Raw genomic sequence first — 55,257 nt, 5'->3', positions numbered from 1 at the left:
CGAAGGCGCTGTCGAGGACGAAGCGGCCGACGTTCTTGGGGAAGTGGGTGGCGTACACGGCGCCGAGGTGGGTGCCGTAGGACAGGCCGAAGTAATTGAGGCGTGTGTCTCCCACCGCGGCCCTGATGAGGTCGAGGTCCTTGGCGGCCTGCACGGTGCCTACGTACGGCAGGATCTTGCCGGAGTCCTTCTTGCAGGCCGTCGCGAACTCCTTGGCCAGCCGGTCGCCTGCGGCGTTGTTCTCGGCCTCCAGCAGCTTGTCGATCTGGCCGCCGCACTTGACGCCGGAGCTGCGCTCGACGCCGCGCGGGTCGAAGCTGACCAGGTCGTACCGGGTGCCCAGGTTGCCGAACGCGCTGGCGGCCATGGCCAGCGTGTCCACGCCCGACCCGCCGGGGCCGCCGAAGTTGAAGACGAGCGAGCCGAGGCGGTCGTCGCCGGCGGCCTTGATCCGGATCAGGGCGAGGTCGATCTTCTCGCCGTCAGGCTGGGCGTGGTCGAGCGGCACCTGGATCTTGCCGCACTCGACGCCGGGGCCGGGGGCGACCGGCTTGCCGTCGGGGCCGGTCAGATCGGTGCACTTGGTCCACGCGACCGTGCCCGCGTTCTTGGCGGTGGGGGCGGAGGTGTCCGCCGACTCAGTGCCGATGCCGCAGCCGGTGAGGACCGCTGCCCCCAGGAGAAATGTCGCGATGGGCTTCTTCATGCTGACAAGCATGGTCGCCCGGGGATATGCCGATGTAGTGGGCGGTAACACCGCTTGAGGGTGACTTCGGGGAAGCGCAGGAGATGACGAATGTCAGCTCCTGGGGCGGCGCACCAGCCACATGCCGAGGAAGCCGAAGCCGATCCCGGTCACGCACGTCCAGATCCACCACTCGTTCCCCGGGGCGGGGCGGAAGATCAGCAGAACGACCAGGGCGACGGCCCACAGGGCGGTGCCCACGGCGACGGCCGCCACGTCATTGGTCTTGATCGGCTCGGGATCGGGGTGCCACTCCTGCTTCACGGATCCAGCCTACCGACAAGAAACCTGCTTCATCGGACTGCCGCCCCACCGTCTGCGCCTGGTCCAGACCGTAGCGACAGTCCGATGAGCAGATTTCTCATCGGGCTTCCAATCGGGTCTCGATCTCATCACTGCCACTTTTCGCAGTTCACGCATGCTGTCACTCTTCGCGTCGTGAGCGACACTCGTAACGCAATAGATCGATTCTTCGCAATCTCCGCACGGGGATCGACATTCTCCCGTGAGATCCGCGGCGGCCTGGCCACGTTCTTCACCATGGCGTACATCGTGGTGCTGAACCCCCTCATCATCGCCACCGGCAAGGACGTGACCGGCCAGTACATCGGCGACGGCACGACGCCCAAGGTGGCGCTGGTCGCCGCGGGCACGGCTTTCGTGGCGGGTGTGATGACGATCCTCATGGGCGTCATCGGCAGGGTGCCCTTCGCCATGGCCGCCGGGCTGGGATTGAACGCCTTCGTCACTTTCAGCATCGCGTCGGTGATGACCTGGGAGGAGGCGATGGGCCTGGTCTTCCTCGAAGGCGTCATCATCGCCGTCCTGGTGCTGACCGGGCTCAGGACGGCGGTGTTCCACGCCATCCCGGCCCAGCTCAAGACCGCCATCAGCGTCGGCATCGGGCTGTTCATCGCGCTGATCGGCTTCGTGGACGCGGGCTTCGTGCGCCGCGTGCCCGCCGGGCCGCCGCTGGAGATGGGCATCGCGGGCAGCCTGACCTCGTGGCCGATCTTCGTGTTCATCATCGGGCTGCTGGCCACGGCCGCGATGGTGGCGCGCAAGGTGAAGGGCGCCATCCTCATCGGCATCATCGGCACGACCATCCTCGCGATCATCGTCGAGCTGCTCGCGAAGGCCGGCACCTTCTCGGCGGAGAACCCCGGCGGTTGGCAGCTGAACCGCCCCGTCGTCCCCGACCAGATCTTCGGATTCCACAACCCGTTCGTGTTGTTCACCGAGTTCGACCCGTTCGGCGGCTTCATCCGCGTCGATGTGCTGCTGGCCGCGCTGCTGGTGTTCACGCTGCTCATCACGGACTTCTTCGACACCATGGGCACGATCGTCGGCGTCGGCCGGCAGGCGAACCTGGTCCAGGAGGACGGGACGCTGCCGCGTACCAAGGAGATCCTGCTCGTCGACTCGCTGGGCGCGGCGGCTGGTGGCGCGGGCTCGGTCTCCTCGAACACCACCTACATCGAGTCGGCCGCCGGCGTCGGCGAGGGCGCTCGCACTGGCCTCGCCAGCGTCGTCACGGGACTGTTGTTCCTGGTGGCGATCTTCTTCGCGCCGCTCGTCCAGGTCGTCCCGTACGAGGCCGCCGCCCCCGCACTGGTCCTGGTCGGCTTCCTGATGATGACCGCGGTGCGCGACATCGACTGGAGCGACTACGAGATCTCGATCCCGGCGTTCCTCACCATCGTGATCATGCCGTTCACCTATTCGATCTCGAACGGCATCGGCGCCGGTTTCATCGCCTACGTGCTGATCAAGGTCGTCCGCGGCAAGGCGCGGGAGATTCACCCGCTGCTGTGGGGCGTCGCCATCCTCTTCGCGCTCTACTTCGCGATCGGCCCGATCCGGGCGCTCCTCGGACTCTGAGCACGCAATCTGCCTGGAGCCGCCCCGCGCGCGTGGGGCGGCTTCGGGGTATCAAGGGTGAGACAAACCCTCACGGATTGGGAAATATCTTGCTATGCCGTATAGTTAGCAAAGGTAATGACTCATGCTAACCAACACCCAGCACAAGATGGACCTGCGCAGCGACGCAGGCCTGGCTTCGGCCTTGCGCGTTTCGCTCGCAAGGCTGACCAGGCGCCTACGACGGCAGGCGGCGGCGCACTCGCTGACGCCCACACAGTTCGCGACGCTCGCGGCCGTAGAACGGCATTCCGGGATAACCCCCGGCGAATTGGCCGAGCTCGAGAAGGTGCAGCCGCCCTCGATGACGCGCGTGATCGCGGCGCTCGAGGAACGCGGTCTGCTCGCCCGTACCCCGCATCCGACCGACCGGCGCCAGGTGACCGTGACCGTGACCGAGGCCGCCGAGAAGCTGCTGAAGGAGGAGCGGCGCCGCAAGGAGGCGTGGCTGACACAGCGGCTGAAGGAGCTCTCGCCGGAGGAGAGGTCGATCCTCAGGCAGGCCGCTCCGATTCTGGAGAAGCTCAGCAAGATATAGAGCCTGAGCAACGCAAGACCGGGATGTTCCGGTCGCTCCACATTCACAACTACCGCATGTTCGCCGCCGGTGGCACCGTCTCCAACGTCGGCACCTGGCTCCAGCGCACCGCCCAGGACTGGCTGGTGCTCGATCTCACCCACGGCAGCGCGGCGGCGCTCGGCACGGCGACCGCGCTGCAGTTCCTGCCGATGTTGTTGTTCGGCATGTTCGGCGGCGTCCTCGCCGACCGTTACCCCAAGCGGCCCATCCTCATCACCGCCCAGACGCTGATGGCCGCGCTCGCACTCACCATCGGCGTGCTGACGATGACCGGCTCCGCCCAGGTGTGGCACGTCTACGTGATGGCGTTCGTCCTCGGCATGATCTCCTGCGTGGAGGTGCCGACGCGGCAGGCGTTCGTGGTCGAGATGGTCGGCCGCAGGGACCTGCCGAACGCGATCGCGCTCAACAGCTCCATCTTCAACCTGGCCCGCGTGGTCGGCCCGGCGCTGGCCGGCGTGCTGATCTACGTGTTCGGCGGAACGGGACCGCTCTTCCTCATCAACGCCCTGACGTTCGGCGGGGTCATCTCGAGCCTGGTCTTCATGAGGAAGTCCGAGCTCAACCCGACGGATCCGGTGCCGAGGGCGAAGGGCCAGCTCAGAGAGGGCCTGAAGTACGTCATCCGGCGCGAGGAGCTGCTCATGCCGGTGCTGCTGATCGGGTTCGTGTCGATGTTCTCGCAGTCGTTCTCGATGTCGATCGCGCTCATGGCCCGTGAGGTGTTCAAGGCCGGCGCGTCCTCGTTCGGGCTGGCCTCCAGCATGTTCGCGGTGGGCGCGCTCGGCGGGGCGCTGCTCGCGGCGCGCCGGGCCAGGCTGTCGAAAAAGGTGTTGTTCGCCGGGGCGCTCGGGTTCGGGTTGTTCCAGATCGCCACCGGACTCGCGCCCTTCTACCCGGCCTACCTGCTGCTGCTGATCCCGACCGGGATCGCGCTGATCACCATCAACACGGCCGCGAACGCCAGCGTCCAGCTCGCCACCTCCCCGGAGATGCGGGGCCGGGTCATGGGCATCTACATGCTGGTGTTCACCGGTGGCGCGCCGCTCGGCGCACCGCTGATCGGGTGGCTGTCCGAGCTGGGCGGACCACGCGCCGGCGTCATCCTGTCCGGCGTGCTGGTGCTGGCCGGAACCGGGCTGGCGGTGCTCATGACGCGCCTGATCGGCCGCCGGGTCCGCAGGAGGCCTGTTCTCGCCATGGCGGGATAATCGATTGGCATGAGGCTCTTCGCGGCCCTCGTGCCGCCCGACGAGGTGTTGGACGAGATCTCGCGCGCGATCGCGCCGCACGTCGGGCAGGTGCCGGGGCTGCGCTGGCCGGATCGGGCCGGCTGGCACATCACGCTCGGTTTCTTCGGCGAGGTGCCGGAGGAGGTGCTGCCAGAGATGGAGGTGCGCCTGGCCCGTGCCGTACGCAGACACCCTGCGCTGGACCTCGCCTTCGAGGGCTTCGGCGGCTTCTCTTCGCTACGGCGGGCCAGGGTCTTCTGGATCGGCGTCACCGGCGACTCGATGACCAGGCTGGCCGACTCGGTCAAGGCGGGCGCCCGCCGCGCCGGCGCCACGCAGACCGACGAGAAACGTTTCCACCCGCATCTCACGCTGGCCCGCGCCAAGGTGGAGACGGACCTCCGCCCGCTGGTCGAGTCGCTGTCCGGGTTCAGCGGCTCCCCGTGGCGGGCGGAGCGGGTCCATCTCGTCCGCAGTTATCCGGGACCCCATGTGAGGTACGAGTCACTCGCCGAATGGGCGCTCGCACCCGCCGAGCGGGGCTAGGCTCCAGGTCGTGGATCGTCCTCGCCCCTGGTTGCTGCCCATCGTGCTCGGCGTGCTCCTGCTGATCGTGGTCATCGGCGCGCTGCTGACCTGATCGTGGCCCTCGGCGCGCTGCCGACTCGACCTACCAGGCGTAGTCCTCCGGGGCCGTCCTGTGGCCGGGGAAGATCTCGTCCAGGCGGGCCAGGGCGGCCTCGTCCAGCTCGATCTCCAGGGTCCGCATGCTGCCGTCGAGCTGCTCCAGCGTGCGCGGGCCGATGATCGGCGCGGTGACCGCCCGCTGCTTGAGCAGCCAGGCCAGGGCCACGTAAGCCGGCTCCTCGCCCAGCTCGTCGCAGAACTTCTCGTACTGCTCGATCTTGTCGCGGTGCTTCTCGAGCTGCTTGACCATGTGGTCGGCGGCCGACCGGCCCTTGTCGATCTTACGGAGCACACCGCCGAGCAGGCCGCCGGCCAGCGGGCTCCACGGGATCACGCCGAGGCCGTAGTCCTCGCACGCGGGCAGCACCTCCAGCTCGACCGTGCGGGTGAGCAGGTTGTAGTGGGACTGCTCGCTGATGAATCCGTTGAAGTTACGCTTGGCCGCCGTCTCCTGGGCCTTGGCGAGGTGCCAGCCGGCGAAGTTGGACGAGCCGACGTAGATGATCTTGCCCTGCTGGCGCAGGATCTCCATGGCCTCCCAGAACTCCTCGAACGGGGTGTCCCGGTCGACGTGGTGGGCCTGGTAGATGTCGATGTAGTCGGTCTGCAGCCGCTTCAGCGAGGCGTCACAGGCCTTGCGGATGTGGAGCGCGGACAACTTCTTGTCGTTGGGCCAGTCGCTCATCGGGCCGTTGAGCTTGGTCGCGATGACGGTCTTCTCCCGGCGCCCGCCGCCCTGGGCGAACCACCGGCCGATGATCTGCTCGGTGACGCCCTCGCCCTGCTTCCAGCCGTAGACGTCGGCGGTGTCGAAGAAGTTGATGCCCAGTTCCAGGGCCCTGTCCATGATCGCGAAGGAGTCTTCCTCCGAGGTCTGCGGGCCGAAGTTCATGGTGCCGAGGCAGAGCGGGCTCACCTGCAGGCCACTGCGTCCGAGGTTGACGTATTCCATGGTTCAAACCCTAGAGACCTGGAGTGCGCTCCAGGCCATAGGGTTGTCGGGTGATCGCTCTGCTTCGTGGCGCGGTGCCGCTGTTCGTCGCGATGGTCACGGGCATGGTGGGCTCGGTGGTGGTCACCTCCGTGCTGGGCAAACACGACACCGTCACGCTGGCCGCGTTCGCTGTCACGATCGCCGTGGCCAACCCCGCGACCGCCGCCGTCCAGGGCGCGTTACGCGGGCTGGGACCGTTCGTCGCCCCGCACCGTGAGGAGCCTGCGGCGGCCGTGCCGATCGTGCGGGACGCGCGCTGGCTCAGCCTCGCCACCGGGGCGGTCGGCGCCCTGGCGGTGCTGTGCGTGCCGTTGCTGGCCGGGGCCACCGGGGTGCCCGCCGAGGTGGTGCGCGAGCTTGGCCTGCTGCCCTACTTCCTCGCCGTCTCCGTGATGGTCTTCGCCTCCACGGGCGGCACGAGCACCATCCTGATCGCACTCGGGCGCAATCCCCAGGTGTTGTGGGCGAGCCTGACCGCCGCGGTGCTGCTCAGCGTGCTGGCCGTCGTGCTGGTGCCGACGCTCGGGCTCACCGGGGTCGGCCTGGCCTGGTTGGTCTCGGGGACGGCGGCGGCGATCGTGTCGGTCTTCAACCAGCGTCGCGCGTTCGGGCGCGCCGTCGGGTGGGCGGGGCCCAGAGTTGGGGAGATCGTCGGGCTGGCCCGGGTCAGCATCCCGCTGGCGGCCACCGTACTGATCAAATTCGGTGTGCTCGGCGTCGTCACCTTCGCCGCGAGCACCACCAGCGTGCGGGACACCGCCGCGCATGCGGTGCTGACCACGCTCACCGGCCTCATCCTGGTGGCCTCGGTCGCCGTGGGCCAGGCGTCCGTGCCGGAGGTGACCCGGGCCGGTGACGCCGCCGAAGCCCGGCGCGCCAGCCGGACCGCCACCCTGCTGGCGATGATGGGAGCGGGAGCGGGAGCGCTCCTGCTGCTGGTGTTCGGCACGCAGGTCCTGACGTTGTTCAGCGACGACCCGGCGGTCCGCGAGCGGGCGCTGGCGTTGTTGCCGCTGATGCTGCTGTCGTCGTTGTGCGACGCCGCGCAGGCCGTCAAGGGCATGGGGCTGACCGCGCTGAAGCGGTCGAGCGCGAGCCTGTGGTACTTCGCCGTCGGGTACGGCCTCCTCGTCCTGGCCGCCGTGCCCGTGGCGAGGACATGGGGGATCACCGGGTTGTGGGTGGCGATGGCGGCGGCCAACGGGCTGCTGGCGGTGCTCCAGGGGCTCGGCTTCCACCGCCACAGCGCCAGGGTCGGTCAGCGGCTCGAGCCTTCCCAGGTGCGGAAGGTGTAGCCGGCGACCGCGAGCGGCCGTGGATGTCCTCGTTGGAAGGCGGCGGGTGAGGCATGATGGCGGCGTGGGGGATGTCATGATCAGGGTGCTTGCCGTCGCCGCGGCGACCTGCTGTCTTGCCGCCGTTCCCGCCCATGCGGCGGACGACGGGACGGAGAAGCTCTTCACCTTCAAGGACCCGGAGATCACGGAGTCCAGTGGCCTGGCCATGTCGCCGACGCACGGCGGCGTCTACTACACGCACAACGACAGCGCCGCCACCCCGACCTTCTACGCGGTCGACGGCAACGGGCGCACTCGGGCCACCTATCAGGTGCGAGGGGCGCAGGCCAGGGACTGGGAGGCGATGGCGGCGACCAAGGACCCGGCGACCGGCCGCGGGGTGCTCTGGTTTGCCGACATCGGTGACAACCTGGACGGGGCGTGGCCGGACATCTCCATCTACAAGGTGATGGAGCCTCGCACGCTCGGCGACGCCGTCCTGCCCGCGACCCGCTACCGCTTCCGGTACGCCGACGGCGCCCGCAACGCCGAAGGCATGATGATCAACCCGAAGACCGGCCGCCTCTACGTGGTGTCCAAGGAATTCGCCGGCTCCGTCTACGCCGCACCCAAGAAGCTCCGCACGGACCGCCCCAACATCCTGCGCAAGGTCGCGAGCGCGCCCATCATGGCCACCGACGCGGCCTACGCCCCCGACGGCTCCTCCTACGTCATCCGCACCTACTTCTCCGCCACCCTCTACAAACCCTCCGGCGAGTCGATCTCCAAGGTGACGATGCCGGACCTGAAGCAGTCAGAATCGATCGCCTACACCCTGGACGGCACCGCCCTGCTCACCGGCACAGAAGGGCCGAAGAGCCCGGTCTACCGGGTCCCACTCCCGGCTCGCGCCCAGCCCACGCCCACGCCCACACCCAGCCCGGCCAGTGCCGAGAGCACGCCAGAGCCGTCACCGCAGGCGGCAGCCGACGGCGGTGGGGGAGGGCTGACGGCCAAGGATGTCTTCATCTGGCTGGCGGCGGCAGTGGCGGCCACAGGCGTGATCACCTTCATAGCCCGCCGCACCCGGTGACGGCGATCATCTTTTACGGTCGCCCAGCGGCGCTCCAACCGCCGACGTCGGTGACCGGCCCTCCAGGGAGACGCTTACCGGCTTCACCGCCGCGCCGCCGAAACGGCGCATGCTTGACCGATTTCGGTGGCGAAGCGGTCACCAGGTGCGGCGGGCGATAAGGCGACACACCCGTCGCCGTCACCAGGTGCGGCGGGTGATGAAGGCGACACCGTGAGGTTGATCTTTTATCGAGGACGGAGGGTCGTGAACATGTCGCCGCGAAGGGCCGCCTCGACGGCGGCGATGCTGCGGGACAGGCGCACGAGTCGCGGCCCCTCCTCCCGGTAGGTGTCCAGGACGGCTTCGATGACATGCGGCGCCAGATGCCCTTTCAGATCAACCGCCGCCGCCCGATAGCCGGCCCGTGCGCCTTCGATGGCGGCGGCCACATGGTGCCTGGCCATGCTGGCCAGGGCCACAGGGTGCCTGCGGAGCACCTCGTACGCGCGGTATTCCGGCGGCACCGCGTCGAGCAGCCAGGCCACTGCCGAGGTCTCCCAGTCCGGAACGCTGGGTGGACGGACCTCGGCGGGCCACTCCGGCGGGAGGTACATACGTGCATCGTACTCATGTTCGATTCGTCCAGATATGGCGGTAAGGGCCGGTTAGCCGGAAAATCGTCGTGTGACGGAGAAGATCGGGATCGTGGGCGCGGGCATCGTCGGGCTGGCGGTGGCGCGCGAGCTCGCCACCACCCGGGGTGCCGAAGTGACGGTGCTGGAGAAGGAGAGCCGCGTCGCCGCCCATCAGACCGGCCACAACAGCGGCGTCGTGCACGCGGGCATCTACTACCCGCCGGGCTCGCTCAAGGCCAGGCTGTGCCGGGAGGGCGTGGCGCTGCTCAAGGACTACTGCGCCGCGAACGAGCTGCCGTACGACGAGGTCGGCAAGCTGGTGATCGCCAGCACCGGCGCCGAGCGCCCGCGGCTCCACGCGCTGGCCGAGCGCGCCCGCGCCAACGGGGTGCCGGGCATCGCCGAGCTGGACGCGCTGGCGCTGCGTGAGATCGAGCCGCACGCTGTGGGCGTGGGCGCGATCCACTCGCCGCACACCGCGATCTGCGACTTCGCCGCCGTCGCCCGCCGGCTGGCGCTCGACGTGGTGGAAATGGGCGGGTCCGTACGGCTCTCGCACCCGGTACGGGCGATCAGGGAGCGCTCGGCGGGCGTGCAGGTCCTGGCGGGGCGGCGCAGGTTCACCTTCGACCGGCTGGTGGTGTGCGGAGGGCTGGGGACCGACGCGGTGGCCAGGATGGCCGGGCGTCCGGGGGATGTCAGGATCGTCCCGTTCCGCGGGGAGTTCTACGCGCTGAGGGGTGCGGCCAAGGATCTCGTTCGCGGGCTGATCTATCCGGTGCCCGATCCGCGGTATCCGTTCCTGGGCGTGCACCTGACCCGGCAGACGGATGGCGGGGTGCTGGTGGGGCCGAATGCGGTGCTCGCCCTGGCTTACGAGGGCTACGGATGGCGCAATATCCGAAATTTCCGGCAAATTCTCGGCTGGCCGGGCACCATACGCCTCGCCCGTCGCCATTGGCGCACCGGCCTCAAAGAGATCCGCGGATCACTCATCAAGAGCGCCTTCCTCAAAGGCGCGCAGCGCTACGTTCCCGAGCTGACCGCCGCCGACCTGACCCGGGCGCGTAGTGGCGTCCGCGCCCAGGCCGTGGCCAGGGACGGCGGCATGGTCGACGACTTCGTGGTCGACGTGCACGACAACGTGGTTCTGGTACGCAACGCGCCCTCCCCGGCCGCCACGTCCAGCCTGGCGATTGCCCGGCACATTGCCGGAATTGTCCCAGCACTCGTCCGATGAGGGCATCCTTGGATGTGATGGAATCACGCCTGCTAATCGTCGAGGACGATCCGAACATCCTCGAACTCCTCGCCGCGAGCCTGAGGTTCGCGGGATTCGACGTGACCACGGCCAAGAGCGGCCTCGACGCCGTCGCCGCCGTGCAACGGCACCGCCCTGACCTCGTCGTGCTCGACGTCATGCTGCCCGACCTGGACGGTTTCGAAATCGTCAAGCGCATGCGCGGCGGCGGAGTGCACACGCCGGTGGTGTTCCTGACCGCCCGTGACGAGACCGAGGACAAGATCCGCGGTCTCACGATCGGCGGCGACGACTACGTCACCAAGCCGTTCAGCCTGGAAGAGGTGGTCGCCAGGATCCACGCGGTGCTCCGCCGGACCGCCGGGGAGCAGCAGGCGGCGCCGCCGCGGCTGACGTTCGCCGACATCGAGCTGGACGAGGAGAGCCACGAGGTGTGGCGCGGGGGCAACGCGGTGGCGCTGTCGCCGACGGAGTTCAAGCTGCTGCGGTACTTCATGACGAACGCCGGCCGGGTCCTGTCCAAGCCCCAGATCCTCGACCACGTGTGGGACTACGACTTCAGGGGCGAGGTAGGCATCGTGGAGTCGTACGTGTCCGTCCTGCGCCGGAAGATCGACAACCGGAGTCCTCGGCTCATCCACACCCTGCGTGGTGTCGGATACGTCCTTCGCCTGCCGCCGAGTCCCTGATGCGCGGCCTGCCGCTGAGGATCAAGCTGATCGCGTCGACACTGGCGCTGCTGGGATTCGGCATGACCTTCATCGGCCTGGTGAGCGTCTCGGTGCTGCACGGCTATCTCATCGACCGGGTGGACGGCCAGCTCCAGCTCCTCAGCGTGCGCATGTACAAGAAGGTCATCGCGATCGGCAAGAAGGACCTGGAAATCTCCGATCGGCCCATCCTCATCGAGTCGGACGCGATCGTCCTGGTCAAGGAGCCCGGCGGCGAGTTCGTGCCGATGCTCACCGACCGCGACGTCGACATGAAGCCCAAGCCCGTCCTCTCGCCCGTGGCGGGCCCCGAGCCCTACACGACGCCCGCCGTCAAGGGCAGCGGCGAGTGGCGGGTGCTGGAGAGCCTGGTCGATGGGCGCACGCTCGTCGTCGCGGTGGACCTGGAGGAGGTCGACGCGATCACCCGGCGCCTGGTGCTCATCGAGTTGCTGGGCGGCGGTGGCATCCTGCTCATCCTGGCCGTCGTGGGGGTCACGATCGTACGGCGCAGCATGCGCCCGCTCGGCCAGATCCAGCGCACGGCCGAGGCCATCGCGGGCGGCGAGCTCGGCCGGCGGGTGCCGGACGCCGACCCCCGTACCGAGGTCGGCCGGCTGGCCAGGTCGCTGAACGGCATGCTGGCCCAGATCGAGGCCGCCTTCGCCGCCAGGTCGGCCTCCGAGGCGGCGGCCCGGCGCTCCGAGGACCGCATGCGCCAGTTCGTCGGCGACGCCTCGCACGAGCTGCGTACCCCGCTGACCTCCATCCGCGGCTTCGCCGAATACGCCAGGCAGAACCCCGGAGCCGACCCCGCCGAGCTGATGCAGCGCGTGGAGAAGGCCGCCGGGCGGATGAGCCTGCTGGTCGACGACCTGCTGTTACTGGCTCGGGTGGACCAGCAGCGGCCGCTGCAGATGCGGCCCGTGGACATGCTGGCGCTGGCCGCGGACGCCGTACAGGACGCCAGGATCCTCGCGCCCGATCGGGTGATCAAGCTGGACGTGGTCGGGGGCGCGGCCCTGATCGTCTCCGGCGACGAGGTACGCCTGCGCCAGGTCGTCAGCAACCTCGTCACCAACGCGATCGTGCACACCGAGGCCGGCTCGCCGATCATCGTCAGGGTCGGGGCCGGCACGGACAAGGTCTTCTTCGAGGTCGTCGACAGCGGGCCCGGCCTCACCCCCGAGCAGGTCGAGCACGTCTTCGAACGCTTCTACCGCGCCGATTCCGCCAGGTCCCGCCGCCGCTCGGCCGAGGATCGCGGCAGCGGGCTCGGCCTCGCCATCGTGCAGGCGCTCGTACGGGCCCACGGCGGCACGGTCACCGTGGACAGCTCGCCGCAGAGCGGCTCCACCTTCCGGGTCGAACTCCCACTTGCCTTGGAGTGAGCCTTCAGCTAACCCTCAGGTGGCTGCGTCACTCTAAGTAGGTGATGAAGCCCGAGCTCCGCGAGTTCCGCGAGGCGCTGATCATGGTGGTGGACGACGAGCCCAGCATCAGGGATCTGCTCTCCGCCAGCCTGCGCTTTTCCGGGTTCGAGGTGCTGACCGCCGCCGACGGCCAGGAGGCCGTGGAGGTGGCCGAGCGGGCCTCGCCCGACCTCGTGGTTCTCGACGTGATGTTGCCCGACCTCGACGGGCTCGAGGTGGCCAAGAGGATCGACGCGCCCGTGTTGTTCCTGACCGCCCGCGACGCCACCGAGGAGAAGATCGCGGGGCTGCGGGTCGGGGACGACTACGTGACCAAGCCGTTCAGCCTGGAAGAGGTGCAGGCCAGGATCCGGGCGGTGTTGCGGCGCACGCGGTCCGAGGGCGCGCCCGCCAGCAAGCTGAAGGTGGCCGACCTCGAGCTGGACGAGGACGCCCGCGAGGTGTGGCGGGGCGGGCGCCAGATCCGGCTGTCGCCGACGGAGTTCAAGCTGCTGCACTACTTCATGGTCAACGCCGGACGGGTGCTCTCGAAGGCGCAGATCCTCGACCACGTGTGGAACTACGACTTCGGCGGGGACGCCGGGGTCGTCGAGTCGTACGTCTCCTACCTCAGACGCAAGGTGGACGACGTCGAGCCGCGGCTCATCCACACCCTCCGGAGCGTCGGCTACGTGCTGAGGGAACCGCCGACGAGCTAGCCCGATTGTCCATGAAATGCCATGGAAAGGCGCTGCGACCTCGATCGTGCGAAGAACAGGGCTAACGTGGGTTTATGGACCTGTTGGGCGCGCTGGAGTCACTGCGCCGGCCGCTCGATCGTGACCTGTTCCCCCTGACGATCGGCGAGACGGCGGCGGACCGGCGTGCGCTGCGGGAGCTGACCGGGCAGCTCGACGACTACCTGCTGCCCCGGCTGCGTGCCCTGGACGCGCCGCTGCTCGCCGTCGTCGGCGGGTCCACGGGGGCGGGCAAGTCCACGCTGGTCAACTCGCTGGTCGGGGCCGACGTGGCCGAGCCGGGAGTGCTGCGGCCCACCACGTTGGTCCCCACGCTCGTGGTCAGCCCGGACGACCACGCCTGGTTCATGGGCCAGAACGTGCTGCCGGGGCTGTCCCGCGCCACCGGCTCAGGGCCGGGTGCGCTACGCGTCGTGACCTCGTCGTCCCTGGGCGCCGGTCTCGCGTTGCTCGACGCACCCGACATCGACTCGGTGGTGACGTCGAACCGGGAGCTCGCCGCCCAACTGCTGGCCGCCGCGGATTTGTGGCTGTTCGTCACGACCGCCGCCCGGTACGCCGACGAGGTGCCGTGGAGTTTCCTGCGCTCGGCACGCGAACGCAGCACCGCACTGGCCGTCGTACTCGATCGGGTGCCGCCGGACGCCGTCGAGCCCGTCGCCCGCGACCTCTCCCGCCTCCTCACCGAGAACGGCCTCGACGGCACCCGCCTGTTCACCGTTCCGGAGGCGGTGCTGCCGTCCGAGAAGGCGCGGCTGCCGGTCGCGTCGGTCCAGCCCATCGCCTCCTGGCTGGCCGGGCTGGCCGCCGACGCCGCGGAAAGAGCGCGCGTCGTACGCCAGACGTTGTCGGGCGCGCTCGACAGCCTGGACACCCGGGTGCCCGCGCTGGCCACGGCCGTCTCGCGCCAGCAGGCCGCTTTCGACGGGCTGCGCTCCATCGTGTCCGGCGCGTACGCCGGCGCGATGGCCGACTTCGACGAGGGCATGCGGGACGGGTCGCTGCTGCGGGGCGAGGTGCTGGCCCGCTGGCAGGACTTCATCGGCACCGGCGACCTCATGCGCTCCCTGGAGAGCCGGGTGGGCTGGCTACGCGACCGCATTGTCGGCTTCTTCACGGGGCGGGTGCCGGAGGTCCAGCTCAAGGAGGCCCTGGAGAGCAGCGTCGAGACCCTGATCCGCGGCGCCGCCGACGGGGCCGCCGAACGTGCCCTGGAGGGCTGGTCGGCCGCGCCCGGCGGGCCCGGCCTGCTCGAACGCCTCGGCGCCATCGAATCCGCCCGGCTCGGCCGCGCCTCGCCCGACCTCGGCAAACGGGCCGAGTCGGTGGTGCGGGGCTGGCAGGAATACGTCTTGGACCTGGTGCGGGCCGAAGGCGCGGAGAAGCGGACCACGGCGCGGGTGGCGTCGTTCGGGGTGAACGGGGCGGGGCTGCTGCTCATGCTGGCCGTGTTCGCCTCCACGGGCGGGCTGACCGGGATCGAGGTGGGGATCGCAGGCGGGACGAGCGTGTTGTCGCAGAAGCTGCTGGAGGCGGTGTTCGGCGACCAGGCGGTGCGGACGCTGACGGCTCGGGCGCGGGAAGATCTACGTGAGCGGGTGCGGGGGCTGCTCGATGCGGAGTCCGCCCGGTTCAACGCCCTCCTGGAGGTCATAGAGCCGCCGCGCGACACGGCGGACGCGCTGCTCGCGGCCTTGCGCTCGGTACGCGCCCACCACGCCGACCTCCCGACGGCCGCAACACCCGGCTCGGCTACCGGTCCCGGGCCGGCGGGTGGCCCGGGCCGGACTTACGAGCAGGGGCGCGACTCAGCCTCAGGCGGCGAGGCCGGTGGGGGTGGGCCGTCCGGTGGTTCGCCGCCGTCGGAGGGCGGCACGACGCCGGAGGAGGGCCGGTGAAGCTGCTGCGCCGCAAGGAAGGCCCGTCACTCGACTCCCGGCTGGCCGCACTGCTGGAGGCGGCCTCTCTGGGCGAGGGGCGGCTGGCCGAGCAGGCGGTGTCGAGCGCCCGGTCGGTCGCGGAACGAGCCGGCGTACGTCGCAGCCTGTCCCTCGACCACACCGTGGCCGCCCTGGCGGGTGCGACCGGCAGCGGGAAGTCGTCACTTTACAACGCCCTGGCCGGCGAGGACCTGGCGACCGTCGGCGTCACCCGGCCCACGACCTCAACGGCCCAGGCGGCGCTCTGGGACGGGCAAGGCTCCGGCCCCCTGCTGGACTGGCTCGAGATCCCACAACGCCACGCCGCGGCCTCCACCTCCGACATGTCCGGCCTCGTCCTCCTTGACCTTCCGGACCACGACTCCATCCGCCTCTCCCATCGCCTGGAAGTGGACCGCCTCGTCGAGATGGTGGATCTACTGGTGTGGGTGGTGGATCCGCAGAAGTACGCCGACGCCGCACTCCACGAGCGCTACCTGCGCCCGCTGGCCGGGCACCGGGACGTGACGGTGGTGGTGCTCAACCAGGTGGATCGCCTGCCCCCGCAGGCCGTCGACCGCTGCGTACGCGACCTGCGCCGGCTGCTGGACGACGACGGGCTGGAAGGTGTGCCGGTGCTCGCCGTCTCGGCCCGTACCGGCACCGGCCTGGCCGAGCTCCGCTCCCTCCTCGCAGACCGCGTCGCCCACCGCAAAGCCTGGTCCGCCCGCCTGGCCGCGGACATCACCGCCGCCGCAGACCACCTCACGACATACTCGGGCGGGTCGGATGCGGATGCGGCAGGGCGTCGTGCGGAGAGCGGCCGGGGCAAGCGCGCGGCCGAGCGGGATCGGGCGCTCACGGTCGCGCTCTCCGAGGCGGCCGGGGTGCCGCTGGTCGTGGAGGCCGTGGCCAAGGGGCACCGGCATCGGGCAATCGTCGCCACCGGATGGCCGGTGACCCGATGGGCCCGGCGGTTCCGGCCGGATCCGCTTCGCAGGTTGCGCATCGGCGGCATCGCCCCGGCCGGCAGGGCGTCAAGGGAGCTGCGCGGGAGGCAGGCAGGGGAGGTCGTCGGGCGTACCTCCGTGCCGGCCGCGTCCGCCGTGCAGCGGGCGCAGGTCGAGACGGCGATCAGGGACGTCGGCGAGTCGGCGGTGGAGGGGCTGCCGGGGCCGTGGGCCGCGGCGGTGCGGCAGGCGGCGCGTTCCCGTTCCGAGGACCTGGCGGACGCGGTGGATCGGGCGGTGGCCACGGCATCCATCGACGCCACCCGGCGCCCCAGGTGGTGGCGGGCCGTGAACGTGCTGCAGTGGCTGGTGTTCGCCGGTATGGCGGCCGCCGCCCTGTGGCTGGGCGTGTTGTTCGGGATGGACTACCTGCGCCTGCCCCAGCCGCCGCTCCCCACAGTGGGCGATGTGCCGTGGCCGACGGTCCTGCTGGTGGGCGGTGCGCTGGCAGGTGTGGTGATCGCGATGTTGTCGCGGCTGGTCGCCTGGGCGGGTGGCAGGCGCCGGGCTCGGCGTACGGCCAGGGCGCTGCGTGCGGCCATCGGCCAGGTCGGCAAGGAGCAGGTGCTGGACCCCGTGGAGGAGGAACTGGACAGGTACGCCCGCTTCACCGACGCACTCAACCGCGCCCGCGCCCGCGCCTGAGCAGCACCATGGCGAGCCCCGCGCCGAGGAGCGCGGATGCCGAGGCCACCAGGAACGGCGCCGAGGCGCCGAACCGTTCCCCGGCCACCCCGGCCACCCCCGATCCGATCGCACCCCCCATCCCCAAGGCGGTGGACACCCATCCGAACGCCTCCGCCTGCGCCCCCGGCGCGAACTCATCCACCAGCAGCGACGACGTCGTCAACGCCGGGTTGAACATCATCCCGCCCGCACACAGCACCACCCAGAACACCGGCAGCGCACCGATCAGCATCAGCGGCGCCAGCATGACCCCGACCGCCAGCATCAGCGCCACCAGTCGCACCTCGACCGGCGACATCCACGAACGCGCACCATAGGCGACCGCCCCCGCGATCCCTCCTAAGGAGAGCGCCGCCACCAGCACCCCAGCCGCGGCCGGAACGTCCCGAGCGGCGGCGAGCGCGGGCACTCCGACCTGCAGCGCCCCGAAGACCCCGCCGTGCATCAGCACCACGGCCAGCAGCACCAGCATCCGCCGGTCGGCGAACACCCGTCCCCGGTCCCGCGCCCCAGGGGTCTGGCCTCCCCGAAGGGCCCGTGAGAAGGCCAGCGTCGCGGCCCCGGCGGCCACCGTGACCACGCCGAGCGCCAGCGAGGAGGACGCCACCGCGATCATCAGCCCGAACAGCAGCGGCCCGACGAGCATGGCCAGTTCCTGCACCAGGAACACGAGGCTGTAGGCGGCGGTGCGCCCTTCGCCCGCGACACGACGGCCCCACTCGAACCGCATGGTCACCGAAATCGGCGGCAACCCGGCCCCCGCGATCACGGCCAGCCCGGCGAACGTCCACACGGGCCACCCGGCGACCGCACCGGCGACGAGCGCGATGAGCGCGGCGACGTGCAGGAACGCCGCGCCCGCCAGCACCCGACGCGACCCGCGCCGGTCGATGAGACGGCCCTGGACGGGCCTGGCCACGCCCGCGCCCACGGAGAAGGCCGCGACGCAGAGGCCCGCGACCGCCAGGGACCCGGTCGCCGACTCGACGACCAGCACCATTCCCACCGGCGCCACTTGCTGCGTGAGCTGGGCGAGGAACCCGAGCACGGCCTGCGCGGGCACGCCGGGCATCCCGAGCAGCACGCGGTACGGCGTCCTTCGTCCCATCCGCCCACGCTATCGTCAAGATCGATCGAGCCCGGGAAGAGGGCGATGGCGGGGTGTTTCATCCCGTTCCGAGGGACGCGGCCACCGTACGGAGCGCGGACAACAGCGGTTGCACGACGGGGTGGGAGTCCGCGCCCCTGCGTACGGCGGCGAAGACCCGGCGCTCAGGCCCCGGCGTCTGGCGTACCACGACCCCGGGCAGCACCATGTCGCGCAGCGCCAGCCGCGGCACCAGCGCCACCCCCGCGCCCGCGCCGACCAGGGCCACCACGGCGCGGAAGTCGTCGGAGCAGTGCGCGAGGTTCGGGGTGAAGCCCGCTTGCCGGCAGGCGAACGTGATCACGTCGTGCACCGGATTGCCGGGATAAGGGCCGATCCAGGTCTCGGAGGAGAGTGACACGAGCGTGGCCGACTCCGCCAGGGGGTGGTCGCGGGGGAGCACCAGGTCGAACGGCTCGGCGTACAGCGGCAGGCGGGACAGACGGCGGTCGGAGGCGTCGGGCGCGCCCCCGTACTCGACTCCGATCGCCAGGTCGGCCTCGGAGTCCAGGAGCATGGCCAGGCTGTGGTCGCCTTCGGCGTCGAGCACGCGTACCTGGATGCCGGGGGCGAGCTCGCGGAGCACGATGATCGCCGGGGACAGCACGGCGCTGATCGCGGTGGCGAAGCAGGCCACGGTGACCTCGCCGAGCTCGCCCGCCGTGTACGCGGCCACCTCCGCCTCGGCGCGTTCGAGCTGCGCGAGGACCTCGTTGGCGTGGGCAAGCATGATCTTGCCCACGGCGGTGAGGTGCACGCCGCGCCCGTCCCGCGTGAACAGGCGGTGCCCCACCTCGTGCTCCAGCGCGACGAGCTGCTGGGACACGGCGGAGGGGGTGAGGTGCAGGGCGGCCGCCGCGGCGGTGACCGTGCCGTGGTCGGCGACCGCCCGCAGCGTGCGGAGCCGCCGCGTATCTATCACGGAGCGGAGGATACTCACCTGCAGGCCGTGATCGTGCACACCCGCGAGGAGGAGCGCTCGCGCGGGCGGTGAGCGCTTCCCTCGGGGTGGTGGGAAGTGAAGCGGGACCGGGGGATCAGCCGCGGGCCTGGATGAACGCCTGTACGGCGCGCTCGACGTCCGCCTCGGAGTGAGCGGCCGACAGCTGGACGCGGATCCTGGCCTGGCCGTGCGGCACGACCGGGTACGAGAAGCCGATCACGTAGATCCCCAGATCGAGCAGGCGGTCGGCCATGGCGCCGGCCTCGGCGGCGTCGCCGATCATCACGGGCACGATCGGGTGGTCGCCGGGCAGGATGTCGAAGCCCGCCTGGTTCATCTCGCTGCGGAAGCGGGCGGTGTTGGCGCGCAGCCGCTCACGGGCGTCGTTCGAGGTCTCCAGCAGGTCGAGGATGCGGAGCGACGCGGAGGCGATGACGGGCGCGAGCGAGTTGGAGAACAGGTACGGCCGGGAGCGCTGGCGCAGCAGCTCGCAGATCTCCTTGCGGGCCGACACGTAGCCGCCGCTGGCCCCGCCGAGTGCCTTGCCGAGCGTGCCGGTGATGATGTCGATCCGGTCGGTGACGCCGTGGAGCTCCGGCGTGCCGCGGCCGGTCGGGCCGACGAAGCCGACGGCGTGGGAGTCGTCGACCATGACCATGGCGTCGTACCGGTCGGCCAGGTCGCAGATGTCCTGCAACGGCGCGACATATCCGTCCATGGAGAACACACCGTCGGTCACGATCAACCGCCGCCGCGCCTCTGCCGCCTCCTTCAGCCTGGCCTCAAGCTCGGCCATGTCGCGGTTGGCGTACCGGAATCGCTGGGCCTTGGAGAGCCTGATGCCGTCGATGATGCTGGCGTGGTTGAGCGCGTCCGAGATCACCGCGTCCTGGGCGTCCAGCAGGGTCTCGAACACGCCGCCGTTCGCGTCGAAACACGAGCTGTAGAGAACCGTGTCCTCCATGCCGAGGAAGTCCGACAGGCGCGTTTCGAGCTCCTTGTGCACCTCCTGGGTGCCGCAGATGAACCGCACGGAAGCCATGCCGAACCCCCACCGGTCCAGCGCCTCCTTGGCCGCCTCGATCACCTCAGGGTTGTCGGCCAGGCCCAGGTAGTTGTTGGCGCAGAAGTTCAGCACCTCGCGTCCGGCCACGCTGACCTGGGCGCTCTGCGGGGTGCCCAGCACCCGCTCGGGCTTGAGCAGCCCGGCCTCGGTGATCTCGTCGAGCGTTGTACGCAGCTGCTCGCGCACGTTCGTGAACATCAGGCGCTCCTGTCTATGGTCGCGGCCGCTTCGGCCTCCGCTTGCTCGTTCCTCGCCCTCTCCGGCCGAGCTCCTCCGCGCGTGTTTATGGTCGCGGCCGCTTCGGCCTTCGTTGGCTCGTTCCTCGCTCTCTCCGGCCGAGCTCCTCCGCTCCAGTCCATGATGACCTTGCCCGTGCGGCCGCTGGCGGCTGTATCGAAAGCGGCGTCGAAGTCTTCGTACGAGAACCGGTCCGTGATCACCGGGGTGAGGTCGAGGCCCTTCTCCAGCAGGACCGACATGTTGTACCAGGTCTCGAACATCTCCCGGCCGTAGACCCCCTTGATCGTGATCATCGACGTCACGATGGTGCCCCAGTCGACGGCGAACTCCTCGGCCGGCAGCCCGAGCATGGCGATCTTCCCGCCGTGTGTCATGTGGGCGATCATGTCGCGTACCGCAGCCGGGTTGCCGGACATCTCCAGACCCACGTCGAAGCCCTCGCGCATGTGCAGCTGCCGCATGCCCTCCTCGATGGAGGACTTGGTGACGTTCAGCGCGAGAGAGACGCCGAGTTTGCCCGCCAGGTCCAGGCGTTCGTCATGGACGTCGGTGATCATCACGTTGCGCGCGCCCACGTGCGCGGCCACGGCCGCCGCCATCAGCCCGATCGGCCCGGCTCCGGTGATCAGCACATCCTCGCCGACCAGGGGGAAGGAGAGAGCGGTGTGTACGGCGTTGCCGAACGGGTCGAAGATGGCCGCCACGTCGGGGTGGACGGGGACCCGGTGCACCCAGACGTTGGAGGCGGGCAGCGTGACGTACTCGGCGAACGCGCCGTCCCTGTTGACACCGAGGCCGACCGTGTTACGGCACAGGTGCCTGCGGCCCGCCATGCAGTTACGGCACTTGCCGCAGACCAGGTGGCCCTCGCCGCTGACGAGATCGCCGACCGCGATGTCCTCGACGCCCGGCGCCACCTCCACCACGTGACCGGAGAACTCGTGCCCGACGATCAGGGGGAGCTCCAGGGTGTGCCGGGCCCAGTCATCAAATTTCCGGATATGCAGGTCGGTGCCGCAGATCCCGGTCCGTAGGACCCGGATCTTCACCTCGCCCGGTCCCACCTCCGGCTCGGGCACGTCGACAAGCCACAGGCCGGGCTCGGCCTTCTCCTTGACCAGCGCTTTCATGGCTCCCATTTCCCCCTAGGTCGAACCTAACGCACTGTGCCCTCTCAACTCCGAGCATGTCCATCGCGGGATTCTTAAGTGCCCCCACAGCTCTACTTCACGCCGCAGCAATTCTGGACGTCTCTGCTCAAAACTGCTCTATCTTCTCTAGTTATTTGCATAAATACGTACTAGCCTCCACGTCGACTCGTACGGACTGGGCTCCAGGAGCGCGCCCGGGCTGATTCGGAAGGGACCATCGTGGAAGACCTGCGTATCGGAGTCATCGGCCTCGGCCTGCGGGCCAGCCTCGCCCTGGCCGCGCACCGGCCGGGCAAGGGCTCGATCGTGACCGCCCTGTGCGACTCCGACCCGGCGGTGCTCAAGAGGCAGGCGGGGAGGTTCGAGGCCGAGTTCCTGACCGGGGACTACCGGGAGTTGCTCGACCGCCGCGACCTCGACGCGGTCGTCGTGAACACCCCTGACGACACCCACGAGCGCATCGCCATCGACTGCCTCCGGGCCGGCAAAGCCGTCTACCTGGAGAAGCCGATGGCGATCACCGTGGAGGGCTGCGACAACATCCTGCGCGCCGCCCGCGAGACCGGCACCCGCCTGTACGTGGGCCACAACATGCGTCATATGGGCGTGGTCCGGCTCATGCGCGACATCATCCACAAGGGCGTCATCGGCGAACCGAAGACCGTCTGGGTGCGCCACTTCGTCTCGTACGGCGGGGACTACTACTTCAAGGATTGGCACGCGGACCGCACTCGCACCACGGGCCTGCTGCTGCAGAAGGCGGCGCACGACCTCGACGTGATCCACTGGCTCGCGGGCGGCTACACCACCCGGGTGAACGCGCTGGGCGATCTCATGCTCTACGGCGACCTGCCGCGCCGCGCGCCCGGCACCCCGCGCCCCGACGGCTGGCTCCAGGAGTACGACTGGCCGCCGACCGCGCGCCGCGACCTGCACCACGTCGTCGACGTCGAGGACGTGTCGGTGATGAACATGCGCCTGGACAACGGCGTCATCGCCGCCTACCAGCAGTGCCACTTCTCGCCCGACTACGTGCGCAACTACACGGTCATCGGAACGGAGGGACGGCTGGAGAACTTCGGCGACGGGCCCGGCGACACGGTCAAGGTGTGGAACACCGGGCCCACGGGCTACCGGGACGACTGCGACATCACGTACAAGGTGCCTCCCGCCACGGGGTCGCACGGAGGCGCGGACGTCGAGATCGTGGCGGAGTTCTGCAGGTTCGTCAGGGACGGGGGACTGACGGACACCTCTCCGGTGGCGGCCAGGATGAGCGTGGCGGCGGGCTACATGGCCACGATGTCGTTGCGGGACGGGGGCACGCCGTACGATGTGCCGGCTCTGGACCCGGAGCTGGCCGCGTACTTCGATGCCGGGCAGGGCTGACGACCTCGGGCGCCGGGTGGGGGATGCAGCAGTTGCCGGGAACCCGGTGAATCCGCCGGACAGTAGATATGTGTGGACATGTCATTACGGGCCCGGATACGGGACGGAGATAAAGCCGCGTTCGGTGAGCTCTTCGACCAGTGCTCCAAAGCCGTCTACAACCACGCCTTTCGCCTGACGGGCAACTGGTCCACGGCCGAGGACGTGACGGCGTTGACGTTCCTGGAGGCGTGGCGGCTGAGGGGCAAGATCGACGCCGAGGGTGGCTCGCTGCGGCCCTGGCTGCTCGGCATCGCCACCAACGTCGCCCGCAACGTACGCCGCGCCGCCCGGCGACATGACGACGCGCTGGCCCGGCTGCCCAGGAGCCAGGAGGTGCCGGACTTCGCCGAGGAAGTCGTGGGCCGCATCGACGACGCCGAACGGCTGGCGGCGGTGCGGCAGGCGTACGGCCGGTTGCGCCGCCAGGAGCAGGACGTGTTCGCGCTGTGCGTCTGGGCGGGCCTCGACTACGCGCAGGCCGCCGAGGCGCTCGGCATCCCGGTGGGCACGGTCAGGTCCCGGCTCTCACGGGCTCGCAAGAAGCTCGCCGATGCGGGGGAACCGCCTCCGGCACGGCGACAGGTAGTAGGTGACCGAGGCCCAGAGAAGGAGGAGATCCGATGAGCTGGCCGACCGAACGTGATCTTCCCGAGGGCCGTCACCGACTGCTCAAGGAGTTCGTGATGACCGAGATCGACCAGGCGCCGAGGAAGCGCCGCCTGCCGCGCCCCGCCGTCCTGGCGCCCGCTCTGGGGCTGGCGGCCGCCGCCGCGGTGGCCGTACCGCTGCTCTTCGGCGGCACCCCCGCGTACGCCGTCACCAAAGGTCCTGACGGCCTCATCACCATCACCATCAACGAGGCGAAGGACCCGAAGAGGCTCCAGGCGGACCTGAGGGCCATGGGGGCGAACGTGGTGGTGGACTACATCCCCATGGGCAAGAAGTGCAGCCCGCAGCCGCGCAGCAGCCATTTCCTCGGCAATGAGGAGGCGCCGCTGGCGGTCTTCCCGCGCCCGAAGGGCTGGGAGCCGACGGAGGGCTCGGAGCCGAGCTTCCTCATCGACCCCCGCGTGATCGGCCCGGGTCAGACGGGGGTGCTGGAGTTCAGCGTCAGTGAGGTCGGGGGTGGCGTGGTGGCAGGCATCTGGGCGCGCGTCGGCGAGGGCCCGATCGCCGACTGCGTGCTGGTCGACACCACGGAGGCTCCGCTGTCCCACTGACCAGGTGCAACGATGGCGTCCGCCGCACGAGCTGTGCGGCGGGCGCCATCGTCATTTGCAGGGGCTCCAGGGTTGGAATCGCCGTACTAACTATGCAACACTGTTGCAAGCTTGATACGTGATCAGTCGAGGAAGACATCAGCATAACGAGATCAACGCGGTCTTCAGGAAGATCCGCGAATTCGACTCGTTGACGGTGGTCGAACATCACAACAGGCATCGCTGGGGATGGATCGAATGCATTTGCGGAGTCAGACGGCAGCCGATCTGGTGCACACCGCGCAATCCAGGGGACCACGCGAGAGATCTTCTCGAATGGGCCGAAGAGCACCAGAAGTGCAGCACGAGCGAGGAGATCTCATGACGGCTTGGGACTTCCGCGTCACTCTCAACCGTGAGCCTTCCGACGACGAGATCGATGCTCTCTACGAGGCCGGTCTGGATGACTGCACGATATCGGGAGCAAAAGACGGAAGCGTCTACGTCACGTGCCACCGCGAAGCGGAGAGCCTGCTGGAGGCCATCGCTTCTGTGCTGATCCAGATCAGGACGGTTCCGGAGTTTTGGGCCGTGGGCGTCGGCCAGGGCGACGGGGTGACGCTGGGGGACGCGGCGCGCCGCCACGGCGGCCGCACCCAGGCCAGCCTGCGCCAGCTCGCCACCGGGCAGCGCGGTCCCGGCGGTTTCCCGAAGCCGCTGATCGAGGCCGACAACATCAGCCTTTACTCCTGGGCCGAGATATCGGAGTGGCTGCGCACCAAGTTGGGCGATGACATCCCGCCGGTGAACCGCGACATCGTCATCGCCGATGCGGCGGTCAAACTGGCCTGCCGCGCCCGGGAGACTCACCAGCAGGCCCAAGTGGGTCACATCTACGAGATCGCCTGCTGATTCCGGCGGACGGCTCACTCCTCGACTGACCTGCCGTCCGCCGGAAAGGCCTCAGCGCTCGGACTCCTTACGTCCCCGCTCGAGGTCGGGGAACGCGGACGGCTCCTCGACGCCCTGCGTGAGCTGGCGCGGGCCGTTCGGGCTCTCCGCATCCTGGGCGTCGGCGACGGCCTCTGCCGCGGCCTCCGCCGCCTTGGCGGCCTCCTCCTCGGCGGCCGTGCTCTCGGGGATCTCCTCACGCGTGGCCGCCGACTGCGGCAGGGCCTCCGTGAACGCCCTCGAGACGCCCTGCAACGCCGAGGTGACCTCGCTCGGGATCACCCAGAACGTGTTGCCGCTGCCCTGCGCCAGCTGCGGCAGCACCTGCAGGTATTGGTACGCCAGCAGCTTCGGGTCCGGGTCGTTGCGGTGCACGGCCTGGAAGACCTGGTCGATGGCGCGCGACTGGCCCTCGGCCTCCAGGATGGCGGCGGTGCGCTGACCCTCGGCCCGCAGGATGCGGCTCTGCTTGTCGCCTTCCGCCGTGAGGATCTGCGACTGGCGCTGGCCTTCGGCGTTGAGGATCGCGGCCCGCTTGTCACGCTCGGCCCGCATCTGCTTCTCCATCGCGTCCTTGATGGTCTTGGGCGGGTCGATGGCCTTGATCTCGACGCGGTTGACGCGCAGGCCCCACTTGCCGGTGGCCTCGTCGAGGACGCCGCGGAGCTGGCTGTTGATGGTGTCGCGCGAGGTCAGGGTCTTTTCCAGGTCCATGGAGCCGACGACGTTACGCAGCGTGGTGACGGTGAGCTGCTCGACACCCTGAATGTAGTTGGCGATCTCGTACGCCGCCGCCCGCGGGTCGGTGATCTGAAAGTAGAGGACCGTGTCGATCTCGACGACCAGGTTGTCCTCGGTGATGACCGGCTGCGGACGGAAGGACACGACCTGCTCACGCAGATCGAGCTTGGGATAGACGCGGTCGATGTATGGGATCACGAAGTTGAGGCCCGGCTTGAGCGTGCGATGGTAGCGGCCGAGGCGCTCGACGTTGGCCGCCCGGGCCTGCGGGACGATCCGCACGGCCTTGAGCACGGTGACCACGGCGAAGAGGATGACGAACAATCCGACCAGCAAGAGCGCATCCATGGTTCACTCCCGGGGATATACGAGGGCTGTCGCGCCCTCGATCTCGATGATGTCGACGGTCGCCCCCGCGGGGATCACCAGGGTTTCGTCGTAGGCGCGCGCTGACCATTCCTCGCCCCCGACGCGTACACGCCCGTCGCGACCGCTGACCTCCGAGACCACATAGGCGGGTTTGCCGACGATCGCTTCCACGCCGAACCGCTGCAGCTGCGGCTGCCTGATATGACGCATCGCCAGCGGCCTGATCACCAGCAGGCCGGCCGCGGATGAAGCGGCGAAGAAGAGCAACTGTAGGGGGACGGGCAATCCGATGGCGGCGGTGCCGGCGGTGAGGAGAGCCGCCACGCCGAGGAGACCGAGCGCGGCTGTGAAGGTGAACAACTCGGCCACGCCGAGCACGACCGCGAGGATTACCCAGATGATCCATTCATCCATATTTGTCCGGCCCTCCTCTAGGGACAACGGGCCTGTGTCCGTGGGTAGTTCCCCCCCTCTACCGTAATCCTCGTTTCAGCGCTGTGGCACCCAGTCCTCTGCGGAATCGGCGGCCTCCGGTCCGCTGTCCTCTATCCATTTCTCCCACGGGAGTTGCCAGAAGCCCCATCCGTTGTCCCATTCGAGCTCGCGGTCGGTGCCGATGATCGTGACCGGGTCGCCGCGCAGGGAAGTGGCGTAGAACCAGGCGGCCTGGTCGGGCCGCGCATTGATGCAGCCGTGACTGACGTTGGCCCGCCCCTGGGCCCACACATTGTCTTTTGCGTGCACGTATTCGCCGGTGTTGGAAATGCGCACGGCGTGGTCGATCATCAGGTCGTAAAAGCCGGGCTCCCCTTTGCTCCGGCCGGGCGAGACCATGCGGACCGGGTTGCCTTTGTCCATGGTCAGGTGCACGCCGCTGGTCGTGGTGTATTCGCGGGTTGTGGCCATGCCGGCGCTGATGGCCATGCGCTGCGCGACCTCGCCGTCGCGCTGGACGATCATCTGGTGCGTCCTGGTGTCGATCATGCTGGTCTGCTCGCGGCCGACCATGAAGACGAAGGTGGAGTCGGCGGCGCCGTAGACGCCGCCGGGCAGGCGCAGGCCGGCCAGATGGGCGGTCACGGTGACCCGCTGCCTGGGCGCCCAGAAGCGGCGAGTGCGGTAGACCGCCTGGGTGTCGCTCGTCCACCGCCATGCGCCTTCCACCGGCTGCTCGGCCTTGATCTCCAGCGCCCGCGCGACGGCCGCCTTGTCCGTCACCGGCGTGTCGAAGTCGATGATGATCGGCATGCCGGTGCCGACGGTCTCGCCGGGCAGCGGCGCGGTCGAGACGATCCCGAAGGTGCGCTCGGCCGGGCGGGTGCGGAAACGGCCCATCGTCACCGTGGCGGGGCCACGCGGTCCCGCGGCCGTGGCGGTCACCGTGTATTCGGCCGCGGGTTTGAGTGTCCAGTCGGAGCGCCAGACCGTACGGGAACGGTCGAGCGTGCCCGGGACGGGCTCCCCGCCCTGATAGGCCTGGACGTTGCTCAGCGTGCCGCCGGAGGTGCTGACCAGCAGGCCGCGGTCAGGCCGGGCACGCTTGCTGTCGAGCGCCGGCGAGATGTGCACGACCGGCGGCGTGACCGGTGCCGCTGCCGTGACGGGGCTGCAGCCGCAGATCAGGAGAAAGGCGACACACAACATCGCGCGAGCTCCGGAACGCCGCATGTGACTCCTGCTTTCCGATGACCCGGGGGAGGCGCTCCAAGAGTAGCGGTCAGTCTGCGGCTGAGCACGCTGAGTTACCTATACGACAGTTCCAGAAACCTCCCCCAATGTCAGGTCACCGGCCGTGGCCCGGATCGTCACGGTGTCGCCGTCCTGCAGGAAGGAGCGGACCTCCCCGCTCGCGAGCTTGATCGGATCGCTCCCGTTCCAGGTCAGCTCGATGAGCGAGCCGCGTTCGCCGCGTTCCGGCCCCGAGATCGTGCCGCTGGCGAACAGGTCGCCGGTACGCAGCGAGGCCCCGTTCACGGTCAGGTGGGCGAGCATCTGGTCGGGCGTCCAGTACATGCTCGAGTACGGGGGCCGCGACACGACCTCCCCGTTGAGCAGGACCTCGAGGGAGATGTCGAGACCCCAGTCGCCCTGCCTGCGCAGGTACGCGACCGGCTCGGGATCCTGCGGCCGCCCGGGGATCCTGGGCAGCGCCTCCAGCGGGGTGACCCACGGCGAGATCGACGTGGCGAACGACTTGGCCAGAAACGGCCCGAGCGGGCGGTATTCCCAGGCCTGGACGTCGCGCGCGCTCCAGTCGTTGACCAGCGTCACCCCGAACACGTGCTCCTCGAACGCCCCGGAAGACGTGCCCATCTCGGTCGGCACGCCGACCACGAACCCCAGCTCAGCCTCGAAGTCCAGCTTCTCGCACGGTCCGAACCTGCCTGCCCCGAGCTGCCCGTGCGGCCGCTTGACCGGCGTGCCGGACACCACGACCGTGCCCGACCTGCCGTGGTATCCGACGGGCAGGTGCCGCCAGTTCGGCAGCAGCGGCTCGGTGTCGGGCCGGAACATCGTGCCGACGTTGCTCGCGTGATCGATCGAGCAGTAGAAGTCGACGTAGTCGGCCACCTCGAACGGCATGTGCAGCCGCACCTGCTCCAGCGGGATCAGGTGCCGCTCGGTCACCGCCAGGTCATCGGTGAGCTTGTTCCTGATCAGCGTCCGGGTGTCGTGCCAGGCCGCGCGTCCCCTGGCCATGAACGGGTTGAGCGACGGGGCGGCGAACACCTCGTCGTGCAGCGCGGCGGTCAGGTCGAGCACGTGATCGCCGTACCGCACCCCCACCCTGGGCGATTCTCCCGGCGAGGAGAAAACCCCATACGGCAGGTTGTCGACACCCCAACTCACAGGCCCTCCTTCGTCGGGCCTGTGAGCAAACTGCTGTGTCTATTGGTTCGCTCGCTTCGCTCGTTCACGGATCCTCCTCGATCAGTCCCAGCGTGCGCAGGTCTTCGACGGGCGTGATGGTGCTGCATGAGCCATAGCTCACCAGCAGCCGCCGCGCCCGCTTCGCGGTCTCCTCCGGTACGGACTGCGCCAGCCGTACGAGATGCCCCACGTCGGTGGTGCGCAGCGCCGGAGCCGGATCCCGTCCTTCGACGGCCTCGCACACCGCCAGCGCCAGGTTGAGGAACCCGTGCCGGTCCACGCCGAGCGAGGGGTCGAAGTGGCGTATGGCGTGGTGCAGCCCGGCCGTGGCCTTGAACGGCACGTCGTTGTCCACGCAGAACTTGATGAACATCGCGAGATGCTCCACCGGCGGGAAGGCGTCGGCCGCCAGGCCGCCGCAGCGCACCTTCAGCCCCACGCCGTCGGGCACGTCCACGGCCATCCTCCCCGGGACGACCTCGGCGAAGAGCCGCACCCCGTCGGGCAGCCGAAGCTGATCGGCCAGCGTCGCGACCGACGTGCCGTCCGGCAGCGGCATTTCGACGATGTCGACCGGCAGGTCGTCGAAGGCGGGCACCTCCGGCGTGTCCACGATCAGCCCGATGCGCCGCGGCCGGTAGTCCTTGCCGCGCAGCCGGTCCAGCCGGCTGGCCGGGCACAGGAAGCGGTGCGTGAGCACCGGGTTGCCGCGCTCCACGTCCCGCCGGTAGCGGGCGAGCGCCTCGTCCATGTGCAGGGACGTCGGCGGGAACAGGCCCGCGTCGTCCACCAGCGCCGTGTAGAGAATCATCGTGCCCATGTCCACGCGTAGCCGGGATCCTCGCAGGACAGCGCGCCCTGGCCGAGGTCGAGCGGGCGGAAGGTGTCCACCATCACCGCCATCTCGCTCGTGGTCGTGACGCCCCGCGCGACCGCGTCGATCACCGCCTCCACCGCGCCCGGCTGCGGTCCGTGCGTGAACCCGGCCGGATGCAGCGAGATCGACCCGACGTCGATGCCGGAGCCCGCCCGCGCGGAGTAGTCGCCGCCCACGTAGAACATGAACTCGTCGGAGTCCACGTTGTGGTGGTTGTACGGGATCGGGATGGCCTCGGGGTGGTAGTCGAGCGGCCGCGGGCAGAACGAGCACACCACGAACCCGGGTCCCTCGAACGTCTGGTGCACCGGCGGCGGCGCGTGCGTCTTCTTCACGATCGGCTCGAAGTCATTGATGTTGAACGCGAAGGGATAGAGGTAGCCGTCCCAGCCCACCACGTCGAACGGGTGGTTGCGGTAGACGAGCCTGGTCAGCCCGCCGCGCGTGCGGACCAGCACCGGCACCTCCTCGCCCTCGACCACGAGCGGTTCTTCGGGTGCGCGCAGGTCGCGCTCGCAGTAAGGCGCGTGCTCCAGGAACTGCCCGTACTGCGACAGGTACCGCTTGGGGGGTCTGATGTGCCCGGCCGCCTCGATGGCCAGCACATTGGCCGCCCCATCTGGCACCCACCGGTGGATCGTTCCTGTCGGGACGACGATGTAGTCGCCTTCCCCGGCCTCGATCACGCCGTAGGTCGACTCGAAACGTACGCGTCCCGCCTGCACATAGACGCATTCGTCGCCCATGGAGTTGCGGTAGAGCTCGCTCGGCCGGTCGCTGGTGGCGTACGACAATCGGACGTCGCCGTTGCCGGCCAGCAGTATGCGGCCCGTGACCAGGTCGCCGGCGCTGGAAAGCTCCTGGGTCCGGAAGTGGCGTGGCGAGAGCGGCAGATTGGGCTCCAGGCGCGTTTCCGTGCCGGGTTCGACCGCCTCCGCCTTGACGATCGCGGTCGGCAGGTAGCGGTGGTAGAGCAGCGAGGAGTCGGACGAGAAACCCTCCTCGCCCATCAGCTCCTCGGCGTAGAGGCCGCCGTCCGGCCGCCTGAACTGCACGTGCCGCTTGCGCGGCACCTCCCCAACGACCCGGTAGTACGGCATCGGCCCCTCCCTTGCGTGTCCGTTTATCGGACGAAGGTGTCCTCTATATGTGACTACCGTCCGCCATGGGTAGGGAGATGTCAACCCAGAGCAGCGGACAGCTCGGCGGCCGCGGCCACCACGCGCGGCCCGGTCCCCTCCTCCAGCGGCCCGAACGTCACCACCCCCACGGAGGCCTCCAGCCACGGCAACCCGGTCACGGGCGCGGCGACGCCCCGCGCACCCTCCTGCAACTGCCCTTCCGTGACGAAGTAGTCGTCACGGCCCTCGCGCAGCCCCAGGATCGCCTGGCCCGCCGCGCCTTTCGTGAGCGGATGGCGCGCGCCCTCCCGGTAGGCCACGTGCATGTCGGTCCATGAAGGCTCGACCACCGCCACGGCCAGCCCGTCGTCGCCCTCGGCCACGGTCAGGTGCGCGGTCGCGCCCACCTGCTCGGCCAGCCGGCGCAACGTCGGCAGCGCCGCCGCCCGCAGCAGCGGCTGCACGGCCTGGGCCAGCACCAGCACCCCGAATCCCAGATGCACCCGCCCCTCGGCGTCCCGGCGGACGAATCCCTCGTTCGTCAGCGTCGTCAGCAGCCGGTACACGACGGGACGGCTCAGCGACAACTCGTTGCTCAGCTCGGTCGGCGTGCGCCCGCCCTTGCCATCGGCGAGCAATCTGAGCAGGCGAAGCCCGCGCTCGAGAGTCTGAGCGGATTCAGCGGCCATGCGACTGATTATCTGTGACGCCGCGACGGCGTATGGCGACCGAGCACGCCTCGTGGAGTGAGGCATGAACACGGGTGGGTACGTACGGGATAGGGGTAGCCAGGGGGTAGCGATGCGGCAGAAGTGGGTGTTCCTGCTCGCCGGGTTGGCGGTGTGCGCGCTGACCGCCGCGGTGCCCACGATTCCCACCCCCATGGCGCTCATGGCCCGGCAGACCCCCGCCGACCCACCGGAACACCACCTCGTCGAGGACACCATCTATGTCACCGAGGGCATCGAGGTCAGCCGCCGGCTGCTGCCCACCGCCAAGGGCGCGACGTTCCGCGCCAAATACCTCGCCGTCGGGGTCCAGATCGACCAGAGCGGCCGGCTCTACGGCACGCCGCGACGTTCCGGCACGTACGTCAGCCCCGTCCAGCTCTGCGCCGACGCGACGTGCCACGAACAGGAGGTCACCCTCGTGGTGCTCCGCAACGTGCCGTGGGTGCCGCGCGAGCTGACCTTCCTCGGCAGGGCGGGCACCGCGCTGGACGGCGAGATCGGCATCAGCGGCGGCCCGCCCGGCGTCATGCCCACCTTCTCCGTGACCGATCACGGCAGGCTGCCCGCGGGCGTGACCATCGGTCCCGACGGCCACGTGGGCGGCGTGCCCGCCGCTCCGGGCATCTCCGAGGTGCCGGTGCGGATCTGCGTGGCGGGCAACTGCGCGGGGGTCGTCGTGCGGTTGATCATCGTCTGACAGCGGGTAGGGCGCACCCCACCTGAACTGGGGGGACGGCGGGCATGACCGGCGCGGGGCCGCGGCGGAGACTTCGGAGTACACGTCTCGCGCTTACTGGAGGTACCCCTCATGAGCACTGTCACCGGCCTGCGGAGAAACGACCCCACGCCGGCGGGTCCGCCGCCCGTCGTGCACGCGGCCGCCATGCTCTGGTTGTCGGCGGTCGCCCTCGGCGCGTTCGAGGCCGCGCTGATGGTCTCCCGTGAGCTGCTCGCGGGCACGTCCACACCGGCCGGCCTGCTGCCGGGCGCCGGGTTCCGGCTGGCCGTCTTCGCCGGCGCGGTCTTCCTGGCGCTGCGGCTCCGGCGCGGGCAGAACTGGGCGCGGTGGACGCTCGCCGGCACGCTGGGTGTGTTCGGAACGTTGTCGCTCGTGGTCGAGCCCGCTCGGTGGCTGCTGGAGGGCGGGTCGATCGCCGAGGCCGCCGCCGGCCTGGACGCCATGGGCTGGGTCTTCGCGGCCAGCCGGATTCTCCACGTGGCGGCCGTGCTCGGGGCGATGGCGCTGATGTTCCAGCCCCGGGCCAACGCCTACTTCGGGTCCGCCTGAGCCGGCGTGAGCCGCGGCGGTGCTTCGGCGCGCAGGTTGCGCACGCCGGGCGAGAGCAGCGCGCCCAGCGTGCTCACCACGACTAGGACGGCGCAGCCGAGCAGCGACTCCTCCGTGCCGAACAGCTCCGACGCCGGACCGGCCAGCATCAGCCCGATCGGCCCGAACATCAGCGACCCGAGCATGTCGTACGAGCTGACCCGCGACAACGACTCGGCCGGGACCTCCCGCTGCATCGTGGTCTGCCACAACACGCCGAACACGTCGAAGCAGACCCCGAGCACGAAGGCCCCGGCCACGATCGCCCAGATCGGCGCGTCGGCCCCGAGCAGCAGGTACGGCAGCGCGGTCGGCAGGCAGAGCAGCACCGCCACCAGGATGGGCCGGCGCGGCCGCAGCCGGATCGACACCAGCACCCCGCAGATCATGCCGATGGCCTCGCCCGCGAGGAACGCCGTCCAGACCGCCGGGCCGCCCATGTTCTCCTTGGCCCACAGCGGCCCGAGCACCCCGTGCCCGGCCTGGATGGCCATGACCAGCAGCGAGAACTGCGCGACCACCACCCAGATCCACTGCCGCGAGCGGAACTCCCGCCACCCGTCGCGCAGGTCGGCCAGCACCGAGTGCCGCTCGCCCGCGGGCCGCTCCCCATGCTCCAGTCGCAGCAGCGCGATCAGCACGCCGGCCACCGCGAACATGGCGCCGCTGGTCACCAGTGCCCAGCCGCCGCCGAACAGCACCACCGTGCCGCCGCCGAGCACGGTGCCGGCCACCCTGGAGGCGTTCGCGCCCAGGCCGAGCAGCGCGTTGCCGGTCTGCAGCCGGTCCTGCGGCACCACCTCGGGGATGATCCCGGTCAGCGCGGGGAACGTGACCGCCGTGGCCGTCCCGCCCAGCGCCGCCGCCGTGACCAGCGCCGGCAGCGGGGTCCAGCCGACGAGCAGCATGGCCCCCAGCGCGAAGAACGCCACCGCCATCAGGAGCTCGCCCACCATCATGACCCGCTGGCGCGGCAGCCGGTCCGCGATCACGCCGCCCACCAGCATGAACACGATCATCGGCAGGGACTCGGCGGTGAGCACGATCGACAGGGTCGTGGCGTCCGCGCCGGGCAGGCTCAGGATGCCGAACGCCAGGGCCACGGGTGCGAAGGCGCTGCCCAGAACGGAGATCGTCCTGGCGGACAGGAGCAGCGTGAACCGGCGATCCCGGAGCAGGCCGAGATCGCCCCTGTAACTGTGCACCTGCGTGACCCCCTATGAAACAGTCAAACTCCCATATCTTGCCGCACTTCTTGTCACCCGGTAACAAGACCGAATGAGGAATGTGCAGGCGCTTGGCAAGAATCCGGCCCTCGTTGTCCCGTAATTTGCTAGGTCCCTGAACGAGGGGACTTCGGCATGCCTGACACGTTGCTCGCCCAGGTGCCCGCGCGCCTCCGGGCGTACCGGGAGGGCGCCCTTGTTTGAGCCTGCGTTCCGAGCCGGGGGCCGGCTGGTCTATCGCGGCAGGTGGACCCTGCTGGTGCTGAGCCTGGCGGCGGCCGTCCTGGTCGCGCCGCTGGGGCTGGAGCTGTTCGGGCGGATGACCGGCGGCGGCTTCGCGGACCCGCGCGCCGACTCCACGACCGCCGCCCGCTGGAACGACGACTGGTACGGCGGTGACGCCCCCGACGTGGTCGTCCTCTACCGGCACCCGACGGTCGAGGCGCGGGACCCGCGGTACAAGAAGGCGGTGCACGACTCGCTGCGGGCGCTGCCGGGGGAGCACGTGCGCAGGCTGGCCACGTACTGGACGACCGGGTCGAAGCGGATGGTGTCGGAGGACGGGCGGTCGACGTACGCGCTGGTCACCCTCAAAGGTGACAAACAGGCCGCCTATGCCGCCATCGCGGACCGGCTCAGGCGCGTCCAGAACCTCTACGTCGAGGTCGGCGGGTCGGTGCCGCTGCTGAAGGAGCTCAACGACCAGAGCGCCACCGACCTGGCCCGCGCCGAGGCCATCTCCATGCCGGTGCTGCTGGTGCTGCTCGTCGTCGTGTTCGGGAGCCTCGTGGCGGCCGGGCTGCCGCTGCTCGTGGGGTTGCTCGCGATCCTCGGCGCGCTGGTGCTGCTCCGGCTGCTGACCGAGGTCACCGAGGTCCCCGTCTTCTCGCTGAACGTCGTCACCATGCTCGGGCTCGGCCTGGCCGTCGACTACTCGCTGTACGTGCTCAAGGCGTTCAGGGAGGAGATCAGGGCCGGGGCGTCGAGCGAGGAGGCCGTGGTGCGGACCATGGCCACCGCCGGGCGCACCGTGGCGTTCTCCGGGCTGACGGTGGCCACGGCGCTGCTTGGGCTGCTGCTCTTCCCGCAGACGTACCTGCGCTCGATCGGGCTCGGGGCGGCGGCCGTGGTGCTGGTGGCGATGGGGGCAGCCCTGGTCGTGCTGCCTGCGGTCCTGGGCATACTCGGGCGGCGCGTGTACGCCCTCCGCGTCACCCCGCACTTCGGGCGGCGCGACGGGGGCATGTGGCACGCCGTCGCGTCCAGCGTGATGCGGCGGCCGGTGCTGTACGTGGCCGTCGTGGCCGCCGTGCTGGTGTCGCTGGCGCTGCCGTTCCTGCACGTGAAGTTCGGCGACGTGGATCACCGGATGTTGCCCGCCGCCTCCGAGAGCCGCCGGGTGGCCGAGATCGTGGACCGGGACTTCGCCCAGAGCTCCATGGCCGCGATCGACGTCCACGCCCTGGTCGAGCGCTCCTTCACCGGGTCGCCCGTCGTCCCCGGGCCGCTCGGCCAGGGGCACTCGCCGATCAGCGCGGTCACGCCCGTGTCGCCCTCCGACGCGAAACCGTTCGTGGACCGGCTGCGGCGGTTGCCCCACGTGAGCGGGGTCGACGTGGCGGGGCTGTCGCAGGACAACGGGGCCGTGCGGCTCGCCGTCCGCTACGACGTGGACCCGAGGTCGGACGAGGCGCGGGAACTCGTCAGATCGATCAGGGACATGGAGCCCGTGCCGAACACGCGGCGGGTGGTGGTCGGCGGGCCGACCGCCACCCAGATGGACCTGATGGACAGCCTGGGCGCCACGTTGCCGTGGATGGCGCTGGTGGCGGGGTCGGTGACGGCGGGGCTGCTGTTCGCCGCCTTCAGGTCGGTGGTGCTGCCGGTCAAGGCGCTGGTGATGAACGTGTTGTCCATCGGGGCCTCGTTCGGGGTGATCGTGTGGGCCTTCCAGGACGGGCATCTGGCGTCGGCGCTGGGGTTCACCGCCACCGGCTCCTTCGAGGCGACCGTGGCGGTGCTGATCCTGGTCGTGGTGTTCGCGTTGTCCATGGACTACGAGGTGTTCCTGCTGTCGAGGGTGCGGGCGGGATGGCTGCGTGCCTTCCACCGGCGCGCCGAGCCCCAAGACCGCCCTGCCGCGCCGCCACTGCCGATCGCGGACCGCCCCGCCGTCCCGCCGCCCTCTCCACGGCGCTACGCCCTTCCGCCGCCCGCGGGGGAGCCGCCCGAGCCGGCGGTGACCGTCAACGGGCGGCCGGCCGTCTTCGGCATGGACACCGACCCAGTGCCGCTGGCCGCGGAGCACGAGCCGCCGCCCGTGGACGGTGGGCGCGGGGGAGGCGGATCTGAGCTCGTCCCGGCCAAGCCCCTCCGCAAGCATCCCTACGTCGCCCCCGCCGCGTCCGGGGCCGCGAAGGGTGAGGAGGGGCCGCGGTGGGTGAAGGTCACCGCGGGGCGTGCCCGGGTGGTGCGGGCCACTCCCGACGGCCGTGGCTGGACGTGGGTGGAGGTGGACTCGTGAGCATGCCGACTGGCCGTACCTGAATATCGCGAGAATTCAACGCAACTGGGGCGGCTACTGCCGGTTGAGTATGGCGTGAAGAAGGCGTCGATCTCATTGAACGTTGTTGATCGTCCGGATATGGTGCATATGCCCACGATCACCCCCTGGAAGTTAGGTGCCATGCGAAAGCGGCTGCGGCAGCTCCTCGTCATCGGACTCGCCCTCTCGTTCCTCGGCGTCGGTGTTCCAGCGTGGTCGGCGGACGACCCGCGCAGCTGTAACGACCTGCTGGCCGACGACACCCCGGCGTACGTTGTCTGCACCTGGATGGCCACCCCCGAGGAGGCCGCGGACATCGCGAGGTTCTGGCTCGACAACGACGGCGAGAACCTGAAGGAAGCCGGCCCGATGGACCCGATCACCGTGGACTGCACGGAGCCGGGCAACGAGTGCGCGACCGGCGGCGAGGGCGACGGCGAGCCCCGCGACGGCGGCGCCCCGGACGTCGACGGTGCCGAGGACGGTGGCACGCCGGAATGCCAGGACGGGCAGGAGTGCTACGTCGACCCCGACAGCATCTCCGCCGCCGAGAAGAGCGCCGCCCAGCAGACGCCGGCCGGCCAGGCCGCACAGGCCGCCGTCCAGACGAACATGCGCCTGTGGATCGAGACCGAGCTGGCCGACGACTACAAGGCCGGCAAGCTCGCCGAAGCCGCCAAGAAGATCGCCGCGCTGGCCGCCGCGCAGCCCGGCGTCGTCGGCATCCGTTTCACCTCGCAGCTCGGCTACAACCAGACGTTCACCACGGCGGAGGAGCTGGACAAGTTCGTCGCCGAGACCGCGACCGCGCTACGTGGCCTGGCCCCGGGCAAGAAGCTGGCCGCGCACACGCTGGTGCCGGTCTTCGGCTGCGGTGCGAACGACGCCTGCAAGGCCGAGATCGCCAAGAAGTACCCGCTGCTCGACCCCGACCGCATCGGCGTCTGGCTGGCCAAGGGCTACATCGACCAGCTGGCCCTCGACAGCGGCCACCTCGGCACCGAGTACGCCACCTGGAAGATCGACGCCGCCGAGGCCCAGCGCAACCAGGCCATCCAGGTACGCGCCCGCGCCTGGGACGCCTACGCCCAGATCGCCGTCGAGGACGCGAGCTTCGCCGGCGCCCAGCTGACCGAGGAGCAGGCCACCAAGGCCATCACCGACCGCATCGCCGCCCCGCTCCAGGACGACGCCGCGGAGACGATCACCCTGTGGACCCGCTGGCAGAACGACCAGGGCCAGGTCAGCCGGGTGTTCGGCGAGAAGTGGGCGCCCAACGCCACCTGGGACCAGCTCAAGAAGCTCAGCTCGGTCCGCGCCCGCCTGGCGACCATCTACGACCCGGCCAACCCCGAGGTGGACCTGGCCACGGACCTCAAGAACCTGTCCGAGGTGTTCGGCCAGGTGTACCTGCACGCCGCTTAGCATGACCGGGGCCGGGAGCGCGGTGTCACGCGCCCTGGCCCGTACCGATGAGCGCGCCTACACCGTCCGGCCCGAAGCAGGCGGCGGGGACGTCAGCGCCTCTCGCTCGACTCGATGATGGCCTGGCGGGCCCGGAGCACGATCTCCAGCTCGAAACGGATGTCCGGATCGGCCAGCTGATCGCCGTACAACTCCTCGAGCTGCCGCAGCCGATAACGCACGGTCTGGGGATGCACGTGCAACCGGGCGGCCACCTCGCCCGCCACCCTGCCGTACCGCAACCAGGCCAGCAACGTCTCCGCCAGCCGATCCTGCTGGGTGGGCCGCAGATGGGCGAGGGGCGCGAGACGGACCTCGGCCAGGGCGCTGACCAGCTCCTCATCCTTGAAGACCACCAGGGTGGCCATGTGGTCCTCACACCGCAGCAATCCGCGCGGCAGCACCCCGCGCCGCGACAGCTCCTGCGCCTCCCGCGCCCAGCGCAACGACGTCGCGGCGGCGGCCAGCGGCACGGCCGGCCCGATGGCGCCCCTGCGCCCGCGCAACGCCTGCTCCAGCATCTGCGCCTGGCCCGGCCCGCTGGGGTCGGGCACCAGCAGGCACGGCGAAGGCCGCTCCAGACCCGCCAGAACGTCGGGCGGCAGTGGCGGCATGCGAGCGGGGGCGGACGGGCGATGGGCTCCGGACGGCTGGTCGTCGAGTGCCACGCAGGCCACCGTCCGCGGCAGCCGCCACCCTGCCGCCTTGGCCAGGTCGGCGATGGCTTCCGGACTGGCGGGCGGTTGGCTGAGCAGCATGTCGAGGAGGCGGGCGCGGCGGCGCTCCATCTCGCCGGCGGCGCGCGCCCTGCCCTCTTCGAAGCCCTCGGCCGCCGCGTCGGCCAGCTGGTCGAGGTAGACGAAGATGGCCTCGCCCAGGTCGTACAGCAATTGGGGGGACAACTCGAGCGGGCCGGCGAGCTCCGTCAGCCGCCGCCAGCCGACCCGGGCGCCGAGCCGCATCGCGGTCTGGAGCGACTCCAGGTTGCGCCCCTCGGCCGCCTCGCCCCTGCCGATCATGCGGAACGGCTCCGGATCCCACGGGGCGCCCGGGTGCTCGATGCGGTCGAGAAAGCCTTCGATGGCCTGCTCGACCGCCATCCTGACGACCTTCATGTAGAGCTCGTCGTCAGGCCGATCGTATTCGGGGATGCGGGTTTGGATCTCCTTGATCATTTCCTCGGAAACCCGGCCGATGCCCGACCTGAGCGTTGTCACGATGTCCGCGGGGGTGCGGCTTTCGCTGATGTCACTCTTGATGGCCATCGTCCCTCCTGTCGCCATTGTGGCTCAGGCGACAGAGGTTGTGGAGCAAATGCTTGGTTCGGTATCGGTGTCACTTCTGGATGAAGGCCCCGAACTCCTCCACGTCGATGAGCCCGTCGCCGTCCTTGTCGAGCCTGCGCACCCCTTCCTGCGCGGCCTCCAGCGTCACCGGCTGGCCGAGCACCTCCATCAGCCGGACGAGCTCGGTCGCGGAAATACGGCCGTCGTTGTCGGCGTCGATGAGATCGAAAGTGATCGCGTAGTCGTTCATGCGCCCTCCTCCGTCGGTCGCATGAACGACAGTCGGCTGTGTTTGATGTGCCGCTCGCTTCGCTCGCTCATGGAAGTCGCCCTTCCTCGGGATCCGATGTCGTGTCAGACCTTAGTGGTGACCTGCCGTAGCGCGTCGATGAATGCCGCGACTTGTGGACTCTTGTCCCCGCCTCTCCACGCGATCGCGAGCTCTCCGGGCGGCAGCCCCGCCACCGGGCGGTACACCATCCCGGGCCTGTTGTAGAGCGCCGCGTTCCCCTCGGCCACGAGCACCACGCCGAGCCCGCTGGTCACGGCCTCGAACACCTCCTCGGGCGTGTTGGCGGTGACCCCGACGACCGGCTCGTCGTCCCGCGCGTCGAGCCCGAGCCAGAAGTCCCGCAACGGCCCGGCGGCCGCGGGCAAGGCGATGAACGGTTCGTCCCGCAGCGCTGCGAACGGCACCTCCGCCAGCTCCGCCAGCGGATGGTCGGCCGGCATGGCCACCCCTCTGCCCTCGGTGGCCAGCACGTACGTGCTCAGCCCCGCCGGCACCGGCAACCAGATGAACGCCACGTCCGAGGAGCCGTCGAGCAGCCCGCCACTGGGATCGTCCCAGCCGACCAGCCGCAACGACACCTCCCACCCCGGCATGGCCTTCCTGAACCGCCGCAACGCCGCCTGCTGCAACCCGCGCCCCACGGCCGTCTGGATCCCGATCACCAGTGTCCCGGTGGCCGCCGCCGCCCGAGCGTTCTCCAGCCCCGCCGCCCACCGCTCCAGCAGCTCCCGGGCGAACGGCAGCAACACCTCACCCTGCCGGGTGAGCGCGACCCCGCTGTGCACCCGCTCGAACACCCGGAACCCGAGCTCCCGCTCCAGCACCCTGAGCTGTTTGGACAGGGCCGGCTGCGACACGAACAGCCGCTCGGCCGCCCGCGTCACGTTGAGCTCCTCTGCCACAACCACGAAGCTCTTGAGCAACTTCAGATCCATGTATCTACCATGGAGGCCATCGTAAGGATGGACGGAGGACTACCTTCTGCAGGTCACGCGATGAGGTCGTCGCTGATCTCGCCGCTATTTCTTGGGCCTCCGTCCTGTGCGGCGACACGGAGAACCACCGCCTCCTTTGATATTTCGCCGACATTGGCAGAAGCGGGCGAACCCAGTAGAGCAACACTCACCGCGATGGCCGCGATGGCCGCGAGGCTGCCGATGCGTCGCATACTGCGCATGATTTCTCCTTGATGGTGTATGTCCGTACGGGACGAGGGCGACCCTAGAGAGCCTCGGTATATTTCCGGTATGTCGCCGTATGGCGTCGCTATGGGGCGTGGCTGCAGGTCCATAACCATCGGTTATCGCAAGAGGACTTGGACACTTGGCACGCGTCCGCTGCAGGATCTGTCCCATGAAGACACGACGACTTGGAAACCTGCAGGTCCCCGCCATCGGTTATGGCGCCATGGTGCTCTCGCCGGGGATCTACGGAAACATCGACGACACCCGTGCGGAGACGGCGCTCAAGGCGGCCCTCGACGGGGGCGCGACCCACGTGGACACCAGCGACGCCTACGGGGCCGACGGCCACAACGAGCGTCTGGTGGGCCGCGTGATCAAGGGCCGCAGGGATGAGGTGGTGGTCGCGACGAAGTTCGGCCTGGCGATCCCGGAGGGTGAGCCGAGCCGGCCGCAGCCGGTCGGGTACGCCTTCGGCGAGCTACGCGTGAACGCCGAGCCCCGTCTCGTCCGCCGCTACGCGGAGCGCAGCCTGCGCAACCTGGACACCGACGTGATCGATCTCTATTACGCCCACTACCCGGACCCGGGCGTGCCCATTGAGGACACGGTCGGAGCCATGGCCGACCTGGTACGCGACGGATTGATCAAGCACATCGGCCTGTCCAACGTGACGGCCGCGCAACTGCGGGCCGCCCACGCCGTGCACCCGGTGACGGCCGTGCAGAACGAGTGGTCGATGTGGCGGCCCATCGACCCTGGCCTCCTGTCGACGGCCCGCGAGCTCGGCGTCGGCATCGTGGCCTGGAGCCCGCTGGGCACGGGTTTTCTGACCGGCACGGTGCAGTCCTTGGGCGAAGGAGACTTCCGCCACAACGCCCCTCGCTTCTCCGCGGAGAACCTGGCGGCCAACAACGACCGCTACGCCCCCATCCGCGCCCTTGCCGCCCAGCTGGACATCACCCCGGCCCAGCTGGCCCTGGCCTGGCTCCTGCACCAGGACGAGCACGTGGCCACGATCCCCGGCAGCCGTACCCCGTCCCACATCGAGGAGAACCTGGCCGCGGCCGACCTGACCCTCCACCCTGACACCCTGGCCAGGATCGACGAGGCCCTCGCCAAGTTCGAGGTCACCGGCGGCACCCTCCTCTAAACCATGGGCCTCCGCCACGGGGCGCTTCGCGCACGGGAATCTCCGGGCTGCGTGGTGTGGGGGAGCCCATGTTCGGAGCGCTCCTGTTCCCCGGCACCGCCACCTACGACCCGGAGTTCGCCGATCAGGACCGTCTTCGTCCTCGGTCTGCACGGGCAGGTCTTCATGGCGCTTGTCCTGGTCGTGGCCCTGCTCGGAGCGGCAGCGGCGGCCTGGCGCATGCCTGACGACTCCGCCGCTCGATTGTGAGCCGCCATCACTGCTCCGGCCTACGACGAGCGAGCCGCCCGCGATACGCGAGGCGGGCTGGGAAAGGATCGATCGGGCCGTGCGACGAGCGCCGTCTGCCCGCACTGCGGCGACCGCCTCGGCGGTGACTCACCCCGGATCCGGCAGGTCCATCGACGCGAGCCTGGCCGGGTCGATCACGACCGCGATGCCGGCGATCCGGCCCTCGACGACGGTGAACGCGACGACCGAGAGCGGGGCGCCGTCCTCGCGCCAAGATACGATCCCGGGAAGGCCGTTGACGAGCACCGCTCGCCCTCGCACGGCGCCGGCGGCCAAACGGCGTTGCGCGCCGGCGGCGACCTCGGTGGCGCCGAGGACGACGACCACACCATCGGGGGTGTCGACGGTCAGCCTCACCTCGGGGTCGAGCACGCGCAGCAAGCCCTCGAAGTCGCCGCGGTGAGCCGCCGCCAGGAAGGCCTGGACCACCTCTCGCTGCTCCCGTCCGGCGACCGTCGGCCGCTCGGTCGCCTGCACCTTCCTGCGGGCGCGGCTGGCGAGCATCTTGGTGGCGTCGGTGGACTTGCCGAGGATCTGGCCGATCTCGTTGAACGGCACCGCGAACAGGTCGTGCAGCACGAACGCCAGCCGCTCGCTCGGCCCGAGCGATTCGAGGACGACGAGGAGCGCGAGCCCGACCGAGTCGGCGAGCGCCACGTCGTCCTCTGGCGCAGGGCTGTCGTCGACCGTCACCACGAGGTCGGGCAGCCGGTCGTCGTAGGACGCCTCAGGGCGGGCCTGGCGTGATCGCAGGACGTCGAGGCTGATCCGGCCGACCACCGTGGTCAGCCAGCCGGCGAAATTGTGGATGGTCGCCGGGTCCTGGCGGGAGAGCCGCAGCCAGGCCTCCTGGACCACGTCCTCGGCGTCGGCGTGCGACCCGAGCATGCGGTAGGCGACCGCGCGCAGCCGGTCGCGCTGGGCCTCGAACGCCTCGGCCACCAAGTTCGTCGGGCTGGTGTCGGACATGTTGTTACCTTCCTCAGATCTGCTCCGTCATTGGTCATGACGGGCCCGGACGGGCACAGGTAACCGATGAAGGAGCAAGACCGATGGAAGCACGCATGAAGAGCACGGCGAGCCCCGAGGTGATGACGGCGATCCAGAGCCTCTACAAGGCGATGTACTCCGGCGGCGTCGACCCGCGCGTACTGGAGTTGGTCCACCTGCGGGCCAGCCAGATCAACGGCTGCAGCCCGTGCGTATTCGCCGGGGTCGCGTCGGCCAAGAAGCACGGAGAGACGGACGAGCGGCTGCACAACGTGGTCACGTGGCGCGAGACGCCCTTCTTCACCGAGGCGGAGCGGGCAGCGCTCGCGCTGGCCGAGGCCGCCACCCGGATCCAGGACGGCGCGCCGGGCGTGACCGACGAGATCTGGGACGCAGCCGCCGCCCACTTCGACGAAGAGCAGCTGTCCGCGATCATCCTGGACATCGCGCTGACCAACTTCTTCAACCGGATCAACCGCACGATCCGGGAGCAGGCCGGCAAGACCTGGTGAGCTGGGCGGGGCGTCATCCGCCCGGGGGCGCGCCTCCCCGAAATCAAGAGATGACGCCCCAGGACCCTCCGTGGACCACGCCGTACTTCGACGACGAGGCCGCCTTCGCCGGCGAGCAGACGGCCGCGGCCGACGCGCTGCTGATGGGCCGGCGCACCTACGAGGGCTTCGCGGCCGTCTGGCCGAACCAGGACGAGAGCGACCCGAGCACCGGCGCGGCCTATTTCAACAACGTCAAGAAGTACGTCGCCTCGACCACCCTCACCAATCCGGAGTGGAACAACAGCGAGGTGCTGCAGGGCGACCTGATCGAGGCGGTCGCCAGGCTGAAGGGCCAGGAGGGCAAGGACATCCTGATGTACGGCTACGGCGCGGTCACCCATGCCCTGGTCAAGGCGGGCCTGGTGGACGAGGTCAGATTCTGGATCACCCCGGTGTTCGTCGGCGGCCCGTCGTTCTCCGCACCGCTGAGCGACGTCGAGACGACGCTGACCCTGGCCGGCACCAAGGTCATGAAGAGCGGCGTGATCATCGCCACCTACACGCCGGCCGCCCGGCAGGCGAACCGGTCAGATCTTTGCCCGGTCCCGGCTCAAGACAAGGCCCTGACGCGGGCGGCCTGCTCCTCTTGGACTTTGCGGGCAGTACGCAGGAAATCGAGGATTACGGCCAGTTCGTCCTGTCCGTACTCCTGCAGCGCCTGGGCGCCCGCCTGGCCGACCGGGACGAAGATCTCGACCTCGGCCGAGCGGGCGGCGTCGGTTGCGGCGACCAGGACGCGGCGGCGGTTGCCCGGATCGGGGGAACGGGACACCATGCCTGCGCGTTCCAGCCGGTCGATGACCGTGGTGGTAGCCGCTGGGCTGAGCTTCAGCGCGACGCTGATCTGGCCCGCAGGCACCGGGCCATCGGCCAGCACCACGTCGAGGCAGCGCAAGTCGGTGCGGTTGAGGCCGAGCCGGGCGGCGGCGGCCTCGTCGAAGGCGTCGAAGCTCTGTTGCAGCTGTCGGAGCTGCATGGCGATCTCTCCAATGACGGCACGTTTCGACATTCGAAGCTTTCTGCTATCGTATATTTCGTTGGTCGAAATGACGATATCATCTGCGGAGGCATCACCATGCGCTCAACCACCCTTACCGCTCCCACTGCCAGCACGCGAACCAGCGACACCGCTCAGATCGAAAGGCTCTTCGCCGACTTCCTGGCGGCCTGGACGGCAGGTGACGCCGAGGCGTTCGGCGCGCTGTTCACCGACGACTCCGACTACGTCTCTTACGACGGCACCATCGCCCGCGGCCGCCGGGAGCACCAGCACAACCACGACAAGCTTTTCCGCGGCGTTCTGGACGGCTCGGCGCTGGTCGGTGATCTGGAGTCGGTCCGCTACCTCACGCCGGACGTGGCGATCGTGTACGGCACGGCCTCCGTCCTGATGCCGTGGCGATCCACGCTCCCCAAGCGGCGGCTGTCGCGGCAGACCATCGTGGTGGTGCGGACGGAAGCCGGCTGGAAGATCAGCGCCATTCACAACGGCCGCGTCCGCCCCGTCACCGTTCCCGAGCCCGACGCGTTTCCTTCCAAGATGTCCCAGCTGATGGCGCGTATCGCCCACCGACTCGGCTTCGGCCGACGCTGACCCCGCAGGCCCGAGGGGTACCGCGGTTCGCTATGGTCCGGGTCCTGCTTTTCCTGTGAAGAAGGCCCGGCCGAAGAGGGCTCACAAAAAGCAAGCATCCTCTAACGGCGATGACGTCCTTTTCTAGGGTGATTTCAATGGCGGAGGCCGAGACGCCTTCCATGTACCTTCCTGCACCCTGGCCAGGATCGACGAGCCTCTCGCGACGTTCGAACTGGCCCTACTGCTAGGCGACAGGCGTGTTGGACGGCTCGCGGGTGGTAGTGGCGGCCAGGTGGCGCAGCCTGTTCTCCGACTCCGAGCCCGGCTCGGCGGCGAACAGGTCCATCCCCTGGAGCTCCGGGTCGCCAGGAAGGCCGACGAGTTCGGCGGACAGCCGCAGCTCGCCCACGATCGGGTGGTCCAGTACATAGTCGCGATGGGTCGCGGCCGCCACGTGGTGCTCGTTCCACAGGCGCCGGAATTCGGGACTTCGGCTGCAGATCGCGTCCACATGCTCCATGATCTGCGGGTACTTGGGATAGCGCGCGGACAGGAGCCGGAGCTGGGCCACGTGTTCCTGGGCGAGGCGCGGCCATCCCTCCCCGTGCATACGCTTGATCTCCTCGTCCAGGAAGACCAGGTGCCCGATGGTCCTGCGATCCTCGGGGATGGCGGCGAAGTCGGCGAAGACCGCGGCGGCCAATCTGTTCCAGGCCACCACGTTGGCGTGCCGCCCCAGGACGAAGGCCGGGGTGAGAATCATGGAGTCCAGCAGCCGCTGCAGCCCCGGCCGCACCGGGGTCTGCGGGCAGTCGCGGCATCGGTGTGCCGGGTGGGCCAGCGCGTGCAGGTAGGTCCGCTCGTCCGCGGTCAGCCGCAGCACGTCGGCGATGGAGTCCAGCACTTCGGCCGACACGTTCTGGCTGCGGCCCTGCTCCAGCCGGGTGTAGTGGGCGACGCTCACCCCGGCGAGCAGTGCCAGCTCCTCCCGGCGCAGCCCGCGCACCCGCCGCGTTCCGTGGTTCTTGTACGGCACACCGGCTTCCTCCGGCCGCAGCCGCGCCCTGCGGGACTTGAGGAACTCGCTCAGTTCGGCTTCACGATCCACATCAAGCCAGCCTAAGCAAGGTTTGCGTAGTCAAGACACGAGACTGGCTGGGAATCGGGACCGGGATCAGGCTGTCCGGCATGCGATTCGTGATCCCTCTCATGCTCCTTGGCCTGGGCAGCATGATCACTGCCCTGGACTTCACCATCGTCTACGTCGCGCTGCCGCAGATCGCACATGACGTGGGTTTCTCTCCCTACTCACTGCAGTGGGTGGTCAGCGCTTACGCGGTGCCTTTCGGCGGCTTCCTGCTGCTCGGCGGCCGGCTGTGCGACCTGGTCGGCAGGCGGCGGATGTTCGTCCTGGGCATGCTGCTGTACGGCGTCGGCTCGCTCCTCGGCGGGCTGGCCGCCTCTCCAGGTCTCCTGATCGGCGCGCGGGCGGTGCAGGGGCTCGGGGGCGCGGTGCTGATGCCCGCCACCTTGTCGCTGGTGGTCACCATGTTCGAGGAGGGCCCGGCACGTAACCGGGCGATGACCGTGTGGGCGGTCTGCGGCGCCAGCGGGCTCAGCCTCGGCGCGCTGCTCGGCGGCCTGCTGACCGGGGTGTTCGGGTGGCCTGCGGTCTTCTTCGTCAACGTGCCGCTGACCGTCGCGGGCGCCGTGGCGGCGTTCGCCGTGCTGACGCCGGACGCCGCCCGGCGGATGGGCGGGTTCGACCTGCCCGGCGCGCTCACCGGGACCGCAGGCGTCACTGGGCTGGTGTTCGCCATCGCGCACGGTGCCGAGCAGGGCTGGACCTCCGCCGGGGCCGTGGCGTCCTTCGCCGGCGCGGCGGCGCTGCTCGCCGCCTTTCTGGCCATCGAGGCCCGTAGCCGCGATCCGCTGATGCCGCTGCGGCTCCTGGCCAACAGGCACACGAGCGCCGCGGCCGGGGCGATCCTGGTCTACGGACTGACCCTGCAGTGCGTGCCGTACTTCCTCACCCTGCACTTCCAGGACGTCCTCGGCTACGACGCCCTGCGATCCGGCCTCGCCTTCCTCGGCCCGACGCTAGGGATCACGGCGGGCAATCTGATCAGCGAGCGGCTGATCCCGCATCTGGGACTGCGCGGCACGATGATCCTCAGCGTGCTCGTGGGCGTGGCAGGGACCGTGGTGCTGGCGTTGAGCCTGTCCGTCGGCGGATCCTATTCGGGCCTGCTGGCCGGGCTCATCGGCTTCGGCCTGGGCGCGGGACTGTCGTTCAACACCATGTTCATCGTCGCCGCGACCGGCGTGGCCGCGCACGAGCAGGGCGCGGTCTCCGGGCTCGCCTCCACCGTCCTGCAGGCAGGCAGCAGCGCGGGCCTGGCCGTCCTGGTGGCCGTGGCCGGCCGCGACACCACCGGCCTGACCGGGGAGGCGGCACACGCCGTCACCGTCGACGGGCTGCGGTCAGCGCTCCTCGTCGCCGCCGCGATCGCCGTGACCGGCGTGCTGGCCGCGCTGACGCTTCCCCGCGCAGCCCGGCGGTCACCGGAGCCGGAAATGGTCAGGTGAACGCCTGATCAACCATGGACGGCGCGCCGCGTCGCGTACCAGGTCTCTCCGGCCGGCTCGCCCGCCAAGTTCCAGCTCCACGACACGGTCGGGGTGATGCGGCTGTAGAGGCCGGGTCCGACCATCCCGACCCGTTCCACGGGCGGCTCGGCGAGGCCGTAGACGCGGACGCCGCGCACGACGAACGGGTCGAACGACACCATGTCGTCGACGACCAGGGCGACCTTGAGGCTCCCTGATCGCAGGTTGCGGAACTTGCGGGTGCGGAGGACCTCCTCACCCACGCCCCCGATCCAGAAACCTTTCCCGTCGAACTCGAACGCGACCGGCACCACGTCCGGCTGCCCGTCCCCGGACACCGTGGACAGCCGGGCAAGCGGCTGCGACTGCAGGTAGGCGATCTCCTCATCGGTGAACGACATGCCTCCTCCTTTCACCCTGTACACGAACACGATCCCCAGGAATCGACACCGCCGATCCATAGCATGAGCGCAACCCCACAACAGGGAGGCTCAGGTCCGATTCCGGTCGTCCTCCACTGCGATCCAGGACACGACGACGTCTTCGCCATCTGGCTGGCCGCCGGGCACCCGGAGATCGACCTGCGCGCGATCACCACCGTCTGCGGCAACGCGCTCGGCGGGCCGGAGCTGCCGGCGCCGGCCGTGGAGGCGGCCGTGACCACCGTACGGACCAGGCTTGACATCGAGCTGCACGGCGCCGAAACCGTCGGTGCGACCAGCGTCGACCTGATCGACGAGCTCAAGCGCGAGCCCAACGCGCGCGTGGCCACCGGGCTGTATGCCGAGCGGTTCTGGAAGCTGGTGGAGGACACGATCCGCGTGCTCGCCTGAACAGATCTGTCGCGGGTAGCGGGGTCGGATGCGAATGACCTATACGTCAGACGTGTGGTGGAAGAACGCCGTCGTCTACTGCCTGGACGTGGAGACGTTCAAGGACGGTAACGGCGACGGCGTGGGCGACTTCCGCGGACTGACGCAGCAGATCGACTATCTCGCCGGGCTCGGCGTGACCTGCCTCTGGCTCATGCCGTTCTTCCCGACCCCCAACCGGGATGACGGTTACGACATCACCGACTTCTACAGCGTCGACCCGCGGTTGGGGACGCTGGGCGACTTCGTGGAGTTCATGCGCACCGCCCACGACCGCGGCCTGCGGGTGATCGCGGACCTGGTCGTCAATCACACCTCCGACCAGCACCCCTGGTTCATGAAGGCGCGCGAGAGCAAGGACTCGCCGATGCGCGACTGGTACGTCTGGTCCGACACTCCCGAGCCGGACGACCCGAGCCAGGTGGTCTTTCCCGACAAGGAGAGCTCCTTCTGGGAGTACGACGAGGGGTCCGGACAGTACTACCTGCACAGCTTCTACCGGCACCAGCCGGACCTGAACGTCGGGAACCCCGAGGTCAGGGACGAGATCGCGCGCATACTCGGGTTCTGGATGGAGCTCGGCCTGGCCGGGTTCCGGGTGGACGCCGTGCCGTTCCTCATCGAGAACGTCAACCCGAAGCTGGCCACCCCGCACGAGTTCCTGGCCGACCTGCGGGCGTTCATGACGAGGCGCAAGGGCGGGTCGATCCTGCTCGGCGAGGTCAACGTCCCGTACAAGCAGTTGATCCGCTACTTCGGTGAGGGCCTCGGCGACCAGATCACCATGTGCTTCGACTTCATCAGCATGCAGAACACCTGGCTGTCGCTGGCCCGCCAGGACGCCCGCCCCCTCGCCGCAGCTCTGCGCGAGCGCCCTCAGCCGCCGAAGGACTGCCAGTGGGCGATGTTCCTGCGCAACCACGACGAGCTCACCCTCGACAAGCTGAGCGAGGAGGAGCGGCAGGAGATCTTCCAGGCGTTCGGCCCGCGCGAGGACATGCAGATCTTCGGCCGCGGCCTGCGCCGCCGCCTGCCCACCATGCTCGGCGGGGACCTGCGGCACGTCAAAATGGCCTACAGCCTGCTGTTCTCGTTACCCGGCACCCCCGTGATCTTCTACGGCGAGGAGATCGGCATGGGCGAGAACCTCGACGAGGAAGGCCGCATGGCGGTCCGCATCCCGATGCAGTGGTCGGAGGACGGCGGCTTCAGCCCGTCCGAGCCGGTACGCGAGATCCCCGAGGGCTCCTTCGCCCCGGACCGGGTGAACGTGGCCGACCAGAAGCGGGACACGGGCTCCCTGCTGCGCTGGTTCCAGCTCCTCATCGAACGGTACCGCGAGTGCCCCGAGCTGGCGTGGGGCGACTACACGGTGCTGGACAGCGGCCACAACGCGGTTCTGGCCCATCGCTGCGACGCGGACGGCGCCACGGTCGTGGTCGCGCACAACCTCTGCGACACGGCGGTGGACGTGGAGCTGACGCTGACCGGACTGGGCGGCAACGAGCTGACGGACCTGCTGGTGGACGGCACGATCGAGGTCTCGGGAGACGGGCGGGTCCGGGTGCCGCTGGACCCGCACGGCTGCCGCTGGCTGCGGGCCTCGCCGCCAGAGGTGCCGCCGGAGGACGCCTCGGTCAAGTCCCAGTAGCGGCCGGCCAGGCGGACATCGCCAGTGCGGCGATGCGCAGCAGGTCGGCGTGCCATCCGCATCGCCTTTCCCGAGGGCATCGCGTACGCGATGACCAAGGGGGCGGTGCAGACGTTCACGCTGGCCCTGGCCAAGGAGCTGGGCCCGCGGCGGGCCCCGTTCACTACGGCCGGGGCGGGCAGCGGCCCCGGCCTGGTCCTGGTCGCGCACGCCCGCGCCGTGCATGCCGCGATCCCCGGCAGCGAGTACACCGAGCTGGACGCCGGCCACGTCGTCCTGCACGAGCGATCGGCCGAGGTCACGGCGCTGATCAGGGACTTCATCGGTCAAAGGTAGGACGGGCCGGTCACCCGGTGCCGGAAGGTCCACCACACCCACCCCTGCGCGGCCACCAGCAGCGGGATCAGCACCAGGATGACGGGCACGAGCAGGGACCCGGCCGTGCCGGGGTGCAGCGGCAGCCTCAGCCCGGCCAGCACCCCCACGGCCGCCAGCGCCGCCGCGGTCAGCGCGTACGTGCGCCCCTCGCCGGCGCCGCCGGACAGCACCGCAGCCCGCTCCCGCAGCACCCCGCGCAGCCGCAGCGCCGCGAAGGTCAGGCCGTGCGTGGCGAACAACGCGGCCACCACCAAGGCGGGCAGCAGGGCGATCGGCCCCTGGATGCCCAGCAGCACGTGGCTGAGCAGCAGCCCCCAGCTCAGCGCCAACCCCCAGCTGCCCGCCACGGTCGCGCCGTCCCAGAAGCCCGCCCAGCGCCACCCCGGCACCCGCCCGCGCAGCCACAACCCCATGTCACGCACGATCCACGACAGCAGCAGCGCCACGACGAGCACGTAGTTGCCGCTCAGCAGCTCGCCCTCCAACTCGGGGAAGAGCCCCGCTAGCACGCCCGCGGTGGCCACCAGCCACACCTCGTTGCCCAGGAAGAACGGCGCGATCGCGGCGATCACCTCACGCCGCTCGGCGCCCGACCGGCCCAGGTACGGCAGCGTCATGCCGACCCCGATGTCGCCCCCGGCCAGCACGAGGTAACCGAGCGCGAAGAAGGCCAGAATGAAGATCTCCATGATCGGCTCCCTAGAAGCTGAGGACGGGGACGGCGGGGGTGTCGAGCGGCCGGTCACCCAGGGCCACGGCGCCGGGTCCGCGCCGGGCGTGCCTGGCCAGCAGCCAGTAGTTGATCAGGATCAGGACGGAGAAGACGGAGGCGAACGCGATGATCGAGAACCGCATCTGGGCCTCGGTCACCGGCGACATGGCGTCGGCCGTCTTCAGCAGCCCGTAGACCGCCCAGGGCTGGCGGCCCATCTCGCGGAAGATCCACCCGGAGATCATGGTGACGAACGGCACCGGGATCATCAGGGTCAGCAGCCAGTGCCAGAGCCGGAAGCCCCGCACGACCGGGCGGAAGGCCATCAGCAGGCAGCTGAGCAGCGCGACCAGCGTCATCACCACCCAGAGCGTCATCATCGTGATGCCGGACCCCTGCACCCAGTCGATCGACGGCAGGTAGTCCCCGGGCCCGTGCGTGGCCGCCATTTGGGCCTGCACCTCGGTCAGCTCGTCGGCGGTGCCGCTCCAGGCGGCGATCTTGCTCGGCTGCAGGGTCTCGAACCCGAGCCCGCCGAACACCACCGTGAACATCGTCGCCGGCAGCGCCACCCCGATCCCGAGCCGCAGCGACTTGCGGAAGAAGTCCTGCTCGGCGGTGCGCTTACGCAGGTGGTACGCGCTCACCCCGGCCACGAAGAACCCACCGGTGATCATGGCCCCGCCCATGATGTGCCCGAACGCGACCTGCGCCGCCGGGTTGGCCACCATCGCGCCGAAGTCGACCAGCCGCAGCGTGTCGCCGTCCACCACGTGGCCGACCGGGTTCTGCAGGAAGCCGTTCGCGATCATGATCCAGAACGCCGACGCGTACGCCGTCAGCGTGACGATCCAGATCAGCGCCAGGTGCGCCCACCGATTCAGCTTGTTCCAGCCGAAGATCCACAACCCCAGGAATGTGGACTCGATGAAGAACGCCACCAGCGTCTCGATCGCCAGCGCCGAGCCGAAGACGTTGCCGGCGTAATGAGTGAGCCCGCTCCACGACAGCCCGAGCTGGAACTCCATCACCAGCCCGGTGACAATGCCCATCGCGTAGTTGATGATGTAGAGCTGGCCCCAGAACCGGGTCATCCGCAGGTGGATCGGGCTGCGGGTCAGCGTCGCCCGGGTCTGGACGACGGCCACCAGCGTCGCCAGGCCGAGCGTCAGCGCCACGAAGAGAAAATGCGCGCCCGCGGTGAGCGCGAACTGCAGGCGGGCGAGATCCACGGTTTCCATGGTCAGAGCATCCGGGTACGGCTACGCCCGCCGCGTCCGCCTTAGGCAGTCACCTGCCTACATCCTTGGGATGTAATGCGCCGCCCGGCATACATCTCAGGGTGTAAGCCAGCCCGGAGTGATCATGCCGGCCTCGTAGGCGAGCACCACGACCTGCGCTCTGTCGCGGACCGACAGCTTCGTCATGATGCGGCTGACGTGCGTCTTCGCGGTGGCGGGGCTGAGCACGAGCCGGGCCGCGATCTCGTCGTTCGACAGGCCCGCGGCGACCAGCGTCATGACTTCGCGCTCGCGTTCGGTGAGCGCGTTCAGCTCGGGTCCCGGCTCGGGGCGCTTGACCCGGCCGGCGAACTCGGCGATCAGCCGCCGGGTGACCGATGGGGAGATCAGCGCGTCGCCCCTGGCCACGACCCGGACCGCGTGGATCAGCTCGGCAGGCTCGGTGTCCTTGACCAGGAAACCGCTCGCGCCCGCCCGCAACGCCCCGTACACGTAGTCGTCGAGGTCGAACGTGGTCAGGATGATCACCTTGACGCCGTCGAGCCGCGGGTCGCCGGCGATCCTGCGGGTGGCCTCCAGGCCGTCGAGCTCGGGCATGCGGATGTCCATCAGCACGACGTCGGGGCGGTGCTCGCGGGCCCCGGCGATGGCCGCCGCCCCGTTGGGGGCCTCGGCGACGACCTCGATGTCGTCCTCGTCGCTGAGTATGGACCGGAACCCGGCGCGTACCAGGGTCTGGTCGTCGGCGAGCAACACGCGGATCATCGCACTCCGTTCAACGGCAGGCGGGCGACGACGCGGAAGCCGCCCTCGGGGCGGGGGCCCGCCTCCAGGGTGCCGCCGAGCGCGCTCGCCCGTTCGCGCATGCCCTGCAGGCCGAAGCCGCTGCCTCCGTCGTACGTGGCGCCCGGCCCCTCATCTTCCACGCAGATCATGATATTTCCGGATGCGTTGGTGATTGTCAGCGTGGCCTGGTTTGAGCCGGAATGGCGGGAGACGTTCGTCAGGGCCTCCCTGATGATGCGGGTGGCGGCCAGGTCCACCTCGGTCGGCACCGCGTCGAGCGGGCCCGACAGCTCCGTACGTACCTCCAGGCCTGAGGCGGCGACCAGCGCGTACACTCGTGCCAGGCTGTCGGCGGGCGCGGTCGGCGCGCCCTCGTCCACCTGCCGCAGCACCCCGAGCGTGGTCCGCAGCTCGCGCAGCGTCTCCTTGCTGGTGTCCTTGATCGTCCGCAGCGCCGCCTCGGCGTCCTCGGGCCGCTTCTTCAGCCCGTGCAACGCGGCGGCCGCCTGCACGTTGATCATCGAGATGTTGTGCCCGAGCACGTCGTGCAGTTCCCTGGCGATACGCAGCCGCTCCTCGCTCTCCCGCCGCCTGGCCTCCTCCTCCTTGCCGTGCTCGGCGTCGATCGCGCGGCGCTCTGCCTCCTCCAGGTACGCGCGCCGGTTACGGGTCACCCCGCCGAACGCGATGGCCGCCACCACCCACCCGCCGATCGCGACGAACATGGTGTCGTCCACGTGCCGTGGGCCGCCGAGCTCGCCGAGCCCCATGCCGAGCAGCAACACCGATCCGACCGTGATGGCCGCGACGAGGTGCCCCCGGTCGGCGGCGGTGAAGAGGACCATGAACGCCAGCACGATCAGCGGCCCGTCGAGCCCCGCCCGCGGATAGTAGACGGCGACGGACACGGCCACGACGATCAACGCCGTCACCGGGTACGCGCGCCGCGCCAGCAGCCCGGCGAACGCGACGATCGGCAGCACGACGTCCAGCACGTTCAACTGCCTGTCACTGCGGAAGGCGTAGGTCACCAGCGTCCCGGCCAGCACCGCGGCGATCGCCGCGAGCGACACGATCGTGCTGGTGGGCGGCCTTCGCATGCCTCCCATTCTGTACGGGTAGAGCCGTTGAATGAGCACAAAGGATGAACTCCGGCAGGTCGAAGAGGACCTGGAGCGGCTTCGAGCTGAGAACCGGGAGATCCGCGAGCAGATTCGCGACATGGGCGCGACGGACCAGATGGAGAAGGCGGCCGTGATCAGCCAGGCGGACGAACAGGTCGAACTGATCGCCGGGCTCGAACGCCGCCGAGATTGGCTGCTCCAGCGGCTGGAGGAGGGGAAAGAGTGATCAGGCGGCTCATCTCCTTAGCGGAGCGCCGA

General features: G+C 69.7%; 57 protein-coding genes and 1 pseudogene (2 of these 58 running past the window's edge). 29 read left to right on the top strand and 29 right to left on the bottom strand.

Annotation, left to right across the window (positions count from 1 at the left end; all coding sequences use genetic code 11):
• On the bottom strand, nt 1-706 hold the 5' portion of the coding sequence (locus tag EDD27_RS39710) for an alpha/beta hydrolase (RefSeq protein ID WP_127936958.1). 767 nt of this gene lie to the left of the window's left edge; 706 of the gene's 1,473 nt are visible here — the first part of the coding sequence; the start codon lies at nt 704-706; its stop codon lies beyond the left edge, outside the window.
• A gap of 93 nt (nt 707-799) precedes the next feature.
• Nucleotides 800-1,009, bottom strand: coding sequence for a DUF2530 domain-containing protein (locus EDD27_RS39705; RefSeq protein ID WP_127936957.1), 210 nt, complete (start codon nt 1,007-1,009; stop codon nt 800-802).
• A gap of 84 nt (nt 1,010-1,093) precedes the next feature.
• Here EDD27_RS39705 and EDD27_RS39700 point away from each other — a divergent pair, with 84 nt between their 5' ends.
• From EDD27_RS39700 to thpR, 4 genes are all read left to right on the top strand, one after another.
• A complete protein-coding gene (locus tag EDD27_RS39700) occupies nt 1,094-2,626 on the top strand; it encodes an NCS2 family permease (RefSeq protein WP_127936956.1) in 1,533 nt (510 codons plus the stop codon).
• Nucleotides 2,627-2,750: 124 nt separating this feature from the next.
• Nucleotides 2,751-3,203, top strand: coding sequence for a MarR family winged helix-turn-helix transcriptional regulator (locus tag EDD27_RS39695; protein WP_127936955.1), 453 nt, complete (start codon nt 2,751-2,753; stop codon nt 3,201-3,203).
• Between the two features lie 23 nt (nt 3,204-3,226).
• Nucleotides 3,227-4,456, top strand: a complete 1,230-nt coding sequence (locus EDD27_RS39690; protein WP_127936954.1) for an MFS transporter — start codon at nt 3,227-3,229, stop codon at nt 4,454-4,456.
• A 9-nt stretch (nt 4,457-4,465) separates the two neighbouring features.
• Nucleotides 4,466-5,023 (top strand): RNA 2',3'-cyclic phosphodiesterase, encoded by a 558-nt coding sequence (thpR, locus tag EDD27_RS39685; protein WP_127936953.1) that lies wholly within the window; start codon nt 4,466-4,468, stop codon nt 5,021-5,023.
• A 124-nt stretch (nt 5,024-5,147) separates the two neighbouring features.
• On the opposite strand, the gene EDD27_RS39680 is transcribed toward thpR, so the two are convergent.
• On the bottom strand, nt 5,148-6,116 hold the full coding sequence (locus EDD27_RS39680; protein ID WP_127936952.1) for an aldo/keto reductase: 969 nt from the start codon (nt 6,114-6,116) through the stop codon (nt 5,148-5,150).
• Between the two features lie 50 nt (nt 6,117-6,166).
• Between EDD27_RS39680 and EDD27_RS39675 the strand changes: the two genes are divergently transcribed.
• Nucleotides 6,167-7,453 (top strand): MATE family efflux transporter, encoded by a 1,287-nt coding sequence (locus EDD27_RS39675; RefSeq protein ID WP_127936951.1) that lies wholly within the window; start codon nt 6,167-6,169, stop codon nt 7,451-7,453.
• A 64-nt stretch (nt 7,454-7,517) separates the two neighbouring features.
• On the top strand, nt 7,518-8,528 hold the full coding sequence (locus EDD27_RS39670) for a hypothetical protein (RefSeq protein WP_127936950.1): 1,011 nt from the start codon (nt 7,518-7,520) through the stop codon (nt 8,526-8,528).
• Between the two features lie 227 nt (nt 8,529-8,755).
• Here the strand turns inward: EDD27_RS39670 and EDD27_RS39665 are convergent, their stop codons facing one another.
• The gene (locus EDD27_RS39665; RefSeq protein ID WP_127936949.1) at nt 8,756-9,124 is read right to left on the bottom strand and encodes a hypothetical protein; all 369 of its coding nucleotides are present in this window, start codon (nt 9,122-9,124) and stop codon (nt 8,756-8,758) included.
• Between the two features lie 70 nt (nt 9,125-9,194).
• Here EDD27_RS39665 and lhgO point away from each other — a divergent pair, with 70 nt between their 5' ends.
• The 6 genes from lhgO to EDD27_RS39635 all read left to right on the top strand — a co-directional run bounded on the left by lhgO (nt 9,195) and on the right by EDD27_RS39635 (nt 16,860).
• Entirely contained in the window at nt 9,195-10,385 is a 1,191-nt protein-coding gene (gene lhgO, locus EDD27_RS39660; RefSeq protein WP_127936948.1) for an L-2-hydroxyglutarate oxidase, read from the top strand.
• 17 nt (nt 10,386-10,402) lie between these two features.
• Nucleotides 10,403-11,095 carry a response regulator transcription factor gene (locus EDD27_RS39655; protein ID WP_127936947.1) on the top strand — a complete coding sequence of 231 codons (693 nt, stop codon included), beginning with the start codon at nt 10,403-10,405 and terminating at the stop codon, nt 11,093-11,095.
• Nucleotides 11,095-12,507, top strand: a complete 1,413-nt coding sequence (locus EDD27_RS39650; protein ID WP_127936946.1) for a sensor histidine kinase — start codon at nt 11,095-11,097, stop codon at nt 12,505-12,507. The genes EDD27_RS39655 and EDD27_RS39650 overlap by 1 nt, the downstream gene beginning before the upstream one ends.
• A gap of 44 nt (nt 12,508-12,551) precedes the next feature.
• On the top strand, nt 12,552-13,247 hold the full coding sequence (locus EDD27_RS39645; RefSeq protein WP_127941271.1) for a response regulator transcription factor: 696 nt from the start codon (nt 12,552-12,554) through the stop codon (nt 13,245-13,247).
• Nucleotides 13,248-13,321: 74 nt separating this feature from the next.
• Entirely contained in the window at nt 13,322-15,184 is a 1,863-nt protein-coding gene (locus tag EDD27_RS39640; RefSeq protein WP_241564503.1) for a dynamin family protein, read from the top strand.
• Nucleotides 15,181-16,860: a YfjP family GTPase gene (locus tag EDD27_RS39635; protein ID WP_127936945.1), complete on the top strand. Its 1,680-nt coding sequence runs from the start codon at nt 15,181-15,183 to the stop codon at nt 16,858-16,860. Before EDD27_RS39640 ends, EDD27_RS39635 begins: the two co-directional genes overlap by 4 nt.
• Here the strand turns inward: EDD27_RS39635 and EDD27_RS39630 are convergent.
• The 4 genes from EDD27_RS39630 to tdh all read right to left on the bottom strand — a co-directional run bounded on the left by EDD27_RS39630 (nt 16,835) and on the right by tdh (nt 21,428).
• Nucleotides 16,835-18,010 (bottom strand): MFS transporter, encoded by a 1,176-nt coding sequence (locus EDD27_RS39630; protein WP_127936944.1) that lies wholly within the window; start codon nt 18,008-18,010, stop codon nt 16,835-16,837. The two genes, EDD27_RS39635 and EDD27_RS39630, sit on opposite strands and share 26 nt — an antisense overlap.
• Nucleotides 18,011-18,068: 58 nt before the next feature.
• Nucleotides 18,069-18,971, bottom strand: a complete 903-nt coding sequence (locus tag EDD27_RS39625; RefSeq protein ID WP_127936943.1) for a LysR family transcriptional regulator — start codon at nt 18,969-18,971, stop codon at nt 18,069-18,071.
• A 115-nt stretch (nt 18,972-19,086) separates the two neighbouring features.
• Entirely contained in the window at nt 19,087-20,256 is a 1,170-nt protein-coding gene (locus EDD27_RS39620; protein ID WP_127936942.1) for a glycine C-acetyltransferase, read from the bottom strand.
• On the bottom strand, nt 20,256-21,428 hold the full coding sequence (gene tdh / locus EDD27_RS39615) for an L-threonine 3-dehydrogenase (protein ID WP_241564502.1): 1,173 nt from the start codon (nt 21,426-21,428) through the stop codon (nt 20,256-20,258). The genes EDD27_RS39620 and tdh overlap by 1 nt, the downstream gene beginning before the upstream one ends.
• Nucleotides 21,429-21,668: 240 nt before the next feature.
• Between tdh and EDD27_RS39610 the strand changes: the two genes are divergently transcribed.
• The 4 genes from EDD27_RS39610 to EDD27_RS39595 all read left to right on the top strand — a co-directional run bounded on the left by EDD27_RS39610 (nt 21,669) and on the right by EDD27_RS39595 (nt 24,991).
• Nucleotides 21,669-22,838 (top strand): Gfo/Idh/MocA family protein, encoded by a 1,170-nt coding sequence (locus EDD27_RS39610; RefSeq protein ID WP_127936941.1) that lies wholly within the window; start codon nt 21,669-21,671, stop codon nt 22,836-22,838.
• A 78-nt stretch (nt 22,839-22,916) separates the two neighbouring features.
• Nucleotides 22,917-23,504 (top strand): RNA polymerase sigma factor, encoded by a 588-nt coding sequence (locus EDD27_RS39605; RefSeq protein ID WP_127936940.1) that lies wholly within the window; start codon nt 22,917-22,919, stop codon nt 23,502-23,504.
• Entirely contained in the window at nt 23,501-24,100 is a 600-nt protein-coding gene (locus EDD27_RS39600; RefSeq protein WP_127936939.1) for a hypothetical protein, read from the top strand. The genes EDD27_RS39605 and EDD27_RS39600 overlap by 4 nt, the downstream gene beginning before the upstream one ends.
• Nucleotides 24,101-24,460: 360 nt before the next feature.
• A complete protein-coding gene (locus tag EDD27_RS39595; protein ID WP_127936938.1) occupies nt 24,461-24,991 on the top strand; it encodes a hypothetical protein in 531 nt (176 codons plus the stop codon).
• Nucleotides 24,992-25,042: 51 nt separating this feature from the next.
• Here the strand turns inward: EDD27_RS39595 and EDD27_RS39590 are convergent, their stop codons facing one another.
• From EDD27_RS39590 to EDD27_RS39560, 7 genes are all read right to left on the bottom strand, one after another.
• A complete protein-coding gene (locus EDD27_RS39590) occupies nt 25,043-26,119 on the bottom strand; it encodes an SPFH domain-containing protein (RefSeq protein WP_127936937.1) in 1,077 nt (358 codons plus the stop codon).
• 3 nt (nt 26,120-26,122) lie between these two features.
• Nucleotides 26,123-26,554: an NfeD family protein gene (locus tag EDD27_RS39585; protein WP_127936936.1), complete on the bottom strand. Its 432-nt coding sequence runs from the start codon at nt 26,552-26,554 to the stop codon at nt 26,123-26,125.
• Between the two features lie 75 nt (nt 26,555-26,629).
• On the bottom strand, nt 26,630-27,808 hold the full coding sequence (locus EDD27_RS39580) for a L,D-transpeptidase (protein ID WP_127936935.1): 1,179 nt from the start codon (nt 27,806-27,808) through the stop codon (nt 26,630-26,632).
• A gap of 78 nt (nt 27,809-27,886) precedes the next feature.
• Complete coding sequence (gene fahA / locus EDD27_RS39575; protein WP_127936934.1) at nt 27,887-28,990, bottom strand: fumarylacetoacetase; 1,104 nt, start codon at nt 28,988-28,990, stop codon at nt 27,887-27,889.
• A gap of 64 nt (nt 28,991-29,054) precedes the next feature.
• The gene (locus EDD27_RS39570) at nt 29,055-29,831 is read right to left on the bottom strand and encodes a hypothetical protein (RefSeq protein WP_241564899.1); all 777 of its coding nucleotides are present in this window, start codon (nt 29,829-29,831) and stop codon (nt 29,055-29,057) included.
• The gene (locus tag EDD27_RS39565) at nt 29,819-30,988 is read right to left on the bottom strand and encodes a homogentisate 1,2-dioxygenase (protein WP_127936933.1); all 1,170 of its coding nucleotides are present in this window, start codon (nt 30,986-30,988) and stop codon (nt 29,819-29,821) included. The genes EDD27_RS39570 and EDD27_RS39565 overlap by 13 nt, the downstream gene beginning before the upstream one ends.
• A gap of 80 nt (nt 30,989-31,068) precedes the next feature.
• Nucleotides 31,069-31,698, bottom strand: a complete 630-nt coding sequence (locus tag EDD27_RS39560) for a helix-turn-helix domain-containing protein (protein ID WP_127936932.1) — start codon at nt 31,696-31,698, stop codon at nt 31,069-31,071.
• Nucleotides 31,699-31,810: 112 nt separating this feature from the next.
• On the opposite strand from EDD27_RS39560, the gene EDD27_RS39555 reads away from it, so the two are divergent.
• Nucleotides 31,811-32,437 (top strand): hypothetical protein, encoded by a 627-nt coding sequence (locus tag EDD27_RS39555; protein ID WP_127936931.1) that lies wholly within the window; start codon nt 31,811-31,813, stop codon nt 32,435-32,437.
• Nucleotides 32,438-32,548: 111 nt separating this feature from the next.
• Entirely contained in the window at nt 32,549-33,028 is a 480-nt protein-coding gene (locus tag EDD27_RS39550) for a hypothetical protein (RefSeq protein WP_127936930.1), read from the top strand.
• On the opposite strand, the gene EDD27_RS39545 is transcribed toward EDD27_RS39550, so the two are convergent.
• Nucleotides 33,010-34,272 carry an MFS transporter gene (locus tag EDD27_RS39545; RefSeq protein WP_127936929.1) on the bottom strand — a complete coding sequence of 421 codons (1,263 nt, stop codon included), beginning with the start codon at nt 34,270-34,272 and terminating at the stop codon, nt 33,010-33,012. The two genes, EDD27_RS39550 and EDD27_RS39545, sit on opposite strands and share 19 nt — an antisense overlap.
• 217 nt (nt 34,273-34,489) lie before the next feature.
• Here EDD27_RS39545 and EDD27_RS39540 point away from each other — a divergent pair, with 217 nt between their 5' ends.
• On the top strand, nt 34,490-36,817 hold the full coding sequence (locus tag EDD27_RS39540) for an MMPL family transporter (RefSeq protein ID WP_127936928.1): 2,328 nt from the start codon (nt 34,490-34,492) through the stop codon (nt 36,815-36,817).
• Between the two features lie 162 nt (nt 36,818-36,979).
• The gene (locus EDD27_RS39535; protein ID WP_127936927.1) at nt 36,980-38,263 is read left to right on the top strand and encodes a hypothetical protein; all 1,284 of its coding nucleotides are present in this window, start codon (nt 36,980-36,982) and stop codon (nt 38,261-38,263) included.
• A gap of 92 nt (nt 38,264-38,355) precedes the next feature.
• Here the strand turns inward: EDD27_RS39535 and EDD27_RS39530 are convergent, their stop codons facing one another.
• The 4 genes from EDD27_RS39530 to EDD27_RS39515 form a co-directional block, all read right to left on the bottom strand.
• Entirely contained in the window at nt 38,356-39,567 is a 1,212-nt protein-coding gene (locus EDD27_RS39530; protein WP_241564501.1) for a PucR family transcriptional regulator, read from the bottom strand.
• Between the two features lie 70 nt (nt 39,568-39,637).
• Entirely contained in the window at nt 39,638-39,838 is a 201-nt protein-coding gene (locus EDD27_RS39525) for an EF-hand domain-containing protein (protein WP_127936926.1), read from the bottom strand.
• 104 nt (nt 39,839-39,942) lie between these two features.
• Nucleotides 39,943-40,815, bottom strand: a complete 873-nt coding sequence (locus tag EDD27_RS39520) for a LysR family transcriptional regulator (protein WP_127936925.1) — start codon at nt 40,813-40,815, stop codon at nt 39,943-39,945.
• A 53-nt stretch (nt 40,816-40,868) separates the two neighbouring features.
• Nucleotides 40,869-41,057 (bottom strand): hypothetical protein, encoded by a 189-nt coding sequence (locus EDD27_RS39515; protein ID WP_127936924.1) that lies wholly within the window; start codon nt 41,055-41,057, stop codon nt 40,869-40,871.
• Between the two features lie 176 nt (nt 41,058-41,233).
• On the opposite strand from EDD27_RS39515, the gene EDD27_RS39510 reads away from it, so the two are divergent.
• Nucleotides 41,234-42,214, top strand: coding sequence for an aldo/keto reductase (locus tag EDD27_RS39510; RefSeq protein ID WP_127936923.1), 981 nt, complete (start codon nt 41,234-41,236; stop codon nt 42,212-42,214).
• Nucleotides 42,215-42,592: 378 nt separating this feature from the next.
• Here EDD27_RS39510 and EDD27_RS39500 read toward each other — a convergent pair whose 3' ends face one another.
• On the bottom strand, nt 42,593-43,474 hold the full coding sequence (locus EDD27_RS39500; RefSeq protein ID WP_127936922.1) for a sigma-70 family RNA polymerase sigma factor: 882 nt from the start codon (nt 43,472-43,474) through the stop codon (nt 42,593-42,595).
• Between the two features lie 83 nt (nt 43,475-43,557).
• Here EDD27_RS39500 and EDD27_RS39495 point away from each other — a divergent pair, with 83 nt between their 5' ends.
• Nucleotides 43,558-44,007: a carboxymuconolactone decarboxylase family protein gene (locus tag EDD27_RS39495; RefSeq protein WP_127936921.1), complete on the top strand. Its 450-nt coding sequence runs from the start codon at nt 43,558-43,560 to the stop codon at nt 44,005-44,007.
• Between the two features lie 50 nt (nt 44,008-44,057).
• Nucleotides 44,058-44,477, top strand: a pseudogene (locus tag EDD27_RS59000) (dihydrofolate reductase family protein); the annotation flags it as partial.
• 122 nt (nt 44,478-44,599) lie between these two features.
• Here the strand turns inward: EDD27_RS59000 and EDD27_RS39485 are convergent.
• Nucleotides 44,600-45,025, bottom strand: coding sequence for a MarR family winged helix-turn-helix transcriptional regulator (locus EDD27_RS39485; protein WP_206641859.1), 426 nt, complete (start codon nt 45,023-45,025; stop codon nt 44,600-44,602).
• On the opposite strand from EDD27_RS39485, the gene EDD27_RS39480 reads away from it, so the two are divergent.
• On the top strand, nt 45,005-45,643 hold the full coding sequence (locus EDD27_RS39480; RefSeq protein WP_206641858.1) for an SgcJ/EcaC family oxidoreductase: 639 nt from the start codon (nt 45,005-45,007) through the stop codon (nt 45,641-45,643). The genes EDD27_RS39485 and EDD27_RS39480 overlap by 21 nt on opposite strands.
• 226 nt (nt 45,644-45,869) lie before the next feature.
• On the opposite strand, the gene EDD27_RS39475 is transcribed toward EDD27_RS39480, so the two are convergent.
• On the bottom strand, nt 45,870-46,733 hold the full coding sequence (locus EDD27_RS39475) for a helix-turn-helix domain-containing protein (protein ID WP_127936918.1): 864 nt from the start codon (nt 46,731-46,733) through the stop codon (nt 45,870-45,872).
• Nucleotides 46,734-46,813: 80 nt separating this feature from the next.
• On the opposite strand from EDD27_RS39475, the gene EDD27_RS39470 reads away from it, so the two are divergent.
• Nucleotides 46,814-48,214, top strand: coding sequence for an MFS transporter (locus EDD27_RS39470; RefSeq protein ID WP_127936917.1), 1,401 nt, complete (start codon nt 46,814-46,816; stop codon nt 48,212-48,214).
• 8 nt (nt 48,215-48,222) lie between these two features.
• Here EDD27_RS39470 and EDD27_RS39465 read toward each other — a convergent pair whose 3' ends face one another.
• Complete coding sequence (locus EDD27_RS39465; protein WP_127936916.1) at nt 48,223-48,636, bottom strand: PPOX class F420-dependent oxidoreductase; 414 nt, start codon at nt 48,634-48,636, stop codon at nt 48,223-48,225.
• A 63-nt stretch (nt 48,637-48,699) separates the two neighbouring features.
• On the opposite strand from EDD27_RS39465, the gene EDD27_RS39460 reads away from it, so the two are divergent.
• Genes EDD27_RS39460 through EDD27_RS58055 form a run of 3 tightly spaced genes read left to right on the top strand, consistent with a single transcriptional unit; the run spans nt 48,700 to nt 51,094 of the window.
• Nucleotides 48,700-49,068, top strand: a complete 369-nt coding sequence (locus tag EDD27_RS39460) for a nucleoside hydrolase (protein ID WP_127936915.1) — start codon at nt 48,700-48,702, stop codon at nt 49,066-49,068.
• A gap of 34 nt (nt 49,069-49,102) precedes the next feature.
• Nucleotides 49,103-50,758, top strand: a complete 1,656-nt coding sequence (locus EDD27_RS39455; RefSeq protein ID WP_241564499.1) for an alpha-amylase family protein — start codon at nt 49,103-49,105, stop codon at nt 50,756-50,758.
• A gap of 24 nt (nt 50,759-50,782) precedes the next feature.
• On the top strand, nt 50,783-51,094 hold the full coding sequence (locus EDD27_RS58055; protein ID WP_277750788.1) for a hypothetical protein: 312 nt from the start codon (nt 50,783-50,785) through the stop codon (nt 51,092-51,094).
• Here EDD27_RS58055 and EDD27_RS39440 read toward each other — a convergent pair.
• The 4 genes from EDD27_RS39440 to EDD27_RS39425 form a co-directional block, all read right to left on the bottom strand.
• On the bottom strand, nt 51,085-51,825 hold the full coding sequence (locus EDD27_RS39440; protein WP_127936913.1) for a cytochrome d ubiquinol oxidase subunit II: 741 nt from the start codon (nt 51,823-51,825) through the stop codon (nt 51,085-51,087). The two genes, EDD27_RS58055 and EDD27_RS39440, sit on opposite strands and share 10 nt — an antisense overlap.
• 10 nt (nt 51,826-51,835) lie before the next feature.
• Nucleotides 51,836-53,089, bottom strand: coding sequence for a cytochrome ubiquinol oxidase subunit I (locus EDD27_RS39435; protein WP_127936912.1), 1,254 nt, complete (start codon nt 53,087-53,089; stop codon nt 51,836-51,838).
• A 96-nt stretch (nt 53,090-53,185) separates the two neighbouring features.
• The gene (locus tag EDD27_RS39430) at nt 53,186-53,854 is read right to left on the bottom strand and encodes a response regulator (protein WP_127936911.1); all 669 of its coding nucleotides are present in this window, start codon (nt 53,852-53,854) and stop codon (nt 53,186-53,188) included.
• Nucleotides 53,851-54,975 carry a sensor histidine kinase gene (locus EDD27_RS39425; protein WP_241564498.1) on the bottom strand — a complete coding sequence of 375 codons (1,125 nt, stop codon included), beginning with the start codon at nt 54,973-54,975 and terminating at the stop codon, nt 53,851-53,853. Before EDD27_RS39425 ends, EDD27_RS39430 begins: the two co-directional genes overlap by 4 nt.
• A 31-nt stretch (nt 54,976-55,006) precedes the next feature.
• Here EDD27_RS39425 and EDD27_RS39420 point away from each other — a divergent pair, with 31 nt between their 5' ends.
• A complete protein-coding gene (locus EDD27_RS39420; protein ID WP_127936910.1) occupies nt 55,007-55,225 on the top strand; it encodes a hypothetical protein in 219 nt (72 codons plus the stop codon).
• Nucleotides 55,226-55,234: 9 nt separating this feature from the next.
• Here EDD27_RS39420 and EDD27_RS39415 read toward each other — a convergent pair whose 3' ends face one another.
• Nucleotides 55,235-55,257: the 3' end of a fatty acid desaturase family protein gene (locus tag EDD27_RS39415; RefSeq protein WP_421916499.1), read on the bottom strand. Its footprint extends 994 nt past the window's final position; the window shows 23 of its 1,017 coding nt (coding positions 995-1,017); its start codon lies beyond the right edge, outside the window — the gene reads right to left on this strand; the stop codon is at nt 55,235-55,237.

This window comes from Nonomuraea polychroma, from assembly GCF_004011505.1.
Taxonomy (GTDB): Bacteria; Actinomycetota; Actinomycetes; order Streptosporangiales; family Streptosporangiaceae; genus Nonomuraea; species Nonomuraea polychroma.
This window is presented reverse-complemented; position numbering and strand designations above follow the sequence as displayed.

Coding starts and splice junctions, on each gene's coding strand:
- EDD27_RS39630 (WP_127936944.1), bottom strand. CDS start 18,010: ATGGGACGAAGGACGCCGTACCGCGTGCTGCTCGGGATGCCCGGCGTG.
- EDD27_RS39455 (WP_241564499.1), top strand. CDS start 49,103: ATGACCTATACGTCAGACGTGTGGTGGAAGAACGCCGTCGTCTACTGC.
- EDD27_RS39530 (WP_241564501.1), bottom strand. CDS start 39,567: ATGGCCATCAAGAGTGACATCAGCGAAAGCCGCACCCCCGCGGACATC.
- EDD27_RS39495 (WP_127936921.1), top strand. CDS start 43,558: ATGGAAGCACGCATGAAGAGCACGGCGAGCCCCGAGGTGATGACGGCG.
- EDD27_RS39695 (WP_127936955.1), top strand. CDS start 2,751: ATGCTAACCAACACCCAGCACAAGATGGACCTGCGCAGCGACGCAGGC.
- tdh (WP_241564502.1), bottom strand. CDS start 21,428: ATGAAAGCGCTGGTCAAGGAGAAGGCCGAGCCCGGCCTGTGGCTTGTC.
- EDD27_RS39655 (WP_127936947.1), top strand. CDS start 10,403: ATGGAATCACGCCTGCTAATCGTCGAGGACGATCCGAACATCCTCGAA.
- EDD27_RS39435 (WP_127936912.1), bottom strand. CDS start 53,089: ATGGAAACCGTGGATCTCGCCCGCCTGCAGTTCGCGCTCACCGCGGGC.
- EDD27_RS39520 (WP_127936925.1), bottom strand. CDS start 40,815: ATGGATCTGAAGTTGCTCAAGAGCTTCGTGGTTGTGGCAGAGGAGCTC.
- EDD27_RS39605 (WP_127936940.1), top strand. CDS start 22,917: ATGTCATTACGGGCCCGGATACGGGACGGAGATAAAGCCGCGTTCGGT.
- EDD27_RS39550 (WP_127936930.1), top strand. CDS start 32,549: ATGAGCACTGTCACCGGCCTGCGGAGAAACGACCCCACGCCGGCGGGT.
- EDD27_RS39500 (WP_127936922.1), bottom strand. CDS start 43,474: ATGTCCGACACCAGCCCGACGAACTTGGTGGCCGAGGCGTTCGAGGCC.
- EDD27_RS39525 (WP_127936926.1), bottom strand. CDS start 39,838: ATGAACGACTACGCGATCACTTTCGATCTCATCGACGCCGACAACGAC.
- EDD27_RS39665 (WP_127936949.1), bottom strand. CDS start 9,124: ATGTACCTCCCGCCGGAGTGGCCCGCCGAGGTCCGTCCACCCAGCGTT.
- EDD27_RS39430 (WP_127936911.1), bottom strand. CDS start 53,854: ATGATCCGCGTGTTGCTCGCCGACGACCAGACCCTGGTACGCGCCGGG.
- EDD27_RS39570 (WP_241564899.1), bottom strand. CDS start 29,831: ATGGGCACGATGATTCTCTACACGGCGCTGGTGGACGACGCGGGCCTG.
- EDD27_RS39580 (WP_127936935.1), bottom strand. CDS start 27,808: ATGCGGCGTTCCGGAGCTCGCGCGATGTTGTGTGTCGCCTTTCTCCTG.
- EDD27_RS39460 (WP_127936915.1), top strand. CDS start 48,700: ATGAGCGCAACCCCACAACAGGGAGGCTCAGGTCCGATTCCGGTCGTC.
- EDD27_RS39600 (WP_127936939.1), top strand. CDS start 23,501: ATGAGCTGGCCGACCGAACGTGATCTTCCCGAGGGCCGTCACCGACTG.
- EDD27_RS39560 (WP_127936932.1), bottom strand. CDS start 31,698: ATGGCCGCTGAATCCGCTCAGACTCTCGAGCGCGGGCTTCGCCTGCTC.
- EDD27_RS39700 (WP_127936956.1), top strand. CDS start 1,094: ATGAGCAGATTTCTCATCGGGCTTCCAATCGGGTCTCGATCTCATCAC.
- EDD27_RS39620 (WP_127936942.1), bottom strand. CDS start 20,256: ATGTTCACGAACGTGCGCGAGCAGCTGCGTACAACGCTCGACGAGATC.
- EDD27_RS39565 (WP_127936933.1), bottom strand. CDS start 30,988: ATGCCGTACTACCGGGTCGTTGGGGAGGTGCCGCGCAAGCGGCACGTG.
- EDD27_RS39535 (WP_127936927.1), top strand. CDS start 36,980: ATGCGAAAGCGGCTGCGGCAGCTCCTCGTCATCGGACTCGCCCTCTCG.
- thpR (WP_127936953.1), top strand. CDS start 4,466: ATGAGGCTCTTCGCGGCCCTCGTGCCGCCCGACGAGGTGTTGGACGAG.
- EDD27_RS39470 (WP_127936917.1), top strand. CDS start 46,814: ATGCGATTCGTGATCCCTCTCATGCTCCTTGGCCTGGGCAGCATGATC.
- EDD27_RS39425 (WP_241564498.1), bottom strand. CDS start 54,975: ATGCGAAGGCCGCCCACCAGCACGATCGTGTCGCTCGCGGCGATCGCC.
- EDD27_RS39645 (WP_127941271.1), top strand. CDS start 12,552: ATGAAGCCCGAGCTCCGCGAGTTCCGCGAGGCGCTGATCATGGTGGTG.
- EDD27_RS39440 (WP_127936913.1), bottom strand. CDS start 51,825: ATGGAGATCTTCATTCTGGCCTTCTTCGCGCTCGGTTACCTCGTGCTG.
- EDD27_RS39595 (WP_127936938.1), top strand. CDS start 24,461: ATGACGGCTTGGGACTTCCGCGTCACTCTCAACCGTGAGCCTTCCGAC.
- EDD27_RS39690 (WP_127936954.1), top strand. CDS start 3,227: ATGTTCCGGTCGCTCCACATTCACAACTACCGCATGTTCGCCGCCGGT.
- EDD27_RS39465 (WP_127936916.1), bottom strand. CDS start 48,636: ATGTCGTTCACCGATGAGGAGATCGCCTACCTGCAGTCGCAGCCGCTT.
- EDD27_RS39650 (WP_127936946.1), top strand. CDS start 11,095: ATGCGCGGCCTGCCGCTGAGGATCAAGCTGATCGCGTCGACACTGGCG.
- EDD27_RS39515 (WP_127936924.1), bottom strand. CDS start 41,057: ATGCGCAGTATGCGACGCATCGGCAGCCTCGCGGCCATCGCGGCCATC.
- EDD27_RS39555 (WP_127936931.1), top strand. CDS start 31,811: ATGCGGCAGAAGTGGGTGTTCCTGCTCGCCGGGTTGGCGGTGTGCGCG.
- EDD27_RS39485 (WP_206641859.1), bottom strand. CDS start 45,025: ATGCAGCTCCGACAGCTGCAACAGAGCTTCGACGCCTTCGACGAGGCC.
- EDD27_RS39680 (WP_127936952.1), bottom strand. CDS start 6,116: ATGGAATACGTCAACCTCGGACGCAGTGGCCTGCAGGTGAGCCCGCTC.
- EDD27_RS39590 (WP_127936937.1), bottom strand. CDS start 26,119: ATGGATGCGCTCTTGCTGGTCGGATTGTTCGTCATCCTCTTCGCCGTG.
- EDD27_RS39640 (WP_241564503.1), top strand. CDS start 13,322: ATGGACCTGTTGGGCGCGCTGGAGTCACTGCGCCGGCCGCTCGATCGT.
- EDD27_RS39420 (WP_127936910.1), top strand. CDS start 55,007: ATGAGCACAAAGGATGAACTCCGGCAGGTCGAAGAGGACCTGGAGCGG.
- EDD27_RS39510 (WP_127936923.1), top strand. CDS start 41,234: ATGAAGACACGACGACTTGGAAACCTGCAGGTCCCCGCCATCGGTTAT.
- EDD27_RS39585 (WP_127936936.1), bottom strand. CDS start 26,554: ATGGATGAATGGATCATCTGGGTAATCCTCGCGGTCGTGCTCGGCGTG.